This window comes from Pelagerythrobacter rhizovicinus (genome assembly GCF_004135625.1).
Lineage (GTDB): Bacteria > Pseudomonadota > Alphaproteobacteria > Sphingomonadales > Sphingomonadaceae > Pelagerythrobacter > Pelagerythrobacter rhizovicinus.
This window is the reverse complement of the sequence record NZ_SDPV01000002.1, coordinates 1,188,741-1,242,868: the sequence shown is the minus strand read 5'-3', so window position 1 is coordinate 1,242,868 and position 54,128 is coordinate 1,188,741. Positions and strand designations below refer to the sequence as shown.

Here is a 54,128-nt window from a genome sequence, read left to right as displayed (position 1 = left end):
GATCTCCCTGGGCGAGGGCAGGTCCGCGAAATGGCGCGCCGTGCGCATCGCATAGTCGCGCTGCATGGCGGAACCCTGCCCGCCGATCACGACGGCGCTCAGCGAATGGTGCGTCGCGCCGTAGGCACGCGCAAAGCCATCGCTCGTCGCCAGCGCGAAGAGCGAGCGTCCGAACGAGGCCCCGCCGCCCTCGCTGTTGGTCACGCCGTCCACCGCGCGCGCGGCATCCTCGGCTGCCATGGCGCGTTCGCGCAGGGCCTCGGGACCGGGCTCGCGGCTGTCTTCCAGATCGAGCGTGGGCGCGGTGCCGCGGTCGAGCAGGTCCCGCGGTGCCAGGCCGGCGTGCGGATCTTCGGGTGCGACGCGCGCCATGGCCACGGCTCGCTCGGCCAGGTCGTCCAGTGCGGCGGGGGCGAAATCGCTGGTCTCGATCGAGGCCGAGCGCGCGCCAACGAAAACGCGCAGCGCGATCTCCTCGCTCTCCGACCGTTCGACTTCCTCGAGCTGACCGAGGCGGACGGTCACGCTTTCGGACGATTGCGCGCGGGCGGCGGCGTCGGCCGCATCGGCGCCGTGGCGGCGCGCCGCCTCAATCAGCTGTGCACAGCGGGCGAGCGCAGTCTCGCCGTCGATCATCGATTGGTCTCGGGAGTGATCATGCGCCCCAGCTAGGGCGCGTGCGGTCCCGCCGCAAGGCGAGGTTCAGGCCGCGAGCGCCGCGATACCCATGAACAGGCCGGTGAGAACCAGGGGCAGGCAGATCGCAAGCGCCCAGAGCAGCACCTGATCGCGCCGATAGGCGCCCGCGAGCGCGGGGTCGGCCGCCTCTTCGCCCGAAAGGTCGCGCCAGCGCTTCTCGAACCAGCGGCATGCCGGGATGATGCCTGCGACCAGCACGACGAGCGCGAGATAGGGCAGGATCGAGGATCCGACTTCCTTGATCGCATGGACGGTGATGAAAATCTGCAGTGCGGTGTAGACGAGCAGAGCGTAGGCGACGTTGTCGCTCATGCCCTTGCGCCAGTCGCGCGCCGCGTGGCGGCCGGCCGCGTGGTTGTATCCCCTGCCTTCGTCAGTCCGGTGCAGCGCCTTCACCATGCGCTTTCTCCCAATGTCCTCGTCCGAATCGGAGTATTTCAGAGGCTGACCTCGCAAGCAAGCGTCATGACCATCCGTTCCACCGTGGGTCATGCACGAATCCTGCCAGTTTCGGACAATTCCGGTGCGCGCGGGGGTTTCCTGCACGCGCTGCAATGCTACATGGCCGATCGATGGACACGCCAGAGCCGATCGCCGATGCCGCGCCCCGCGCCGACGCCACCGCCCCGCTGCCGCAGGAAGGCGGGCTGGAGGTGATCTCGATCGCCAAGAGCTACGACAAGCGCGCGGTGCTGACCGACATTTCCCTCACCGTCGGCAAGGGCGAGGTGCTCGGTCTGCTGGGTCCGAACGGCGCGGGCAAGACGACCTGCTTCTATTCGATCATGGGGCTGGTGAAGCCCGACGCGGGCCGCATCCTGATGGACGGCGAGGATGTCACCAACCTGCCGATGTACCGCCGCGCGATCCTCGGCCTCGGTTACCTGCCGCAGGAGACGAGCATCTTCCGCGGGATGACGGTCGAGCAGAACATCAACTGCGTGCTCGAGATGGTCGAGCCCGACAAGGAAACCCGCGCGCAGGAACTGGAGCGGCTGCTCGAGGAGTTCGGCCTGACCAGGCTGCGCGAGAGCGCGGCGATGGCGCTCTCGGGCGGCGAGCGGCGGCGCTGCGAGATCGCTCGCGCACTGGCGGCAAAGCCCTCGATCATGCTGCTCGACGAGCCGTTTGCCGGCATCGACCCGCTCTCGATCAGCGACATCCGCCACCTCGTGCTCGATCTCAAGCAGCGCGGAATCGGGGTGCTGATCACCGATCACAACGTGCGCGAGACACTCGACATCGTCGACCGCGCCTGCATCATCTACGGCGGCCAGGTGCTGTTCGCCGGCACGCCGGAAGACCTCGTCGCCGACGAGAACGTGCGCCGGCTCTATCTGGGCGAGAGTTTTTCGCTTTGACCCTCCGCCGCCCCGCCGTTCGTGCTGAGCTTGTCGAAGCACCGCCTTTCTTCTTTTCCAGCGCAACGCCGAAAGTGAAGTGCGGCCCTTCGACAGGCTCAGGGCGAACGGGATTTTAGGGACGCCCATGGCCCTCGCGCCGCGCCTCGATCTCCGGCAGACGCAGTCGCTGGTGATGACGCCGCAGCTCCAGCAGGCGATCAAGCTGCTGGCACTGTCGAACCTCGAGATCGAGACTTTCATCGGCGAGGCGCTGGAGGCGAACCCGCTGCTGGAGGCGGGCGAGGTCCAGCGCGAGGATGGCGAGACGATCGAACCTGCGGGCGAGGAGCCTGGCGCGGACGCTGCGATGGACGGCAGCGCTGTCGACGGAGAGAGCGCTCTCGACATCGACCCCTCGGCACTCGACCGCGACCGCGATACCGGCGACGGTGAATGGGGCGCCGCCCACGCCTCCGCGCTGTCCGATGACCTGCCCGGCATCGATGAGCGCGGCGGCGACGGTCCCACGCTGGCCGAGCATCTCGAGGAGCAGGTCGGCGCGGCCGCGGGCGACGCGCGCGAGGCTTTCGTCGCCCGGCACCTGATCGGTCTGCTCGACGAGGCCGGCTATCTCGCGGCCGACTTGCGCGACGTGGCGGGCGAGCTCGGCATTCCGCTGGCGGAGGCCGAACGCGCGCTCGCGGTCGTGCAGTCGCTCGACCCGACCGGCGTCGGTGCGCGCTCCCTGGGCGAATGCCTCGCCCTCCAGGCGCAGGAAGCCGATCGCTACGATCCGTGCATGGCGCGGCTGATCGACAACCTCGACCTCGTCGCGCGCGGCGAGTTCGCGCGGCTCAAGCGCATGTGCGATGTCGACGACGAGGATTTCGCGGAGATGCTCGCCGAGCTGCGCGGCTACGATCCCAAGCCCGGCTGCCGCTTCGGCGGCGCTGCGGAAAGCGCGGTGGTGCCCGACATTCTCGTCACCCGGGCCAAGGACGGCGGTTGGGACATCGCGCTCAACGAAGAGACGCTGCCGCGGCTGGTTGTCAATCGCGCCTACTATCTTGAGCTGCGGCAGGGCTGTCCGGGCAAGGCCGCCCAGTCATGGCTGGGGGAAAAGCTCGCCGATGCCAACTGGCTGATCCGCGCGCTCGACCAGCGGCAGAAGACGATTCTCAGGACCGCCGCCGAGATCGTGAAGAAGCAGGAAGGCTTCTTCCGCCGCGGCGTCTCCGAGCTGCGGCCGCTCACCCTGCGCGACGTGGCCGAATCGATCGAGATGCACGAGAGCACGGTCAGCCGGGTGACCAGCAACAAGTACCTGCACTGCGACCGCGGCACCTTCGAGCTGAAGTACTTCTTCACCAGCGGCGTCGGCAGCGCCGACGGCGAGGGCGCGAGCTCGCAGGCGGTGAAGGCGCGGATCAAGGCGCTGATCGATGCGGAGGACGCGAAGAAGATCCTCTCGGACGACACGCTGGTCGACCTGCTCAAGGCCGAAGGGTTCGACATCGCCCGCCGCACGGTCGCCAAGTACCGCGAGGCGATGGGGATCGGCAGTTCGGTCCAGCGGCGGCGGCAGAAGAGGCTGGCCGCCGGCGGATGAAACACTTGCTGTCGGTTGGTTTAGATCATGTTAACCTTTTCCATTCATACCTTGTGTGGTTAATATCGGGCTACACCTTCAGGCGGGGCGCTGCGGCCCGGGCGAGGGTAAAAGGGGGATACCCATGCGCGTACTGTTGATCGAGGACGAGCCGACCACGGCGAAGGCCATCGAGCTGATGCTGACGACTGAAGGGTTCAACGTCTATTCGACCGATCTCGGCGAAGAGGGCCTGGATCTCGGCAAGCTCTACGATTACGACATCATCCTGCTCGATCTGAACCTGCCCGACATGCACGGGTACGACGTGCTCAAGAAGCTGCGCGTCGCCAAAGTGCAGACGCCGGTTCTGATCCTGTCGGGCATTTCGGAGATGGACAGCAAGATTCGCAGCTTCGGCTTCGGCGCCGACGATTACGTGACCAAGCCGTTCCACCGCGAAGAGCTGATCGCGCGCATCCATGCGGTCGTCCGCCGCAGCAAGGGTCACAGCCAGTCGGTCATCCGCACCGGCAAGCTGGCGGTCAATCTCGACGCCAAGACGGTCGAGGTTGACGGCGCCCGCGTGCACCTGACGGGCAAGGAATATGCGATGCTCGAGCTGCTTTCGCTGCGCAAGGGCACGACGCTGACCAAGGAAATGTTCCTCAACCACCTTTACGGCGGGATGGACGAGCCCGAGCTCAAGATCATCGACGTGTTCATCTGCAAGCTGCGCAAGAAGCTCAGCCACGCCTGCGGCGGCGAGAACTACATCGAAACCGTGTGGGGCCGCGGCTACGTGCTGCGCGATCCCGAGAGTCAGGCGGAAGCCGCGTAGCTTGTTTTTCGCACGCGCATCCGCGCGTGCGTCCTCGGCGCTGTTCCCTCCCCCCGGATCAAGTCCGGGGTACGGGGCGCCTGCGGGCGGGCGGTCGCCCTTGCGGCCCGCTGGTCGCGGACCGGGATTTTGATCTGCTGGTTTTTGCGGTGACCGGACTTGATCCTCCCCATTTTGCGTCAGCCAAATGGGGAGGTGGCAGACGCTGCAGGCGTCTGACGGAGAGGCATTGGTCCGCATACCCCCTCCACCACGAGCCGCTTCGCGTCTCGCGGTCCCCCTCCCCATTTGCGCCTGCGGCGAAAATAGGGAGGATCTTTTCAGGACATTCCGGCCTCTCAACGCGCGTGCGCCGACCAACACCCATCCCGCGCTTTTCTTCGCGGGGGCGTAGCATTTTCCCACTCGCCAGCGTGCATCGACGGTTCTAGCGGCGCGATATATCGGCGGCAGAAAGGCCTCCCGCGATGGAACTGTTCGGGATAGACCTCACGGGCCTCCTGCCCTTTATCGCGATCGGCTTCGCCGCGCAGCTCGTCGACGGCGCGCTCGGCATGGCGTTCGGGGTGATCACCAACACGATGCTGGTCGGCGTGCTCGGCCTGCCACCGGCGCAGGCTTCGCAGCGGGTCCACGTGGTCGAGTGCTTCACCACCGCGACCAGCGGCATCAGCCACCTGCTGCACGGCAACATCGACAAGCGGCTCTTCTTTCGCCTCCTGATCCCCGGCGTGATCGGCGGCGTGACGGGCGCCTACCTGCTGACCTCGATCGATGCTTCGGTGATCAAGCCCTTCGTGCTGGCCTATCTCGCCGGGATGGGCCTCTACCTGCTCGTGCGCGGCCTGCTCTATCCCCCGAAGGTGCGCGAGGCCAAGCGGGTCGCGCCGCTCGGCCTGATCGGCGGCTTCCTCGACGCAGCCGGCGGCGGCGGCTGGGGGCCAATCGTGACCTCCAACCTGCTCATCCAGGGCGCCGAGCCGCGCAAGGTCGTGGGCACGGTGAGCGCGGTCGAATTCTTCCTGACGGTGACCATCTCGGCGGCCTTCATCTTCCACCTCGGCGTTGCCGACCTCGCGGGGGCCACGCTCGGCCTGCTGATCGGCGGCATCGCCGCGGCCCCGCTCGGCGCATTCGCGGCGAAGTACTTCAGCCCCAAGCTCATGCTGATCATGGTCGGCGCCGCGCTGACGGTGACCAGCGCCTACGGGATCTACACGGCGCTTTCCTGACGCCTTTCCCTCCTCACCGCACCCCGCTATCGGGCGCGGCATGACCGCGAACAAGCCCGGCGATCCAACCACGCTCAACCGGCTCTACGGCCGCAGCCAGGGCAAGCCGCTGCGCAAGGGGCAAGCGGAGCTGGTCGAGAAGCTGTTGCCGCAGATCGCGGTGCCGGCCGAGGGCCCGGTGACGGCGGAGCGGCTGTTCGGCCACGACCGTCCGCTCCACTTTGAGATCGGCTTCGGCGGCGGCGAGCATCTCGCCTATCGCGCCGATCTGCTGCCCGACCACGGCTTCATCGGCGCCGAGCCGTTCATCAACGGCGTCGCGCAGGCGCTCGTCCACGTGCGCGACGGCGGGCTTGCCAACGTGCGCCTGCACCACGGCGATGCACTGGAGGTGCTCTCGCGCATCCCCGACGGGTCGCTGACGATGCTCTACCTGCTCCACCCGGATCCCTGGCCCAAGGCGCGCCACGCCAAGCGGCGGATGATGAACGACGGCCCGGTCGAGATGATCGCCGCCAAGCTGAAACCGGGCGGCGAGTTCCGCTTCGGCACCGACCACCCGGTCTACCTGCGCCACGCGCTGATGGTCATGCGCCGCCATACCGACGCGTTCGAGTGGGTCGTCGACGGCCCCGAAAGCTGGCAGAACCGCCCGAGCGGCTGGTGCGAGACCCGCTACGAAGCCAAGGCCCGCAACGTCTACGACCACGAGGTCTGGTACTTCCGCTATCGGCGGCGGTGACTTGCGGCGGCCGGCAAGGCACTGCCACGCGGCCGGGACGCGGCGCCAAGATTCTGCTATCGGTGGAGCGACCGACTGGAGAGAGACATCATGCTGGACCTGCGCCCCCTCAAGCTCCTCGCGGCGGCCGCCCTGCTGATCCCCGCCGCGGCAATGGCCCACCACGGGTGGAACTGGACCGAGGAGAAGGAAAGCCGCCTCTCGGGCACGATTGTGTCGATCGACTACGGCAACCCGCACACCAGCCTCGAGTTGCGCAATGCGCAAGGGGTGTGGGAGGTTGATCTCGCCCCGCCTTCGGCCTCGACCAGAGCGGGCTTCGTGAAAGGCGTGGCCAAGCCTGGCGACAGGGCCGTGCTCACCGGCCATCGCTCGCGCGACGCCGGCGAGCTCGCGTTCAAGGCCGAGACGATCACGGTGAACGGCAAGACCTACGACGTCTATCCGAACCGCCCCAAGACGCTGAAACCGGCGGGCTGATCCGCACGCAATGATCGACGCGGCGCTCGCGTGGCTCGAGGCTTCGCCCATGGCCGAAGCGCTTGCGGCCTCGCGTTATATCTATCCGCTGGTCAACGCCGCGCACATCCTCGGGCTGGCGACGCTGTTCGGATCGATCCTCTCGCTCGATCTCAGGCTGCTCGGCGCGTTTTCGGCGATACCGGCGCGGCCCCTCGCCCTCGTCCTTCCCCGCATAGCCGCATCGGGCCTCGCACTCGCGGTGCTGACCGGGTTCCTGCTCTTCACGGTCGAGCCGCTCGACTACGCGGCCAACACCGCCTTCCTCAGCAAAGTATCGCTGGTCGGCCTCGGCACCGCGCACGCGGTCCTGGTCCACCGCAGCACGGCGTGGAAGGCGCTCGTCCGCGACGACGCGCCGATCGGCAGGCGCTTGCGCAGCTCCGCGGCGCTGTCGATCGCGCTGTGGGCGGCCGCGATCCTCGCCGGCCGCCTGATCGCCTTCTGAAGCGCCGTCAGCCCACCACACCGGCCGCGGCCAGCACGGCCAGGGTGAGCACGTCGGGCGCGATGGCGGTCATCGGGGCGATCTGGACCGGCTTTTCCATGCCGATCAGCATCGGGCCGATCGTCGCGTCGCCGGCCAGTTCGCGCAGCAGCTTGGCCGAGAGATTGGCCGATTGCAGGCCCGGCATGATCAGCACGTTGGCCGGGCCCGACAGGCGGCTGAACGGGTAGAGCTCCATGACCTTGGGATTGAGCGCGGCGTCGGGCGCCATCTCGCCTTCGTACTCGAACGGCGGGTTCTCGGCATCGAGGATCGCCACCGCCTCGCGGATATTGCCCAGCCACTGCCCCGGCGGATTGCCGAAAGTCGAGTAGGAGAGGAACGCGACGCGCGGCTCGTGCCCCATGCGCCGGGCGACCGCTGCGGTCTCGCGGGCGATGTGCGCGAGTTGCTCCGCCGTCGGCCGTTCGTTGATCGTCGTGTCGGCAAGGAAAGTCGTGTGGTTCTTGCCGACCATCATGTGCACACCGAACGGCACCTGCCCCGGCTTCGGATCGAGCACCAGGTTCACCTCGCGCGCGGTCTGCGAGAAGGTGCGCGTGAGGCCGGAGATCATCGCATCGCCGTGGCCGAGCGCGACCAGCAGCGCGGCGAATACGTTGCGCTCCTGGTTGACCATGCGGCGCACGTCGCGCTCGGTCCGCCCTTTGCGCTGCAGCCGCTGGTACAGGTACTCGACCATCTGCGGGACGAGCTCGGAATCGGCCGAGTTCTGGATCTCCCACTCGCCGGGATCGTCCACCTGCAGCTCGATCAGCTTCTCCCGCACCTTCTCGGTCCGCCCCACGAGCACCGGCGTGCCGTAGCCGAAGTCGCGGAACTGGATCGCCGCGCGCAGCGCCACGTCTTCCTCCGCCTCGGCGAAGACCACGCGCTTCGGATTGGCGCGCGCCAGCTCGTAGGTGTTGGTCAGCGCCGAGGTCGTCGGGTTGAGCCGCGCCTTCAGCGACATCCGGTAGGCGTGCATGTCCTCGATCGGCGCGAGCGCGACGCCGGTGTCCATCGCCGCCTGCGCCACGGCGGAGGAGACGACTTCCATCAGCCGCGGATCGAACGGCGCGGGGATGATGTAGTCGGTCCCGAAGGCGTGATTCTTGCCGTAGGCGGCGGCAACCTCATCAGGCACGCGTTCGCGCGCAAGCTCGGCGATGGCGCGGGCGGCGGCGATCTTCATCTCCTCGTTGATCGCGGTCGCCTGCACGTCGAGCGCACCGCGGAAGATGAAGGGGAAGCCGAGCACGTTGTTGACTTGGTTCGGAAAGTCGCTGCGGCCGGTGGCGATGATCGCATCGGGGCGAACGGCCTTGGCCTCGTCGGGCATGATCTCGGGCACCGGATTGGCCATCGCGAAGATGATCGGCTGCTTGGCCATCCCGTCGACCCATTCGGGCTTGAGCGCACCGGCGGCGGAGAGGCCGAGGAAGATATCGGCGCCGACCAGCGCTTCCTCGAGGCTGCGCGCCTCGGTGTCGACCGCGTGGGCGCTCTTCCACTGGTCCATCGAGTCCGTGCGGCCGCGATAGATCGGGCCCGACCGGTCGCAGACGATCACGTGATCGTGCGGCACGCCGATCGCCTTGATCAGCGCGGTGCAGGCGAGCGCCGAAGCGCCCGCGCCGTTGACCACCATCCGCACGTCCTTGAAATCACGCCCGGTCAGGTAACAGGCGTTGATCAGGCCCGCGGCGGCGATGATCGCCGTGCCGTGCTGGTCGTCGTGCATGACCGGAATGTTCATCCGCTCGCGCAGGGCCTGCTCGATGATGAAGCACTCGGGCGCCTTGATGTCTTCCAGGTTGATCCCGCCGAAGCTCGGCTCCATCAGCGCGACCGCCTCGATGAACTTCTCCGGATCCTCCGTGTCGAGCTCGATGTCGATCGAATCGACGTCGGCGAAGCGCTTGAACAGCACCGCCTTGCCTTCCATCACCGGCTTGGAGGCGAGCGCGCCAAGATTGCCGAGGCCGAGGATCGCGGTGCCGTTGGAAATCACGGCGACGAGGTTCGAACGCGCAGTATAGCGCGCCGCGTTGGCCGGATCCTCGGCGATCGCTTCCACCGGCGCCGCGACGCCCGGCGAATAGGCCAGGCTGAGGTCGCGCTGGGTTGCCATCGGCTTCGAGGCGATGATCTCGATCTTACCCGGCCGGATCGTCTCGTGGTAGAAAAGCGCCTCGCGCGCGGTGAAGCTCGCCTGTTTTTCCTCGGCCAAAGTGCGTGTCTCCTGAACTGTGGCGCCCCTTAAACACACTCGCCGCGCGAGCGGTAGGGGAAAGGCGCCCCGCTCCCCTTCCCGAATCGCCGGGGGCGGCGCTAGGCCCCTGCGCATGGCGGGCAAGTCGACCCCGATGATGGAGCAGTACCATGCGCTGAAGCGCGAGGCCGAAGGGTGCCTGCTGTTCTACCGCATGGGCGACTTCTTCGAGCTGTTCTTCGACGACGCGCGCCAGGCCGCCACGATCCTCGACATCGCGCTGACCACGCGCGGCGAACACGGCGGCGAGGCCGTGCCGATGTGCGGCGTGCCGGTTCATTCGGCCGAGGGCTATCTCGCGCGGCTGATCAAGGCCGGCTGCCGCGTCGCGATCGCCGAGCAGGTCGAGACGCCCGAGGAGGCGAAGAAGCGCGGCGGCTCGAAGGCGCTGGTGCGGCGCGACATCGTGCGCTTCGTCACTGCCGGAACGCTGACCGAGGAAGCGCTGCTCGAACCGCGGCGCGCGAACGTCCTCGTCGCGGCATGCGAACTGCGCGGCATGATCGGCATTGCCGCCGTCGACATCTCGACCGGGCGGATGGAGCTAGAGGAATGTGCCGCCGACCGGCTTGGCGCCGCGCTCGCCCGTCTCGGCCCGAGCGAAGTCGTCGCGCCCGAGGACTGGGACGCGAGGCCTGCCGACGCGATCGAACGGGCCCGGCAGGACTTCGCCAGCGAGGGGGGCGAAGCGCGGCTCAAGGCGGTACACGGGGTCGCGACGCTCGACGGGTTCGGCGCGTTCACGCGGCCGATGCTGGCGGCGGCAGGCGGCCTGCTCGCCTATCTCGACCATGCGGGGCGCGGCACGATGCCGCTGCTCCTGCCGCCGGTCGCGCGCGAGAGCGATTCGGCCATGGCGATGGACGAGGCGACCCGGGCCAGCTTGGAAATCCTCGAGGCGCAGCGCGGCGGGCGGCAGGGCAGCCTGATCGCGGCGATCGACCGCTGCGCGACCGGCGCGGGCGCGCGGCAACTGGCGGACGACCTCGCCGCCCCGCTGACCGACCGCGAGGCGATCGAGGCGCGGCTGGCGCTGGTCGGCTGGCTCCATGCCGATCCGCTGCTACGCGCCGACTTGCGCGAGGTCCTGCGCGCCCTGCCCGACATCGGCCGCGCGCTCGGCCGGATCGTCGCCGGGCGCGGATCCCCACGCGATCTCGGCCAGGTGCGCGACGGTCTCGCCGAAGCGCGACGGATTCGCGATCATCTGCAGGGCGAGCCCGACCGGCCCGCCCTGCTCGAACGCCTGCTGCCGGCCATGGGCGGCCACGGCGCGCTGGTCGACCTGCTCCAGCGCGCGCTCGTGCCCGCGCCGCCGACCGAGCGGCAGAACGGCGGATTCATCGCCGAAGGCTACGACGCCGCGCTCGACGAGCTGCGGCAGACGTCGGGCAACGCCCGCCGCGCGATCGCCGCGCTCGAGGGGCGCTACCGCGAGGAAACCGGGATCGCCGCGCTCAAGATCAAGCACAACGGCGTGCTCGGCTACTTCATCGAAGTGCCCGCCAAGCACGCCGACGCGCTGATGGCCTCGGACAGCGGCTTCACCCACCGCCAGACCATGGCCGGCGCGGTGCGCTTCAACTCGCTCGGCCTGCACGAGGAAGCCGCGCGGATTGTCGAAGCGGGCGGCCACGCACTGGCAGCCGAGGAGGCGCACTTCGAAGAACTCACCGCCGCCGTCATCGACGCGCGCGAGGCGATCGCAGCGACCGCGACCGCCCTTGCCCGGCTCGACGTAGCGGCCGGCAATGCCGAGCGCGCGGCCGAGGGCGACTGGTGCCGGCCGGAGATCCTGGAGGACCGCTGCCTCGAGATCGTCGGCGGCCGCCACCCCGTGGTCGAGCAGGCGCTGGCGAAAGGCGGCGAGCGCTTCGTCGCCAACGACTGCCGGCTCGATGATCAGGACAGGCTGTGGCTGATCGGGGGGCCCAACATGGGCGGCAAGTCGACCTTCCTGCGGCAGAACGCGCTGATCGTGCTGCTGGCGCAGGCCGGCTGCTTCGTGCCCGCTGCAGCGGCGCGGGTCGGACTGGTCGACCGCCTGTTCAGCCGCGTCGGCGCGTCTGACAACCTCGCGCGCGGCCGGTCGACCTTCATGGTCGAGATGGTCGAGACCGCCGCGATCCTGTCGCAGGCGACGGAGCGCAGCTTCGTGATCCTCGACGAAGTCGGCCGCGGTACCTCGACGTACGACGGCCTCGCGCTCGCCTGGGCGGTGGTCGAGGCGGTGCACGAGACCAACCGCTGCCGCTGCCTCTTCGCGACGCACTACCACGAGCTGTCGCGGCTGGCGGAGACCTGCGAGGCGCTCAGCCTCCACCACGTCCGCGCGCGCGAGTGGAAGGGCGATCTGGTACTGCTGCACGAACTGGCGCAGGGGCCGGCGGACCGCAGCTACGGGCTTGCCGTGGCACGCCTGGCGGGCGTGCCCGACGCGGTCGTGGCGCGTGCGAAGTCGGTCCTCGACCGGCTGGAGAAAGGGCGCGCCGAAACCGGCGGTCTCGCCGCGGGGCTCGGCGATCTGCCGCTGTTCGCCGCGGCCAGCGCCGTGCAGGAGGAACGCCGCGACACCCTGCGCGACCGCTTGCGGGAGCTCGACGTCGATGCGCTCTCCCCCCGCGATGCGCTCGATGCGCTCTATACGCTCAAGCAGGACGCGGCCTCCACCGAACCTTAAGCATTCGCGTTCATGCTCTCCCGCGCAATGTATTTCGACCCGTTCCGCAACAAATGGGCGGCGCTCGCCCTCGCCGGTCTGATCCTGCTCGCCGCTGCCGCGCTCGTCGGTAGTGAGGACAGCGGCGGGCTGCTCGACCGGATGGCCGACCGGCAGCGCGCGGGCGATTCGGAACCCCCCGGGCCGAGCGAGATGCCCGAACGCGTGCCGCCGCCGGCGCTTGCCCCGCCGGAGGGCGAGTTCAGCGAGCCGATCGATGGGGGAAGCTTCACACCCGATTCGGAGCTGATCGATGCTGCCGAAGGGTTCGACGCCGGCCCGATGATCATTTCCGAGGCCCCGGACGAGAACCCGGTTCTTGAAGCGGAGGAGGAGGTCTCTATGCTCCCCTACGATGTCGAAGGATCAGGATCGTAGCGAACTCGCGGTCGAGCGGACCAAGTACGCCGAAGATCGCAACATCATGGCGATGGAGCGGACCTTCGCCGGATGGATCCGCACGGCTTTCGCCGCGATCGGCATCGGCGTCGCGTTTCATGCGCTGTTCGGAGAGCTCGAGCCGCCGTGGCTCGCGAAGGCGATCGCGACGCTGTTCATCGCCGCGGGGGGCGCGCTGGCATTCTCGGCACAGCGGCGCGCGCGGCACACGATGTCGCAGCTCCACGCCCACTCGTTCGAACGGGCAACTTCCCCTAACTTCCGGCTACTTGCTTTCGCAGTGATCCTCGGCTCGGCGATCCTGATCGCCGGGCTGTGGATCCTCAACGACGGGGACATTTCGGGCTAGCGGGATACTAGGTCCCGTCGCCGCGCAGCCCGTCGGGCTTGTGCGCCTTGCCGTACTTGTCGACGTTGTCGTCGTGGTTCGGCTCGCCGCGGTAGGCGTCCATGTCGATCCGGCCCGAGCTTTCCATGTCGCGCATGCGGTCAACCATGTCCTGGGTCGAATCGTTCATCAGGCCGCTGGAGTTGTCGTCCTTCTCGCTTTCCGTCGGACTGCGTTCGGAAGGCTCCATCGCCTCGTCCGCGACTTCCTGGGTCTGCGAGCGGTGATCGTCCTGCTCGTCGTTGTGCGTCTCGGGCGCGAGGTCGGCCTGGCGCTCTTCCTGGCTCTTCACGGGTTTGTCGGCCATGCGAAATTCTCCTTCGCATGGCCAACGGCGGCGCGTGCCGGCCGTTCCTCCGTTCAGCGCGTGGGAACGGGCTCCTCGCCCGAATAGTCGTAGAAGCCGCGGCCGGTCTTGCGGCCGAGCCAGCCCGCCTCGACGTACTTCACCAGCAGCGGCGCCGGGCGGTACTTGGGATCGCCGGTGGTCTTGTGGAGCACCTGGATGATCTCGAAACAGGTGTCGAGGCCGACGAAATCCGCAAGCTGCAGCGGGCCCATCGGATGGTTGAGGCCGAGCCGGCAGCCCTTATCGATGTCCTCGATGCTGGCCGTGCCCTGTCCGAGCACGAACACCGCCTCGTTGAGCATCGGCAGGAGGATACGGTTGACGACGAAGCCCGGCTCGTCCTGCGAGAGCACGACTTCCTTGCCCAGCTCCTCCGCGAAGGCGCGCATCCGGGCGGTCGTCTCGTCCGAGGTCGCGAGGCCGGGGATGACCTCGATCAGCCCCATCACGGGCACGGGGTTGAAGAAATGGAGGCCGATGAAGCGCGCGGGGTCGGGCGACCAGTTCGCCATGCGGGTGATCGGGATCGAGCTGGTGTTGCTGGCAAGGATCGCGTCCTGCGCCAGAATCTTGCCCGCCGCTTCGAAGATCGCGCGCTTGATCTCCTCGCGCTCGGTCGCGGCCTCGATGATCAGCTCGGCGTCGGCCATCGCCTCGTAGCCGGCTACCGGCGTGATCCGCGCCAGGGCCGCCTCCGCCTCGGCGGTCTCGATCTTGCCCTTGCTCACGAGTTTGCCGAGCGCGCGGTCGATCCCGCTCTTGGCCTTTTCGGCGACACTCAGTTCGACGTCGGCGAGCAGCACCTGGATTCCGTGCTGCGCGACCGTCTGCGCTATGCCGGAGCCCATCTGGCCCGCCCCGATGATCCCGACCTTTCGCATCGCAAAACCCTTCGCAGTTGCAGCAGAAGGGAGGCTGTTAGCGGCTCGGCGGGACCCTGGCTAGCGGTTGGCGCCGGGCACCCACTTCACGTCGTCCGCCCCGTCCGCGTTGAGCGCACGGGCGAGGACGAAGAGGTAGTCTGACAGGCGATTGATATAGGCGAGCGCCGCGGGATTGGCCGGCTCGCGCTCCGCCAGCGCGGTCATCGCCCGCTCCGCCTCGCGCGCGGAGGCACGGGCGACATGGACGCGCGCCGCCGCTTCGGTGCCGCCGGGGAGAACGAAGCTCCTGAGCGGCTCGAGCCGCGCGTTGATGCGGTCGATCTGGCTCTCCAGCCAGTCGACTTGCGCCTGCACGATCCGCAGCGTCATCTCCGACGGCGCGAAATCCTCGCCCGGCGTGGCGAGATCGGCGCCGAGGTCGAACAGGTCGTTCTGGATGCGGTAGATCGTGTCCGCGTGCTCGCCGCCCTCCAGCGCGACCGCAGCGAGGCCGAGCGCGCTGTTCGCGCTGTCGACTTTGCCGATCGCGGCGATGCGCAGCGAATGCTTGGCCGTGCGCGAGCCGTCGACGAGGCCGGTCGTGCCGTCGTCGCCGGTGCGGGTGTAGATCTTGTTGAGCTTGACCATGCGCTAGGCCGGCACCGCCTAGCTGGAAATGGCGAGCAGGACCGCCACGACCACGACCGCCAGGGCCTGATACTTGATGCGCGCGAACATCATCTTGTTCTGCATCAGCTGCATCTCGGTCGCCCCCCCGGTATCCTCACGCTCGAGGTCCATCTTGGTGCTCTTGAGGAAAGCGACGATGCCGCGCACCAGCGAATAGACGACCAGTCCCATGAGGACGACGAGGACGATGACGAAGAAAGTGGTCATCTGCGTAACCTAGTCACTCGCCGAGCGAAATGCCAGCGGGGAAGCGCCCGGCACGCAGATCGGCCGCGAGGGTGAGGCCGTCCTCGCCCGCCCGGCGGCGGTCGGCCAGCGAAGGCGAATTGCGGCGCTTGGCCAGCTTCCTGCCCTCGCGGTCGAGCAGCAGCGGGTGATGGTGCCAGGTCGGCACGGGCAGGCCGAGCAGCGCCTGGAGCAGGCGGTGGATATGGGTCGCGGCGAACAGATCCCGTCCGCGCGTCACCAGAGTAACGCCGTCGGCCGCATCGTCGAGCGTGGCCGCGAGGTGGTAGCTCGCCGGGGTCTCGCGATCCTTGCGCACCAGCACCACGTCGCCGAGACGCGCCGGATCGGCCTGCTGGACGCCGGCGCATTCGTCGGTCCAGGTCAGCGGGCCGGTGCGCGCGAGAGCCTCCGCCACGTCGAGGCGCCAGGCGGCCGGTTCGCCCGTGTCGACGGCGCGGCCCTTGCAGGTTCCGGGGTAGACCGGCCCTTCGGGTCCGACGGTCTTGGCAGCCGCGGCGATCTCGGCCCGCGTGCAGGTGCAGGGGTAGAGCAGGCCCTCGCCTCGCAGCCGGTCGGCGGCGGCGGTATAGCTCGCCACGCGCGCCGATTGCGGAGCGACCTCGTCCCACTCGAGCCCCAGCCAGGCGAGGTCGGCACGGAATTCCTCCGCGAGCTCCGGCCTGCTGCGCGCCCCGTCGATGTCCTCGATCCTGAGCAGGAAACGCCCGCCGCGCTCCCGGGCGAGATCGTGCGCGACGATCGCCGAAAAGGCGTGCCCGAGATGCAGCGAACCGTTCGGGCTGGGGGCGAACCGGGTGACGATCAGCGAAGGCCTCCGTGGCGCAAATGCCGCGACTCGCGGAAAATGCTTGTGGATTCCGCTCCTGTAACAGTCTTGACGCGTTTTGCGGCAAGTGCTCCCTTCCGACGTATCAGGGAGGACACGCGAAGGTGTTCAAGGCCGAACTGATCGAACGGGCGGCGCGGTTCAGGAGCGCCGAGGAAGATCCGACACGCAGCTTGTCGGCATGCCCCGCGCTCGTCCTCAATGCCGACTTCACGCCGCTCTCGTACTATCCGCTGAGCGTGTGGCCGTGGCAGACCGCGATCAAGGCGATCTTCCTCGACCGGGTGGACGTGGTCGCGACCTACGAACGCGAAGTCCATTCACCCTCGCTCGACATGAAGATCCCGAGCGTGATCGCGCTCAAGCAATACGTGAAGCACTCGGAATTCCCCGCCTTCACCCGCTTCAACGTGTTCCTGCGCGACCGCTTCGCCTGCCAGTACTGCGGCAGCCCCGAGCATCTGACCTTCGACCACGTCGTGCCCCGCCGCCTGGGCGGCAAGACGACCTGGGAGAACATCATCACCGCCTGCGCCCCGTGCAACATGAAGAAGGGCGGCCGCACGCCCCGCCAGGCGCACATGCCGCACGTCAGCCCGATCCGCCCGACAAGCTGGCAGCTGCAGGAACGCGGCAAGGCCTTCCCGCCCAACTACCTCCACGAAACCTGGCGCGACTGGCTCTACTGGGACATCGAGCTGGAGGAATAAGACGGCGTCGGCAGATCGGCACGATCCATGTTTTGGGAGAGGCAAATCGTGATGCTTGGAAAAGCGGCTTGGTTATCGGTGCTTTTGCTGGCGGCACCAGCCGCAGCGCAGGAGTCCTGCGATGACATCGCGTCACAGACTGCCCAGAGGCCGGCCAATCCCGAAATGACGGCGATCTTCGAAGCGGATCAGGCCGCGCGGAAGGCGCCGAACATAGATTGGGCAACCGTTGCCAAAGAGGACGCGGAACGCAGGAAACACGTCGGTGAACTGCTCGGCACCGGCGAACTGCGTAGCGGCGACGATTTCTACCATGCTGCTTTCGTCTTCCAGCATGGCAGTGAGCCATCGGATTATCTGAAGGCGCACGCACTGGCGCTTGTCGCGGTGGCCCGCGGAAAGGAGGAGGCGACCTGGATCGCCGCCGCGACTCTGGACCGCTACCTCATGGCTATCGGACAGCCGCAAATCTACGGAACTCAGTTCCAGAAGCGCAGCGATGGCTGGTCCCAGGAGCCTTTTGAGCGAGAGCTGCTAAGCGACGCCATGCGTGAAGCCTCCGGGGTTCCCACCATCGCAATGCAGGAGGAGCGGCTCGCCGAGCTTACAGCGCGCGACGCGGGCGAGTAACCGGTAGCCGGCCCCGCCGAACGGTCAGGTCACCGCCGCTCTCTCGCGGAATTCCTCGCGTTGCCATTCGCCGGTTTCGAGCACTTCGGCCACATGCCGGGCGGCCTCGGCCACGTCCTCGAACGACACGTAGGCCGGGGCGAAGCCGAGGCGCAGGATGTCGGGGTCGCGGAAGTCGCCGATCACGCCGCGCGCGATCAGGGCCTGGCAGATCGCATAGGCCTCCGGGTGGCGGAAGGAGAGCTGGCTGCCGCGCTGCTCCGGGTCGGTGGGACTGACGAGATCGAGTTCGACGCCAGTGCGGTCGAGGCAGGTGCGGAAGAACTTGGACAGTTCGCGCGACTTTGCCGCCAGGCGCTCGATGCCGATCTCCGCGATCAGCTCGACGCCGCATTCGAGCGCTGCGAGGCCGAGGATCGGCGGGGTGCCGGTGAGCAGGCGGTCCACACCGGTCGCCGGGGCGTAGTCGTCGAAGAAGGCGAAGGGCGCGGCGTGGCCCATCCAGCCGGTCAACGGTTGCTCCAGCGCCTCGTGGTGGCGGCGGGCGGCATAGGCGAAGGCCGGGGCGCCAGGCCCGCCGTTCAGGTACTTGTAGCCGCAGCCGACCGCGAAATCGGCCTCGCATCCGTCGAGATCGACCGGGATCGCCCCGGCGCTGTGCGACAGGTCCCACAGGACCAGCGCGCCCGCTTCGTGCGCGGCTCGGGTGAGCGCGGCCATGTCGAACACCGCGCCGGTCTTGTAGTGGACCTGGGTCAGCAGCAGCAGCGCGACGTCGCCATCGAGCGCCTCGGCAATCCGCTCGCGCGGGGCGAGGCGGCGCTCGGCAAGTCCCTGCGCCTCGAGCCCGGCGATCATGTAGAGGTCGGTCGGGAAGTTGCCCGGTTCGGACAGCACGACCTTGCGGCCCGGCCGCATGCGGAGCGCCGCCGCGATCAGCTTGAACAGGTTCACCGAAGTGCTGTCGCAGGCGATCACCTCGTCCGGCGCGGCGCCGATCAACGGGGCGATCTTGCCGCCGACGCGCTGCGGAAGGTTGATCCAGTCCGCGCTGTTCCAGCTCCGGATCAGCCCCTCGCCCCATTCGCCGCGGATGACTTGCGCCATCCGGTCGGCGGTGACCTTCGGCAATGCGCCGAGCGAGTTACCATCAAGATAGATCACGCCCTCGGGCAGATCGAACCGCGCACGATATTCACGCAAGGGGTCGGCGGCATCGAGCGCGCGGGCTTCGGCGAGCAAACCCTGGCTCACCCTACCCTCCTCCGTTCGTGCTGAGCCTGTCGAAGCACCGCTCTTTTTTCGGGCGGAGCGCTTGAAGTAAAGTGCGGCCCTTCGACAAGCTCAGGGCGAACGGGGTTGCGGGCGTGGACCGTGAGACGCTCATATCGCCGTCCGGACGCTGAGCAGTTCGGGGAAGAACGCCTGTTTCAGCACGCCTTCGAGATAGGGCACACCCGGCGTGCCGCCGGTGCCACGCTTGAAGCCGATGATGCGCTCGACCGTCTTCAGGTGGCCGAAGCGCCAGCGCTGGAAGTGGTATTCGAGATCGACCAGCTTCTCGGCCAGCTCGTAGAGATCCCAGTGCGCCGAAGGCTCGCGGTAGATCTCCGCCCAGGCCGCCTCGACCGCAGGCGAATGCTCCCACGGGGCGCCGTGGTCGCGTTCGAGCACCTCGTCGGGAACCGTGAACCCGCGCCGGGCGAGCAGGCGGATCGCCTCGGCATAGAGGCTCGGGCGGGCAAGCTCGGCGCGCAGTGCCTCGGCCACGTCCGGCGTCGCCTCGTGGATCGTCACCATGTCGGGATTGCGGCCGCCGAGGAGGAATTCCATCAGCCGGTACTGCGCCGACTGGAACCCGCTCGAACTGCCGAGATAGGGCCGCACGGTCGAATAGTCGTGCGGCGTCATCGTCGAGAGCACGTCCCAGCTCTGGATCAGCTGCCCCTGCGCACGGGCGACGCGGGCGAGCATCTTGAACGCCGGGCGCAGCGTGTCGGCTGCGATGTGCTCGCGCGCGGACTGGAGCTCGTGCAGGCAGAGCTTGAGCCACAGCTCGCTCGCCTGGTGGACGATGATGAACAGCATCTCGTCGTGCGCGCCCGAGACCGGGTGTTGCGCCGCCAGGATGCGGTCGAGGTCGAGATAGGACGAATAGGTGACGTCGCGGGCCATGGGCGGCCTCTACCGCGAACCGGTCACCAATGAAACTAGCCCTCTATGATCCGGGTCTCGGGATGGTGCTTGTCGAGATGCTTGCGCACGATCTTCAGGTTGCGCGTGTTGGAGCGGAACAGCAGGTCGAAGGCATCGCCCGCGACCGGGATCGCACCGACGGCGGTGTCGAACGCGACGTTGCCCGCCATGCGCCACAGCTTCCACTTGGGCATACCCAGGTTGCGCGCTTCCCACACGATGTAGGCGCCCATCGCCGCAGTCACGACATCTCCGACGACGGGAACGAGCCCGGCGATCGCGTCGAGCCCGACCGGATAGTTGATTCCCGGAATGCGAAAGCTGCGTTCGAGCAACATCTCCATCGCCTCGATCCGTTTGCGAACCGATTGCGGGTCGCTGCCCAGAGGCAGTTCGACGCCCATCGCGCGGGTTTGCCGACGCTCGTCCATGCGTTTCTCCTCACCGCCCTAGATGGGGCGGAGCGCGAGCGGGAGCAAGGGATGGACGTTCCAGCGGTTCTCCTGAAACCCATCGGTCCCGCCTCGCACCAGCGACCAGCGGATCGGCGCGCCGATCGGGATATAGACGTTGCTCGCCGCGAGCTCGGCTTCGGCTTCGGCATAGAGCGCGGCGCGCACCATGGGGTCGATCTCGGTCCGCGCCTCGGCGATCCGCGCATCGGCCTCGGGCGTGCAGAGGCCGTTATCCAGCGAACAGTTGAACTGGTTGAGGAACCAGCGCGCGCTGCCATAGCGGGCGACGCGGTCCACCAGCGTCAAATCGGCATCCTGCGGATCGTCCACGCGCTCGAGATCGACGCCGATCGCCGCGAAGTCCCGCGCCAGTTCGTTGAACAGAAGGTCCGAGCCGGGGCCTGACGGCAGCGCGATCGAGACGCGCGCGGTGCGATCTTCGCCGTCCGCCCTCCACGCGGCGATGCGTTGCGCCGCCTGGCTGCGGCGCTCTTCCAGCGAAAGGTCACTCCAGCGTTCGTCGATCGTCCCGATGTCGTCGGGCAGGTCCGGGGCGACGATCCGGGTGGTCGGAATCCAGCCGCCGATGTTGAACGGCTGGAGCAGGGTCGCGCGGTCGATCGCCATCGCCAGCGCCTCGCGCTGCGCGGCGTCGGCAAGCAGGCCCTCCTGCGAATGGACGCGCAGCCCGAACAGCCCCAGGGCTGCATCGAGCCGAACGGTGCCGCGTGACAGCGCGCCAACGTCGGCCAGCGGAAGATCGGCGAGCGTGCCGTTGAGAACCAGATCGGCCCCGCCCGATTCGAACACCGCCACCGCCTGTTCGGCCGGAAGCGCCCGCAGACGGATCTGGCGGATGCGCTGATCCCACTCGGGGTCCTCCGGCCGGCCGCGCATCTCGGGCGGACGCGGCTCCAGCATCCAGGCGTCGTCGGCACGCGTGACTGCCATCGGGCCGGTGCCCCGCCCATTGCGGCGCAGCCCGAGCTCCGGCTGCGCGAGGACCTGCAGCAGGTCCGGCATCGGGCTCCACAAGCGGATTTCGATGACCCGGCCGGTCATCGCGCGCACTTCCCTGATCTTGGCGAGATCGAGCCCGAGCGAGGTGCCCTGGAGCCGCGCAATCATCCGCCGCAGTTCGGCGCGAACGTCCTGCGATTCCATCGGCGTGCCGTCCGGCCAGTCCGAATTGCGCAGGCGGAAGATGTAGCTGAGGCCGTCGTCGGTGACGATCCAGCGCTCGGCCACGCCGGGCACGACATTGCCGCTCGCGTCCAGCGACACGAGCCCTTCCGCCGTGGCGGCCCGCAAGTGCTGGGCCGCGGGTGAGAGGCGCAACCCGTCCTCTTCGAGCTGTTCGGGCTGACCGATGAAGACGACATCCACCAAGTCGTCGCCCGCGTCGCCGCAGCCGGCAAGCGCAAGGGGGACAACGAGAGAAAGGGCCAGCCTGCGGATTCGCATCTCCGCCCAGTGCCTAGCAAGCAAAGCGGGCGAGGTCAGCCGCGAAGAGCGCGGCTCAGAGCTTGCGCAGGCGGGAGACGTCGATCGGCTGTCCGGGAAGGATCGAGGCCGGCTTGGTGAACCGGGGCGTGCCCGTGTCGGGCGCGCCGACCGGCGCGCGCACGAGCCTGGCGTCGATCTCTTCGGAAAAGGCGATGCCGAACCGCCGGTCCTGGACCCAGGCCACCGTGCCGTCGACCCAGCCGACATTGCGCAGGTGAACCGAAAGCCGCGCGCCGCGTTCGACGCGCACCTCGCCTTCGGCCATCATCCCGCCGGCGGACAGATTGCGGACCTTGACGCGATGCTCGGCATCGTCCTCGGCAAAGCGAAGCGAGGCGAGCAAAAACAGGCTGTCGCGTGGGTCGTGTCGGGTGTCGACGCCGGACATTCGCGGTTTCCGTCCTTTCCTCGGTCAAAAAACTCCGCGCCGCCGAGCGACCCGCGGGTTCGAATCGGCTTAGGCGCGATTGGCTAAGGAAGCTTTAAGCGTGTTTATCACCCGTGGGGCTGCGCGTCGCGGGCAATCAATCGTCACGCGAGATCTTCTCGCGCCGCTCGTGCGCTTCCTGGGCCTCGACCGTCATCGTCGCGACGGGTCGCGCAATCAGGCGGCGGATGCCGATCGGATCGCCGGTCACCTCGCAATAGCCGTATTCGCCCGCATCGATCCGGCGCAGTGCCGCATCGATCTTGGCGATCAGCTTGCGCTGCCGGTCGCGGGTGCGCAGCTCGATCCCCCAGTCCGCCTCGCTCGACGCGCGGTCGTTGAGATCGGGTTCCCGGATCGGACCGTCCTGCAGCGACTGCAGGGTCGCCGAAGACGCGTCGAGGATCGACCGTTTCCATTCGAGGAGGAGCTTGCGGAAGAAGTTGACCTGCTGCTCGCTCATATAAGGCTCGTCTTCGCGCGGCACATAGTCCGCAGCGACCGATTTTCTGGCCTTTTCGAGAACTTCGATGTCGCTGGACACCGCGGACGCCATAGTTGCCTCTCAACCCCTGCCGGCCTCAGCCGGCGCTTGTCTGTCGGATCGTCCGGCACATTCCGGCGACCCGGGCCTTGCGTTGGGCGCGCCTATAGGCGGGGGCAAAAGCACGCACAAGCGACAATCGATCCCCCGCTACCCTCGCGCAAATTAAGACAAGCCGAACGATCGTCTGCTCCTTCGAAAAAGCACACCGGCCGCATTAACCCTTTGTTGACCATATCCGTTGCAAATCCGCCCCATGGCGATGGGATCGCCGACAACGGGGGGTAACGATGGAACTCATTCCGATCGAAGGCGGGCTGACCACGCCCGTCGACACCAGTGCAGCCGAAATGCTGGTTGCGCACTGCCTGGCCGCAGCGGCGCACGGCGATCCGGCCGCCTATTTCGATCTCGGCGTAGCGTTCTCGACCGGCAGCCACGGTGCGCCGTGCGATCTGGTCGAGGCGCACAAGTGGTTCAATCTCGCCGCGCTGGGCGGGCACGAGGCGGCCGCCGGCTGCCGCGCCGAGGTCTCCGAGGAAATGACCGCCCGCGAGATCGCCGAGGCGCAGCGCCGCGCGCGCAACTGGCTCCGCGAAGGCGAGCGCAAGGTCGCCTAAGCTTTCCGGAACGGACTCCGCTCGGCCATGAACGAGCGGTCGAGCGAGACGCCTTCGCGTTCGCGCTCGAGGAAATCGGCGACCGCCTCGCGGAACCCCGGATCGGCGATCCAGTGCGCCGACCATGTCTCGACCGGCTCGTAGCCGCGCATGAGCTTGTGCCCGCCCTGCGCGCCGGCCTCGACCCGCGCCAGGCCGCGCTCGATCGCGGCGTCGATCGCCTGGTAGTAGCATAGCTCGAAATGGAGGAAGCGCCGCTCGGCGGTGCAGCCCCAGTAGCGGCCGAACAGCGTCGTCCCGTCGATCACGTTGAGCGCGCCGGCGATCGGCACGCCGTCCTCGTAGGCGAAGACCAGCAGGATGCGGTCCGCCATCCGCTCGCCGAGCAGGGTGAAGGCCTCGCGCGTGAGGTAGGGGTAACCCCACTTGCGCGCGCCGGTGTCCTGGTAGAATTCCCAGAACGCGTCCCAGTGCTCGGGCCGGATCGCGTCGCCGGTGAGATGGCGGATCTCCAGCCCCTCCTGCGCCGCGGCACGTTCCTTGCGGATCGCCTTGCGCTTGCGCGAGCTGAGCGCGCCGAGGAACGCATCGAAGCTGTCGTAGCCGCGGTTCTCCCAGTGGAACTGGATGTCGCTGCGCAGCATCCACCCCGCCCGCTCGAACAGCGCGCGCTGTTCGGGTTCGATGAAGGTCGCGTGGGCGGAGGAGAGCTTGAAGTGGCCGCAGACCCATTCGGCCGCGCGCAGGAGCACTTCGGCGTCGCCCGGCGTCGCGGCCAGCAGCCGCGGCCCGGTGGCGGGCGTGAAGGGGACCGCGATCTGCAGCTTGGGGTAATAGGCCCCGCCCGCGCGCTCGTAGGCGTCGGCCCAGGCATGATCGAACACGTATTCGCCCTGACTGTGCGACTTGACGTAGGCCGGCATCGCGGCGGCGAGCCTGTGGTCCGGCCCGCGCTCGACCACGATCGGCAGCGGCAGCCAGCCCGTCTCCGGCCCGACGCTGCCCGAATCCTCGAGCGCGGTGAGGAAGTCGTAGGAGACGAACGGATTGTCGGTTCCGGCGAGCGCGCCCCATTCGGCGCGCGGCAGCGAGCCGACCGATTCGGCGGTGCGCACGCGCGGCTCGCCGTGACTCACGCCAGTCCTTCTCCCTCGGCAATGGGCGCATCGGCATGGAGAGCGGCGCGGTCGCGAAGCTCGGGCGAGCGGACGGTCCAGGTCAGGAGCGGCAGCCCGCGCTTGCGTTGCCCTTCGGCGAAGCGGCTCGGCAGGTCGCGCACGTCGTAAGCGAGGAAGTCGGGCCGCGCGTGCCACAGCGCGGCGTGACGCCGCCAGAGGCCGGCGAAACTCTTGTCGTCCTCCTCGGTCACCACCAGCCCGCGCACCGTGCGCGGCGAATGGATCGAGAACCAGCGCGACACGCGCGGGTCGAAGCTCATCACCGCGTGCGGGCCGCGGTAGCCGTCGAGCGCGCGGCGCACGGCGAGGCACAGCGGCGCGACACGCCGTTCGCGCTTGGACTTGAGCTCGATCAGCATGGGCACCCTGCCCCCGACTTGCGCCAGCGTGCGCTCGAGCGAGGGAATCCGGTCGCTGCTGCCGGAGAGCGCGATCGTCTCGATCTCCGCCAGCGGGCGCCGGATCACCGGGCCGCGCTCGTCGGTCAGCCGGTCGAGCTCCCAGTCGTGGAACACCGCCGCGCGCCCGTCGCCGGTGCGCTGCACGTCGCACTCGATCGCCAGCCCGTGCGCCATTGCCTCGGCGAAGGCCGAAGGCGAGTTCTCCGGAACACCGGGCGAATGGAGGCCACGGTGGGCATAAGTCCACTGCGCGAGCCATTCGACCCGCCGAGGATCAGGGGCCGGCGCCCGCCATGCGTCGATCGGGTTCAGCTCAGCCCCTCACGGCGACGATCGCGTCCACCTCGACCGCGGCGCCGAGCGGGAGCGCCGGCACGCCGACCGCGGCGCGGGCATGGCGGCCGGCGTCGCCGAAGACTTCCAGCATCAGGTCCGATACCCCGTTGGCGACCTTGGGCTGGTCGGTGAAGTCACCCGCCGAGTTGACGAAGGCGCCGAGCTTGACGATCCGCTCCACCCGGTCGAGCGAGCCGAGCGCGGCCTTGAGCTGCGCGAGGATCATCAGTCCGCAGGCGCGCGCCGCCGCGGCGCCCTGGTCGAGCGCGACATCCTCGCCCAGCCGTCCCGTCACCAGCTTGCCGTCGACGAACGGCAACTGGCCCGAGACATGGGCGAGCCCGCCCGCGACCACCACCGGAACATAGCTCGCGACCGGTGCAGCGGCCTCCGGCAACGTGATCCCCAGCTCGGCAAGTTTCGCTTCGATGCTCATGCGTGTTCCCTATCCTGTGTTTCCAGATTCAATTGGTCCATCAGCCACGGCAGCGCCTCGCACCAGGTGTCGATGCGGGCATGCGCATGGCCGGCGCGGTGCGCGCAGTCGATGTGCGGCGCGAGTTGCGGCTCGCCGCAGAGGTGCAGACGAACGACCTCTGGCACAGTCTCGGCGGCCGAGTGGTGGTGCTGCGGCAGGTCGTCGATGAAGATCGCGCGGCTGGGCGCATATTCCTCGACGATCGCCTTGAGCGCCGGCCCCTTGGGTCCCTGATTGGTGAAGACCCGCGCCGCGATTCCGTGATCGGCGAGCTGGCGCGCGCGGCGCTCCTGCCGTTCGTCGTTGAGGTTGGTCAGGATCACCACGTCGGCATGCTCGGCCAGCGCCGTGACCCCCGCGACCGCGCCCTCGATCGGACGCTGGCGGTCCATCTCGGTGTCGAAGAAGCGGCCGAGCAGGCGCCACATGTCGCGCTCCCCCACCACCTCGCCGCTCTCGCGCCAGCGCATGGCTTCGGCGAAGCTGTTGCTACCGATGGTGAAATCCACCCCCTCGCTCTCGCCGAGCCAGTCGCGGAAATGCGCCACCATGTGCAGCAGCACTTCGTCGCAGTCGGAGATGATCAGCGGGCGGCTCATTGCGAAAGGCTCCTGTGCGCCTCGATCAGCGTCTCGGGCGCGACGTTCAGCGCGTCGGCCGCGAGGACGAGGTCGGGCTCGTGGTTGGCGAGAAATTCGAGAACGGCGGCGAGCACCCCGCGGTCGGTCAGCCGCTCGCGCAGGATCTCGGGCGTGAGGCCGGTCAGCGAGAGCAGGCGCTGCGCCCGATCGTCGTCCTGCAGCACCCAGCCGAGCGCGGCGAGCGCCAGCGAATCGGCGTCGCCCGGGGCATGGTCGTTCGATCGAGTCTCGCGAATAATTGTCAGCGTCCTCCGGGAGGCATAAGGCGTGGGGCAGCAAGGGGAGCATGCCCGACGTGAGCGAGCCTGTGGCAAAGAGAGTGCTGGTTGTCGAGGACAACGACCTCAACCGGAAGCTGTTCTGCGACGTCCTGCGGGCGAACGGTTTCGAAGTCGAGCCGGTCGCCGACGGCGAGTTTGTGCTCGACGCCGCGCGGGCCTTCGCGCCCGATCTGGTGCTGATGGACATTCAGCTCCCCAACGTCTCCGGCGTCGACCTGATCGCCGCGCTCAAGCGCGAGCGGGGGCTGGCCGACGTGCCGGTGCTGGCCGTGACCGCCTATGCCGGCAAGGGGGACGAGGACCGGATTCGCGATGCCGGCGCGGCCGACTATCTGGCGAAGCCGGTCTCGATCGGGCCGTTCATGGCGGCGGTCCGGCGGCTGGTGCCCGCCGCGTGAGTCCCCGCGAAGGCGGGGACCTCAGGCTAACGGGCGAAGCGCCAGCGGCCTGAGGCCCCTGCCTTCGCAGGGGCTCGCGCATTTTGTCCTTCCCATCGTCTTGCGATGGGGAGGACCGGCGCAGGCTTCACGCCCGCCGCGCTTGACAAACCGGGGCGCGAACCGCTTTTCCGCCGCATTGACATGGCAGGCGTAGCGCCCGCCGCACATGAGATTGGAAACCACCCCCTATGGATCGCGCCGAAACCGACCAGACCATCCGCCGCCTGATCGAGCCGTTCAACAAGAAGCGCGTGGCCATCACCGATGCGACGACCTTCGCCGGCGACCTCGAATTCGACAGCCTGACGGTGATGGATTTTGTCGCCGCGATCGAGGACGACTTCGACGTGATCATCTCCATGAACCAGCAGGCCGAGATCGAGACCTACGGGCAGCTCGTCGATGCGGTGCACAAGCTGCAGGCCGACCGGTGAGCGAGGGTATTTCCCAGCCGGACAAGCCCGAGACGCTCGAGGGCGACTCGCGCGACCTGTTCAGCAAGTTCGACGATCTGATCGCCATGCGCGAGGGCCTGCTCGCGACCGGGCAGGAAGACCCCTTCAATCTGGTGATGGAGAAAGTCCTCTCCCCCACCCGCGCGATCTGCAACGGGCGCGACACGATCCTGCTCGGAACGTACAATTACATGGGCATGACCTTCGACCCCGACGTGGTCGAGGCGGGCAAGCAGGCGCTCGACGATTTCGGCAGCGGCACGACCGGCAGCCGCGTGCTCAACGGGACGTATCAGGGCCACAAGGAATGCGAGGACGCCCTGCGTGAATTTTACGCCATGGATCACGCCATGGTGTTCTCGACCGGCTATCAGGCCAACCTCGGAATCATCTCTACGATCGCCGGCAAGGGCGACTACATCGTCCTCGACATCGACAGCCATGCGAGCATCTGGGACGGGTGCGCGATGGGCAAGGCGGAAGTCGTGCCGTTCAAGCACAACGACCTCGAGGCGATGGAGAAGCGCCTGCGCCGCATTCCCGAAGGCGCCGGCAAGCTGGTCGTGCTGGAAGGCGTCTATTCGATGCTCGGCGACATCGCGCCGCTCAAGGAGATGGTCGCGGTCGCCAAGAAGTACGGCGCGATGGTCCTGGTCGACGAGGCGCACTCGATGGGCTTCATCGGCGAGCACGGCCGCGGCGTGTGCGAGCAGGCGGGCGTGATCGACGACGTCGACTTCATCATCGGCACCTTCTCGAAAAGCGTCGGCACGGTCGGCGGCTTCTGCGTCTCCAACCACCCGAAGTTCGAGATCATGCGGCTGGTCTGCCGGCCCTACGTCTTCACCGCCTCGCTCCCGCCGAGCGTGGTCGCGACCGCGGCGACCAGCATCCGCAAGCTGATGCGGGGATCGAACAAGCGCGCGCACCTGTGGGAGAATTCCAAGCGGCTGCACGGCGGCCTCAAGGATCTCGGCTTCCAGCTCGGGACCGAGGAACCGCAGAGCGCGATCGTCGCGGTGATCATGCCCGACCTCGAGAAAGGCGCCGCGATGTGGGAGGCGCTGCTCAAGGAGGGCCTCTACGTCAACCTCGCCCGCCCGCCCGCGACCCCGGCCAACATGACCCTGCTCCGCTGCTCGCTCTGCGCCGAACATTCAGAAGAGGAAGTCGAAACGATCCTCGGCATGTTCGAGCGGGCTGGGAACGCGGTTGGGATTATCTAACTATCTGATATAAAGCAATTTATCCTGCATTCTTGCGTTTTTCAGGAATGCAGGATAAATTGTTGCTCATGGAAGACCGCGTAAGCCCCTTCAGCGACGAGCAGGCGCGAGCGTTGATCAACCTGCGGCCGCGCTACGAGGCGATGATCGAGGCGCAGCGCAGTCTCTCCCGGCTGCCTTACAATCTCGTGCGCAAACGAGTCGGCAAGTACGAATATCTCTACGAGGCAATCGACAGGTCGAACAACGGCAAGAGCCTCGGCCGGATGTCGCCCGAACTGGAACGACGGCTCGCCGATTATCGCGCCACCAAGTCGGACCTGCAGCACCGCCTGACGAAAGCCAGCAGGCTGGTCGAAGAGACCGGGCGCATGGCACGCCCCCTGCACCTTCCGATGCTGTCGAGCGCCGCGGGCGAACTGCTGCGCGAGCTCGACCGGCGTCGGCTGCTCGACGGGACCTTGCTCGTCATCGGGACGAATTGCCTCCCGGCCTACGCTATCGAGGCCGGTGGCGCGATTGCAGATGCGCCCGACGAGACCGAAGACTTCGATCTTGCGTGGGTCGCCGAAGAGCAAGCCGAGGAGGCGGGACTATGGGCGGCGCTCAAGGCGGTCGATCCGACGTTCACGGTCAATAGCGAGCGACATTGCCAGGCGCGGAACGCCGCGACCTACGAAGTCGATCTGCTGGTCGCGCCATCGCGCGCCGAAACGCTCGCCCCGCGCGAGCGACCCCGCCCGATCTCACTGCCTTCTCAGGAATGGCTGCTGCTCGGGCGCCCGGTCAATCAGGTCGTTCCATGCCGTGACTGGAGCGCCGCCCGACTGGTGGTGCCCGACCCCCGCTGGTTCGCCCTGCACAAGCTGTGGCTCGCCGATCAGGCCGAGCGCAACCCGCTCAAGCGGCGCAAGGATCGGGCGCAAGGCAACGCGGTGCTCGATGCGGTCGCACAGGCGATGCCGCACTATCCGCTCGACGCCGCGTTCGCACGATCCGTTCCGGGCGAGCTGGCGTCGTACTGGCAGGACTGGCGCGAAAGCGCGGAACGCTGACGCCCGCCGGCCGTCTCGATTGTGAAGGAGATCGGAAGCGATGAAGACCGTCAACAAAGGCAGCGCGCGTTACGAAGGGCTCGGCAAGAATGGCAAGGGGCACGTCTCGACCGGCTCCGGCGCGCTGAACGATCAGCCCTATGGCTTCGCCACCCGCTTCGAAGGGGCGCCGGGGACCAATCCCGAGGAGCTGATCGCCGCCGCCCACGCGAGCTGCTTCACCATGGCGCTGAGCTTCGCGCTGGCGCGCGCCGGGCACGAGCAGGGCACACTCGACACCGAGGCCAAGGTGACGCTGGAGAAGGAAGGCGAAGGCTTCACCGTCACCCGCTCCGACCTGACACTCACCAGCCGGATCGAGGGCATCGGGCGCGAGGAATTCGAGAAGCTCGCCGCCGAGGCGAAGGCGAATTGCCCGATCTCCAAGCTGCTCAAGGCCGAGATCACGCTGGAGACGACGTTCGAGGAGTAAGCGGGGCCTCTCTCCCCTTCAGGGGAGAGATACGCAGGCTTGCGAGCGCAGCGAGCTAGCCGGAGTTGAGAGGGGGAGGAACCGCAACGGGAACCGTCTCGCGACTCCCCCTCTCCCAACCCTCTCCCCTGAAGGGGAGAGGGCTATGGTCCCTATACCGCTTCGATCGCGGCGGCGGCGCAGGTGTCGTGCGCCGCATCGTCGCCGTCCGAGAGGTAGGACAGCGCGAGGAAGCCGCCGACCACGAGCACCGCGAAAACGGTGGTGACGGTGATCAGGTATTCGTCGATCACCCGCTTGATCGGGGCGCCGAACAGGCGGAACAGCACGCCGACCGTCAGGAAGATCAGCGCGCGGCCGGCGATGCTGGCGAGGATGAACGGCACCAGCGCCATCTCGATGAAGCCGGCGGTAATGGTCAGCAGCTTGAATGGCACGGGCGTGCTGCCGGCGAGAAAGATCACTTCCCAGTCGCGCTCGCGCAAGTGGCAGGCGGCGACCGGGAACTCCTCGGCCAGCCCGATCGCGGAAAGCATTGCCGCGCCGACGGTGTCGTAGAGGAAGTACCCGATGGCATAGCCGAACAGGCCGCCCAGAACCGACGCGAAAGTGCAGACCAGCGCGAAGCGAATCGCCTTCTTCGGCTCGGCCAGGCACATCAGGCCGAGCAGCGGATGCGGCGGGATCGGGAAGAAGCTCGCCTCGACGAAGCTGATCAGCGCCAGCCACCACTCGGCGTGCGGGTGAGCCGCCTTCTCCATCGTCCAGTCGTAGAGTTTGCGCAGCATCGCCGCGCCCTATGCGAGCGGGTCGGGGGGCGCAAGCGAGTCGCGTGCATCTATGAAACCTCCCCCATCGTGATCCTCCCCATCGACTTGCGATGGGGAGGTGGCAGGCGCCGAAGGCGTCTGACGGAGGGGCACTGGCGCGCGAGGGCCCCTCCACCACGAGCCGCTACGCGTCTCGCGGTTCCCCTCCCCATCGCAAGACGATGGGGAGGATTGGGAACTGCGAGTCCCAGCGGAGACTGGGACCTCAGGCCGCTGGCGCTTCGCCCGATAGCCTGAGGCCCCTGCCTTCGCAGGGGATCGGGGAGGAGGGGAATGTTGGGACTTCTAAACAAATAACCTCTTTGGCACTTTTCTCTTGACACCGTGACGCTCTTTGGTTAGAGGAAAGGAACATCGCGATAATGTGATTCGAAACGGCTCGGGTCGCACCCGCCCCCTCCCTCTCCTTCCCGAATGGAACCGATCATGACCAAGGCGAACGCTTCGCCCGCTGGCGGCCGCACGGCTGCCGGCAGGGCATGGCGCAAGACATTCCTGGCCGAGCTTGCGCGCACGTCCAACGTTTCGGCCTCTGCCCGCGCGGCGCAGGTCGACGTCAGCACCGTGTACAAGATCCGCCGCGCCGAGCCCGCTTTCGCGCGGCAATGGTTCGAGGCGCTGTGCGAAGGCTACGACAATCTCGAGCTCGACCTGCTGTGCCGCCTGCGCGAAGGCGAGCTGGCCGGGACGACGACCCCCGCGGGCAAGGCCCGGCGCAAGTTCGACAATGCGACCGCCTTCCGCCTGCTCGCCGCGCACCGCACCTCGGTCCAGCGCGAACGCGGCCGCAACGACTATGCCCACGAGGACGAGCTGCTCGCCTCGATCGACGCCAAGCTGGAGAAGATGCGGCAGCGGCGGATCGCCATGCGCGCGGCGGCCGAGGCGACCCCCTCGGCCGGGGAGCCGGGCGATGGAGGATGAACCGCTCGACCCCAAGTTCGCGGAGCTGCTCGATCTTCCGGAGAAGGAACGGCAGAAGGAACTCGCCAGGCTCACCGACGACGAGCGCAAGGAACTGCGCCATCACTGGAATCTCTGGGCCCGGCGCGACCAGTTGCCGCCGGCCCGCAACTGGTCGGCTTGGCTGATCTGCGCCGGGCGCGGCTTTGGCAAGACCCGCGCGGGCGCCGAATGGGTGCGCGAGGTGGCGAAGCGCGATCCGGAGGCGCGGATCGCGCTGGTCGGCGCCTCGCTCGCCGAAGCCCGCGCGGTGATGGTCGAGGGCGAGAGCGGTGTCCTCGCCTGCTCGCCGCCGCACCGCTGCCCCGCGTTCGAGCCTTCGCTGCGGCGGCTCAGCTGGGCCAACGGGGCCCAGGCCACGCTCTACTCCGCGGCCGAGCCCGAGAGCCTGCGCGGCCCGCAGCACAGCCACGCCTGGTGCGACGAGATCGCCAAATGGGATATGGCCGGCGAGCGGGCGACGCGGGCGTGGGACAATCTGCTGCTCGGTCTGAGGCTCGGCGACCTGCCGCGCGTGCTCGCGACCACGACGCCGCGCCCGGTGCCGCTCATGCTGCGCCTGCTGGAGGAGGAGGCGAAGGGCGAGATCGCGGTGACGCGCGGTACGACCCACGCCAACCGGCCGAACCTGCCCGAGCGGTTCGTCGAGGACATCGACCGCCGCTTCGCCGGCACCAGCTTCGCCCGCCAGGAACTCGGCGGCGAGCTGCTGACCGAAATCGACGGCGCGCTGTGGAGCCGGGCACTGCTCGAACGGTGCCGCGACGAGGGTGCGCATGAGGAGCCGGCCCGCGTGGTTGTCGGGGTCGATCCTCCGGCCGGGGCGCAGGGCGACGCCTGCGGGATCGTGGTCGCCGGGCTCCTGCCCTGCGGCGAGGCGCTGGTGCTGGCGGATTGCTCGGTCGAACGGCCGAGCCCCGAACGCTGGGCCCGCGCCGTGGCCGAGGCGGCGCACGCATGGCGGGCCGATCGCGTCGTCGCGGAGGCGAACCAGGGCGGCGCGATGGTCGCCAGCGTGCTGCGCGCCGCGGATCTCTCGCTGCCGCTGCGGCTGGTCCACGCCAGCCGCAGCAAGGTGGCCCGGGCCGAACCGGTCGCCGCGCTCTACGAAAGCGGCCGGGTCCACCACGCGGGCCTGTTCGCGCAGCTCGAAGACCAGATGTGCGGCCTGATGGCCGGCGGCCGCTACGAAGGTCCGGGCCGGTCGCCCGACCGCACCGACGCACTGGTCTGGGCGCTGACCGAGCTGATGCTGGGGCAGCGGGCAAGGCCGCGGATTTCGGTGATTTGAAACTTTGCACGTGTGTTTTTCAGTCCTCCCCATCGACTTGCGATGGGGAGGTGGCGCCCGCCGCAGGCGGGTGACGGAGGGGAACTGGAGCGCAGAGCCCCTCCACCACGAGCCGCTTCGCGTCTCGCGGTCCCCCTCCCCATCGCAAGTCGATGGGGAGGATTTTCGATGTTCGTCCATCACCGAGTCCCAGCGGAGGCTGGGACCTCAGGCCGCCGGCGCTCTGCCCGACAGCCTGAGGCCCCTGCCTGCGCAGGGGCTCGCACACAGGAGCAATCCAATGTCCTTCCTCACCACCATCGCTTCCGCCTTCAAGGGCGGGAGCCACGCCCGCGCGCCGCTCGCGCGCGGGTTCGTTTCGCCGTGGGCGCTGGCGTTCGAGAGCGCCGGGGCGCCGCCCTACGAATACGGCCGCAGCGTGCGGCGGGCCTATTGCGACAATCCGGTGGCGCAGCGCAGCGTGCGGATCGTGGCCGAGGGGGTCGGCAGCGCACCGCTCCAGCCGACCGATCCCGCGCTCGAGGCGCTGGTCGCGGCGACGAGCGCGGGGCAGGCACTGGTCGAGACCGTGGCGGCGCATCTGCTGCTGCACGGCAATGCCTATGTCCAGGTGATGAAGGACGCCGCCGGCCAGCCGGTCGAGCTGTTCGCTCTGCGGCCCGAGCGGGTGTCAGTCGTGGCGGGGGAGGACGGCTGGCCCGCGGCCTATGCCTACCGCCTCGCCGACCGGACTCTGACCATCCCGGTCGAGGACGAGGCAGGCTGGCCGAACCTGGTCCACTTGCGCGGCTTCCATCCGGGCGACGATCACTACGGCGCCGGCGCGCTGGCGGCGGCGGAGCAGGCGGTGGCGATCCACAATGCCGCGAGCGCCTGGAACCGCTCGCTGCTGGAGAATGCCGCGCGGCCCTCGGGCGCGCTGGTGTTCGAAAGCGGCGACGGCGGCGGGCTGACCGGTGAGCAGTTCGAGCGGCTGCGGGACGAGCTCGCCGCCGGCTTCCAGGGCCAGGCCAATGCCGGGCGGCCGATGCTGCTCGAAGGCGGGCTCAAGTGGCAGGCCATGGCGCTTTCGCCGGCCGACATGGACTTCGCCACCCTCAAGGCCGCCGCGGCGCGCGACATCGCGCTCGCCTTCGGCGTGCCACCGATGCTGCTCGGGCTGCCGGGCGACAACACCTACGCCAACTACCGCGAGGCCAACCGCGCGCTGTGGCGGCTGACGCTGCTGCCGCTGGCGGGCAAGATCCTCGCCGGCCTGCGCGAGGGGCTGGAGCCGTGGTTCCCCGAGGCGGCGCTGGCGGTCGATCTCGACCGGGTGCCGGCGCTGGCCGAGGACCGGGAGAAGCTGTGGGCGCAGGTTTCCGCGGCGGAGTTCCTCTCGGCGGACGAGAAGCGCGCGCTCCTGGGGCTGGAGTAACGAGAAAGGTCCTCCCCCATCGTCTTGCGATGGGGAGGTGGCGCCCGCCGGAGGCGGGTGACGGAGGGGCACTGGTGCGCAAGGCCCCTCCACCACGAGCCGCTTCGCGTCTCGCGGTCCCCCTCCCCATCGCAAGACGATGGGGAGGACTGAAGATAGAGACAAGGACACCAATCACATGGACAGGACCGACATGATCGCCCGGCTGATGGCCGAGGCGAAAGCGGGTGGCTGCGAGCTGGTGACGCTGCGCGCGATCGTCGAGGAGGCGACCGACCTCGGCGCCGACCGCGCGCTCCAGCGCACCGGGCTCGCCGATCCCGATGCGCGCGACGACCTCGACGAGCTGCGCGAGCTGCTCCAGGCCTGGCGCGACGCCAAGGCGAGCGTGTGGCGTGCGGCGCTGGCCTGGCTGGTGCGCGGGGTGCTCGCGCTGGTGCTGATCGGCATTGCCGTGCGCCTCGGCGTGACCGAGGTGCTGCGATGACGCGCCTGGCCGGCTACGCGGCGCTGTTCGACCGCGCCGACGCCAGCCGCGACACGATCCGGCCCGGCGCCTTCGCCCGCACGCTTGCCGAGCGCCGGGCCGCATCGCTCGGGCCGCTGCCGCTCTACTGGCAGCACCGGCCCGAGCAGCGGATCGGCTGGGTCGAGCGGATCGCGGAGGACCCGCGCGGCCTGCGCGTGATCGCCGCGCTCGACAACCCGGACGGCCGCGCCGCCGCCATGCTCCGCCGCCGCGCGGTGAGCGGCCTCAGCTTCGGCTACCGCGCGCGGGCCTTCCGCCACGAACCCGAAGGCCGCGTGCTGGAGGACGTCGAGCTGTTCGAGGTGAGCCTCGTCACGCATCCCCTCCAGCACCGGGCGCGGGTGCATCTGATCGCGGCCTGAGTCCCAGCGAAGGCTGGGACCTCGGGCTATCCGGCGAAGCGCCAGCGGTCGGAGGCCCCAGCCTGCGCTGGGGCTCGCACATCGTTTTCAAACTCTACCCAGTCCTCCCCATCGTCTCGCGATGGGGAGGGGGACCGCGAGACGCGCAAGCGGCTCGTGGTGGAGGGGCCTTGTGCTCCAGTCCCCCTCCGTCACCCGCCTGCGGCGGGCACCACCTCCCCATCGCAAGTCGATGGGGAGGATCTGCCTCATCACCACCACCACTCTGAAGAAAGGTTGCCTTATGGATACGCCCCCCACCACCCCCGCCGATCCGCTCGAGGAGAGCTTCGACCTCGTCGCCCGGCAGGAGAAGACCGAGGCCGAGGTCGCCGCGCTGCGCAGCGATGTCGACGAGGTGAAGGCCCGCGTCGACAGGATCGGCCGCGCAGCGCAGCGGCCCGCCATTTCCGGCGCGAGCGACAACCCCGAAGTGAAAGGCTTCGTGGACGGCTACTTGCGCCGCGGCTCGACGGCCGAGGTCAAGTCGCTCTCGATCGGCGTGCCGGCCGACGGCGGCTATGCCGTGCCGCGCGAGATCGACGCGGCGATCGCCCGCGAGTTGACCGAGATCAGCCCGATCCGCAGCCTCGCGCAAGTCGTGCAGACCGGCACGAGCGGCTACCGCAAGCTGGTCAGCACCGGGGGCACCGCCTCGGGCTGGGTCAGCGAGACCGCCGGGCGGCCCGAGACCGCGACGCCGCAGTTCACCGAGATCGCGCCGCCGAGCGGCGAGCTCTACGCCAATCCGGCGGCGAGCCAGGCGATGCTCGACGACGCGGCGTTCGACGTCGAGGCCTGGCTGGCGAGCGAGATCGCGATGGAGTTCGCCCGCGCGGAAGGCGCCGCGTTCGTCAACGGCACCGGCGCGAACCAGCCGGCGGGCTTCCTCGCCGCGCCCTCCTCCGCCGCCGACGATGCCGCGCGGGCGTTCGGCACGCTGCAGTATATCGGCAGCGGCGACGCGGCGGGCCTCGGCAGCGATCCCGATCTGGCGCTGATCGTGCTCGTCCACACGCTGAAGGCCGGGTACCGGCAGGGCGCGAGCTTCGTGATGAACTCGTCCACGCTGGCCGAAGTGCGCAAGCTCAAGACCAGCGACGGCGCGTTCCTGTGGCAGCCGGGGCTCGTCGAGGGCCAGCCCGACCGGCTGCTCGGCTATCCGGTGATCGAGGCGGAGGACATGCCCGGCATCGCCGCGGGCGAATGCCCGATCGCATTCGGCAACTTCCGCGCCGGCTATCTGATCGCCGAGCGCTCGGCCACGCAGATCCTGCGCGATCCGTTCACCAACAAGCCCTTCGTCCACTTCTACGCAACCAAGCGCGTGGGCGGGCAGGTGCTCGATTCGAACGCGATCAAGCTGCTGAAGATCGAGGGATAGGCGGGAGAAGATCCTCCCCATTTTCGCGCAGCGCAAATGGGGAGGGGGACCGCGAGACGCGCAAGCGGCTCGTGGTGGAGGGGCCGCCCTGCCCGGCGCAGGCCCCTCCGTCACCCGCCTGCGGCGGGCGCCACCTCCCCATCGCAAGTCGATGGGGAGGAATGGAAACCTGGTCGCGGCAGCCAAAGCGCGACTGCGCGCCCGGAGCGCTTTGCGCGGAGGATAGCCAAGGCCGCGGATGCGGCCGCCGGCGCCTGAGGCTCAAACAAAAAAAGGGGGAGTTCGCGATGAAGCGGACCGTATTGACGCCGCCCGATCTGGCGGGCGCCGCGCTGGCGGATTGCAAGCGATGGCTGGCGATCACCACTGCGGCCGAGGATGCCTCGCTCACCGCGCTGCTGGGCGCGAGTGCCGAGGCGTGCGAGGCTTTCACCGGGGCCGTGCCGCTGGAAGCGACCTGCGAGGAAGTGCTTCCCGCATGCCGCGAGTGGCAGGCGCTCGCGACGCGACCGGTGCAGGCGATCGTCGGCATCGAGGGCATTCCGGCCGAAGGTCCGCGCTTTGCGCTGGCGGCGGGTGCCTACGAAGTCGAACTCGACGCCGACGGGACCGGGCGGGTGCGCCTGCTGCGGCAGGGCGCGGAGGGGCGGATCGCGGTGCGCTTCGCCGCGGGCCTTGTGCCTGAGTGGGACGCGCTGCCGGGCGGCTTGCGGCACGGGATCGTCCGTCTCGCGGCCGAGCTCTACCGCGCGCGCGACGAGGGCGCGGCGGCGGCCTTGCCCTCGGCCGTGACCGCGCTTTGGCGTCCGTGGCGCCGGATGCGGCTGACATGATCGAGGCCGAAGCTCGCCCGCCGCTTGCCGCCCTCGCCGCGCGGCTCGCGCACAAGGCGGCGCGGATCGCGCAGGCGCGCGCGGAGAACGCCGTCCGCGCCCGCCGGGGCGACCCGGCCCGCTGGCGCAGCGCGCGGCTGCTCTGGCCCGCTTTCGCGGAGGACTGACCGATGGAACATGCCTTGCGCGCCGCGCTGATCGCCTGGCTGCGCGGCGGCCCCGCCTCGCTCGACACGCTCAATGCGGTGGAGGAGGAAGCGCCGCTGCGCGCCAGTCCGCCCTGGCTCGGCATCGCCGCGAGCGCGAGCGCCGACTGGAGCACCAAGGACCGCACCGGCCGCGAGATTCGCGTGGCGCTCGAACTGCACACGCGCGGCGACGATCCGGCGGCGGACGGCGCGCTGGTCCGCGCGATCGAACGCCGGATCGAGGCCCTGCCGCGGGAGCAGCCGGGGTTCACGGTCGTCTCGATCCTCTTCCTGCGCGCCCGCGCCGAGCGCCGCGCCAACAACCGCCGCAGCGTGCTGCTGGAATACCGGTTCAGGTGCTTGGCGGCGACCTAACACCCCTCCCGCGAGCGGGAGGGGCGCGAGACTTGGCGGCGCGAAGCGACGCTTAGTCGCAGCGGGGTGGGCGCTGCCGGACCGCCGAATGACCACAGGCCCACCCCCGACCCCTCCCGCAAGCGGGAGGGGGGATTCTGTTGCGTTCACATTTTTGGAGATCACCCATGACAGCCCAGAAAGGCTCCGCCTTCCTTCTCAAGATCGGCGACGGCGCCCAGCCGCCCGCCTACGCCACCGTCGCCGGCCTCCGGACCACGCAGATGTCGATCAACGGCGATACCGTGGTCGTCACGCACAAGGAAAGCGGCGGCTGGCGCGAGCTGCTGTCGGGTGCGGGGACGCGGTCGGTGTCGGTTTCGGCGGGCGGGATCTTTCTCGCCAGCGAGGCCGAAGCCGCGGTCCGCGCCCATGCACTGGCGGGGACGATCGACGATTACGAGCTCTCGTTCGAGGATGGCGAGCGGTTGCGCGGCCGGTTCCTCGTCCAGCGGCTCGACTACGCCGGCGATTTCAACGGCGAGCGGACCTATACGCTGCAACTCGAAAGCTCGGGCGCGGTGGTGCCGGCATGACCCCCGCTCAAGTAGCCGAAGGCGGTAGCGCGACAAGGATTCCAGCCAATCCGCATCGCGGCGAAGCGGCACTGGTCATTGCCGGAAGCGCGCGCGTGCTGCGACCGAGCTTCTCGGCGCTGGTCGCGGCCGAGGAGGAGCTCGGGCCGCTGTTAGCGCTGGTCGAGCGGGCGGGCGAAGGGCGGCTGGCGCTGTCCGAGATGGCCGCGCTGTTCTGGCACTGCCTCGCCGATCGCGGCGAGCTGACGCGCGAGCAAGTGGGCGAGGCGGTGACGGCACAGGGCCTCGCCGCATGCGCCAAGCCGCTACGCACACTGCTCGGCCAGATTCTCCAGGGTTCCGGCTGATGGGCGACCTATCCCCCTCCCGCCCGCGGGAGGGGCGCGAGACTTGGGCTTGCGAAGCAAGTACTAGTCGCAGCGGGGTGGGCCTCGGCGAGGCGCTCAATGATATCGGGCCCACCCCCGACCCCTCCCGCAAGCGGGAGGGGGGACGTTTCGGCGCCGCCTCTCTCCCCCTCGCAGCCGTAGCCGCGCAAGCACTCGGCTGGCGGCCGGAGGAATTCTGGCGGGCGACGCCGGCCGAGCTGGCGGCGAGCCTGGCCGACCCTGCCGGCCAGCCCGCGGTCCCGACCCGGACCGAGATCGAACGCATGCTGGAGCGCGAAACCAATGGATGACGACCTGGACGAAATGCTGATCGAAGTGCGCGCGGGCACGCAGGGCTTCGCCGCCGACATCGCGGAAATGCGGGGCGCGCTCGATTCGACACTGGTCGCGCGGTTCCGCGAGGCGGGATCGATCCTCGAGCGCGGGCTGCTGTCGGCGATTCGCCGCGGGACCCTCGGGTTCGACGATCTCCGGCGCGTGGCGCTGAGCGCGATCGACCAGATCGCGGCGCAATCGCTGCGGTTGGGATTCGACGAGCTGTTCGGCGGGATCGGACGGCAGGGCGGCGGCCTCGGCGGCTTGTTCGGCGGGCTGGTCGGAGCGCTGTTCGGCCTGCCCGGACGTGCGACCGGGGGCCCGGTCTCGCCCGGGCGCGGCTATCTCGTCGGCGAGCGCGGGCCCGAGCTGTTCGTGCCGACCACCGCGGGCCGGGTCGAACCCTCGCTTCCGAACGCGCCGGCGCGCGAGGTGCGCGTGTCGATCAACCTTGCGCCACAGCGCGGCGCCGATGCGCCGGTCGCTCTGCAACGCTCCAGCCGTCAGGTCGCGAGCGCGGTGCGGAGGGCGTTGTTGCCGTAGCCTCCCAAAGATCCTCTCCATTTTTGCGCCAGCACAAATGGGGAGGGGGACCGCGAGACGCGCAAGCGGCTCGTGGTGGAGGGGTTTCGCGCCCCATTGCCCCTCCGCCACCCGCCTGCGGCGGGCGCCACCTCCCCATTTGGCTGACGCAAAATGGGGAGGATCGGAAACCTTGGTCGCGGCAGCCAAAGCGCGACTGCGCGCCCGGAGCGCTCTGCGCGGAGGATAGCCAAGGCCGCGGATGCGGCCGCCGGCGCCTGAGGAGAAAAACGATGCCTTTCTGGCTCGCCCGCGAACGCCGCGGGCAGGATCGCGACTGGATTCAGCGGTTCGATCCGCGCTTCTGGACGGTCGACTTCCCGCGCCCGATGATGGCGGCGGTGCTCGCCACCGGGCCCGACAGCCTGCGGGTCGAGTGCGAATTCCTGCACCGGGGCGAGCTCGCCGGGCTGATCTGGGCGAGCAAGGACAGGCTCGACCATCCGCTGCTCGCCTATGCGACCGACCGCGACTATTCCCACACCATCCTGCGCTTTCGCTGGACGTCCTCGTCGCTCGTCGCGCTCGATCAGGCGAACGGGCCGACGCTGACGATCGAGGGGCGCGATGCCGCCGGCCAGCCGCGCACCTGGTACGTGCGGCTGTGGAACTACGCGGCGGGCAGCCCAACCGATGCCCAGATCGAGCTGCCGTTCTCCAAGCTCGAAAGCGGCTGGGCGCTGCCGGGCGAGCCGATCCATCCCGGCGATATCGACCGGATGTTCATCTCGATCGTGCCGCCGGGCCATGTTCCGGGCAGCACGGCGCCGTTCCCCGAGCGCGTCACCGGCCATGTCGAGCTGACGGACATCGTCTGCGAGGGCAGCCGCGCGATGCTGGAGATCGGGGACGTCCTGCTCCCGCCCCACGGCGAGCGCATGGCGACCGCTTACGACGACCTCTACAACCAGACGCCCGCGCGCCTGCTGCGCAATGTCCGCGGGCTCGGCTATCGCGGCACGATTCTGCACTATCTCGGCATGAGCCACTTCCCGCGGCTGCGCGCGGAAGGCGACGCGCTGCCGGTCGAGCGGCCGGCGGCGATCGCCGAGCCCGCGCTGCTGTGGCACCGGGCGTTCTTTGAGCAATGCCACGCGTGGGGGTACGACACGATCGTCTCCCTCTCCTACGAACTGCTGGCCGAGCATTGCCCGGACGAATGGCAGCAGCGCGCACACGACGGCACGCCCTCGCGGACCGGATGGGACCCGCCCTCGGCCCTGCTCTCGCCCGCGAATGCGGGGGCGATGGCCTGGCTGCAGTCGGTCGCCGTGCAATTCACCAGGTTGCAGGAGGACTGCGGACTGCCGGTGCGCTTCCAGATCGGCGAGCCGTGGTGGTGGACTGTGCCGGCAAGCGGGGCGCCATGCCTTTACGACGATGCTGCGCAGGCGGCGTTCGGCGGCGCACCGCCGGTGATCGTGGACATGCGCGCGCCGCTGGACGAGGCGCAGACCGCACTGCTCGACCAGGCCGGCGCGCTGCTCGCGCAATCGACCGCCGCGCTGGCGCAGGCGGTGCGCGACGCGGCCGGGGGCGAGGCGGAGATCCTGCTGCTCGCTTTCACGCCGACGATCTTCGATCCGGCCATGCCCGAGCTCAAGCGCGCCAACCTGCCGCTCGGCTGGGCCTGGCCGGCGTTCGACCGGTTGCAGCTCGAGGACTACGACTGGCTCACCGGCGGGTTCGACGCGCGGCGGCGCGCGGCGCTGGCCGAAGTCGACGCACGGCTCGGCTATCCGCTGGAGCGGCAGGACTATCTCTCCGGCTTCGTGCTCGATGCCGCCGATGCCGAGACTTACTGGCGCCGGATCGACCGCGCGCTCGACGAGGCCGCGCAGCGCGGCGTGACCCGCCGCTACGTCTGGGCGCTGCCGCAAGTGGCGCGCGACGGATACACGCGGCTCGCCCCATCCAAGGAGACCGAGATGCAGGCATTCGACGACGTGCTCTATCCGCTCGCCCTCGGGCGCGATGCGGCGGTCAGCCCCGAGTTCTCGACCACCGTCGCGGTCACCGCGTCGGGGCACGAGCGGCGCGGCTCGCTGTGGTCCGACGCGCGGCTGCGGTTCGATGTCGGGCCGGGCATCCGCTCGGAAGCCGAGCTCGGCACGCTGATCGCCTTCTTCCGCGCCCGCCGGGGTGCAGCCCGCGGCTTCCGCCTGTCCGATCCGTTCGACTTCAGCTCGCACGCGATGACCGGCACGCCGACCCCGCTCGACCAGCGGCTCGGCACCGGCGACGGCGCGCGCGACACCTTCCCGCTGGTCAAGACCTACGGCGGGGGCGAGGACCCGCAAGTGCGCCCGATCACCCGCCCGCGCGCGGAAACCGTGCGGGTCAGCGTCGACGGCGTCGAGACCGCGGACTGGTCGCTCCTGCCCGGCGGCATGGTCCGGTTCGACACGGCGCCGCCTGCCGGGGCGGTGGTCCGTGCCGGGTTCCTGTTCGACGTGCCGGTGCGCTTCGCGCAGGACCGGCTCGATATCTCGGGCGCGACTTTCGCCGCGGGCGAGGCGCCGTCGGTGCCGCTGATCGAAGTGCGGGAGGCGGCATGAGCCGGGTCTTCTTCGCCAACGAGCTCGAAGGCGTCGCGACCTTCTGGCGCATCCATCGCCGCGACGGGGTGACGCTCGGCTTCACCAGCCACGACCGCGACCTGTGGTTCGACGGCGTGCTCCACCGCGCGGCGCCGGGGATGCTCCCGAGTGCACTGCGCCGCACCGCCGACTTCTCGCCCGACAGCGCCGAAGTGCAGGGCCCGCTGTCGCATGACAGCATCGCGGCCGAGGACCTCGCCGCCGGCCGCTTCGACCAGGCGCGGGTCGAAATCGGTGCGGTGGACTGGGAAACGCTCGACCGCGCAACGCTCTACAACGGGACGATCGGCCGCGTGGCGCAGGACGGCGGGCGGTTCGCAGCCGATCTCCGCTCGGCCAAGGCGGCGCTGGAGGAGGACTTCGTGCCCCGCACCAGCCCGACCTGCCGGGCCGAGTTCTGCGGCCCGGGCTGCACGCTCTCCGCCGCGCGCTTCACGCACGAGGCCTCGGTCGAGGCCGTGGATCTGGAGGCGGGCCTGGTGCGCTTCTCCGCGCCGAGCTGGCACCTGATGGGCGGCGGACGGGTCCGCTGGATCGACGGTCCGCATGCCGGGCAGACGATGCAGGTGCTCGCCGCATCGGCGCAGGGGCTGGCGCTCGACCGGCCGATCGGCAGCGCCGTCGCGTCCGGTATGCGCGCCGCGCTGCGCGAAGGATGCGACAAGCGGCTGACGACCTGCGCGGGGCGGTTCGCCAATGCGATCAACTTTCAGGGCGAGCCCTACCTGCCGGGCAACGATCTGCTCGCGCGCTATCCGGTGGCGCCATGAGCGGCGCGCGGGCCGAGGCCGTCGCGCGGGCGGCCGAGGCGCTGGTCGGCACACCGTTCCGGCTGCACGGGCGCGATCCTCGGTGGGGGCTCGACTGCATCGGCCTTGTCGCGTCCGCGCTCGAGGGCGCCGGGCTGCAGGCCGAACCGCCGAGCGGCTACGGGCTGCGCAACCACGCGATCGACGATCCCGACCAGCAGGCACGGCGCAGTGCGCTCCGCCCGGTCGAAGGTGCGCCGATGGTGGGAGACGTGCTGCTCGTCCGCCCCGGGCCGGCGCAAGTGCATCTGCTCGTCTGCGCGCGCGGAGACGGCTTCATCCATGCCCACGCGGGGCTGCGCCGTGTCGTCGCCATGCCCGGGCCGCTGCCATGGCCGGTGCTGCGCCACTGGCGTCCGATCGAGGAGGATCGATAGATGGCTACTCTGGTACTCGGCGCTGTCGGCACGCTGATCGGCGGTCCGGTCGGCGGCGCGCTCGGCGCGCTGGTCGGGCGCAGCGTGGACGGCGTGCTGGCCGGCGGCGGGCAGCGCGAAGGTCCGCGCCTGCGCGATCTTGCGATCACCACCTCAAGCTATGGCCAGCCGCTCCCGCGCCATCACGGGCGAATGCGCGTGTCAGGCAGCGTGATCTGGGCGACCGACCTGGTCGAGAACCGCGAGACGAGCGGCGGCGGTAAGGGGAAACCGAAAACGACGACCTACAGCTATTCGAGCTCGTTCGCCGTGGCGCTGGCCAGCCGCCCGATCGAGGGCGTGGGGCGTATCTGGGCCGACGGCAACCTGCTGCGCGGGGCGGCGGGCGACCTCAAGAGCGGCGGCACGCTGCGCATCTATAGAGGGCACGGCGACCAGCGGCCCGATCCGCTGATCGCGGCGGCCGAGGGCAGCGCCTGCCCGGCTTTTCGTAACTGCGCGTATGTCGTGTTCGAGGATCTGGAGCTTGCCGACTTCGGCAATCGCATCCCCGCACTCAGCTTCGAGGTTCTTGCCGATGTGGACGACTTCGACCTCCGGGACCTGATCGAGCCGCTGATTCCGGTGGCCACCACACGCGTTCCGCTCGGGGACCTCGACGGCTTCTCCTATGAGGGCGGCGACCTGCGTGCCGGCCTGGAGACGATCGGCGCGCTCTTTCCTCTTGCCTGCGATTGCGGCGGAGATGGGCTGACGATCGCACCCGAAGCAGCACCGGATCACCCGGTGATCACGCTCCCGCCGCCGGTCGTCGCATGGCAGGAGGAGGATTTCGGCAGGCAGGACGGCGCGCTGCGGGAGCGGGACGGAACACCGCCCGCCGGTCCCGATGCGTTGCGCTACTACGACGTTGCGCGCGATTTCCAGCCGGGCCTCCAGCGCAGCGAGGGCAGCGCGGTGCACGCGGCGAGCCGCACGCTTGAATTCCCAGGCGCGCTCCATCCCGACGCCGCGCGGGCGCTGGTCGGCGCCGCCGGCAGGCGCGCGCATTGGCTGCGCGAGCGGCTTGCCTGGCGGGTGGCCGAGCTTGATCCCGCGGTCGCGCCAGGCAGCCTCGTCCGCGTATCCGACGTCGACGGGCTCTGGCGCGTCGCAAGCTGGGAGTGGCGCGAGAACGGCATCGAGCTCGATCTCGTGCGGCACGCCTTCGGCGCCGTCCACGCGCCGCCCGGCGAGGCCGGGACTCCCGGCCTTCCGGTGGACACCGCGCCCTCCCCGACTCTCCTCCGCGCTTTCGAGCTGCCGTGGGACGGCACCGGCGATCCTGCCACGCCCGCCGTGTTCGCAGTGGCGAGTGCGGCCGGTGCGCACTGGCGCGGCGCGGCGCTCTATATCGATCGGCAGGGCGCGCTCGAACCGCTCGGCACGACCGGGCGGACGCGTAGCATCATGGGCGCGCTCGCTGCGCCGCTGCCGCCGTCGCCAGCCCTCGTGCTCGAACGCCAGGCTGTGCTGACACTCGATCTGGTGGCCGAGGATCTGACTTTGGCGTCGGCCGATGCCGAGGCGATCGCCGCGGGCGCCAACCGTCTGCTCGTCGGCAGCGAGATCGTGCAGTTCATGCGCGCGATGCGCGAAGGCGACCGGCGCTGGCGCCTCGAAGGCTTGGTGCGCGGGCGCGGCGGCACCGAAGCGGCCGCGCAGGCGGGGCACGGCTCCGGGACGCTTGTCACTTTGCTCGATGCGAGCCTGGTGCCCCTCGTTCTCGACCGGCCGAACGGCGCCACGATCGCAGCGATCGGAGCCGCCGAGGACGAGCCGGTCGCCGCACAGATCGAAAGCGCCGGCGTGACGCGGCGACCGCTCGCCCCGGTTCACCCGCGCGCGACCGTACTGCCCTCCGGCGCGCTCTCGCTGCGCTGGATCCGTCGTGCGCGGGGCGGCTGGACCTGGCCGGCAGAGATCGAGCTGCCACTCGTCGAGGAGGCAGAACTCTATCGGGTCGGCATAGGGCCCGTAGAGGCCCCGCTAGCGAGCTGGGAAGTGGCCGAACCCCGGCTCGTCATCGAAGCCGACGATCTCGCCGCGCTTTCCGCCGCCCACCCCGGCGCCGCCGTCTGGGTGCGGCAGATCGGCAGCTTCGCGGCGTCCGATCCCCTGTACCTGAATACCCTCGCCTGACCTCTTGCCATGGGAGCCAAGCATCATGTCACAGCCCGTAACTTTCGAATCCGCGACGCCGCGGTTCGATCTGCCTCACCTTTTCCCCGCGCAGTCGCAGAAAGAATTCATCGTCAACGAATCACATGCGCGGATCGACATGCTCCTGCACTGCGCAGTCGAGGGAGAGGCAGACGATCCGCCCGCTGCGCCGGCGGAAGGCGAGGTGTGGATCGTGGGCCCGGCCCCGACCGGCGACTGGAACGGACGCGCGGGCCAGCTCGCGGGACGGCAGGCGGGCGGCTGGCTGTTCAGCGCCCCGCGCGACGGGCTGCGCGTATTCGACAAGGCGGCCCGGCAGGTCGCGCTCTACGATGGCGAATGGCTGCGGGCTGCCGCGCCGGAAAACCCCACCGGAGGGAGCACGATCGACGCCGAGGCGCGCACCGTGATTGATAACCTTATCGAAACTCTCCGCGTTGCAGGGATCTTGCCCCGCACCGAATGAGGAACCCAATCGGGGATCGCGCGTTCGGGGAGGCACAGGAGGGTCAATTCGTTCAAGTTTTCGGCCGGAGCATCCCAAAGCGAGGCATTATTGCAACAGTTTCGGGACATTGGCCGCTTGCCTCCCTCTTGGGGAAAAGTTAGAAAACAGAGCACTCGGTGGCTCTATTTCGCTGAAAAGGGGAATTATATAATGCGGAAACTCGTCATTGGATTGGCGATGGCCTCTACGGCCCTTGCATCGCCGGCCCTCGCACGTGACGGCCAGTGGTACATCGAAGGCCAAGGCGGCCCGATGATCGTCGAAGACTTCGACTTCGACATCGTCGACGCCGATGGCGACGTTATCGATACCGCTGGTGCCGACACGGACACGGGCTACGACTTTGGCGGCGTGGTCGGCTACGACTTCGGCGGCTTCCGTCTCGAAGCCGATGCCAGCTATCGCTCTGCGCCGATCAGCACGCTGACGGCCGAGGGCGATCAGTTCGACGCCGGCGGTGACGCCAGCGCTCTTGCGTTCATGTTGAACGGACTGGTCGACTTCGGTGAAGATGATGGTCTGCAGGGCTTCGTCGGCGCCGGTGCCGGTGTTGCGCGCACCAGCCTCGACGCCACGATCGGCGGCCCGAACGTCATCGACGATTCGGACACCGGCTTCGCGTGGCAGGCTCTTGCCGGCGTCCGCGCGCCTCTGACCGACAACATCGACGTCGGCCTGCGCTATCGCTTCTTCAACGCGGAAGACGTTACGCTGGTCGACGCGGCCGGTGGTCAGGCGGACACGCGTTTCCGGTCGCACTCGATCCTGGGCACGCTGACGTTCAACTTCGGTGGCGAACCTGCGGCTCCGCCGCCCCCGCCGCCCCCGCCGCCGCCCCCGCCGCCGCCGCCGCCGCCGCCGCCCCCGCCGCCGCCTGCGCCGGTGTGCAACCAGGGCCCGTACATCGTGTTCTTCGAATGGGACAAGTCGGACATCACGCCCGAGGCTGCGACCATTCTCGACAACGCGGTTTCGGCCTATGCGGATTGCGGTTCGGCTTCGGTCATGCTTGCCGGTCACACCGACCGTTCGGGTACGCAGGCCTACAACATGGGTCTGGCCGAGCGCCGCAACGCCTCGGTTCGCTCGTATCTCACCGGTCGGGGCATCCCCGATACGCGGATCTCGAGCGAGGCGTTCGGCGAATCGCAGCCGCGCGTTCCGACCGCGGACGGCGTGCGCGAGCTCCAGAACCGTCGGGTGGAAATCACCTACGGTCCGGGTTCGGGCATGTAAGTCTCGCGAAAGCGACGATTTCAAGGGAAGGGGCCGGAGCAATCCGGCCCCTTTTTTGTTAAGGCTACCGTGTTCGCAAAACAGGAGCCTTTCATGATTCGTCTATCTCTTCTCGCATCCCTGGCCAGCGTGGCCGCACTCGCGGCCTGTTCTCCCGCGTCAGATCCATCGGATGAGAATGCTTCGGGCGAGGACAGGTCGGCTGCGCCCACCAGCGAGACGGTAGGGACGGCTTCGCTCGCGCTCGCGGACGGCACCCCGGCCGGCACGGTCGAATTGCTGGCGGAAGGCGATGATCTTTCGCTCAGCGCCACCCTCACAGGAATTCCGGAAGGGCCGCACGGCTTTCATCTTCACACGACGGGCGAGTGCACGCCGCCAGACTTCACTTCCGCAGGCGGACATCTCAATCCTGCCGACAACGAGCATGGCCACGAGAACCCGGCCGGCAGCCACCTGGGCGATCTTCCAAATCTCGTCGCCGGCGCCGACGGCAACGCATCGGCCACCGTCGAGCTGGGCAACGGCGGCGCGAGCGCGATCGACGCGCTGTTCGATGCCGATGGCACCGCGGTGGTCGTGCATGCGGATGCCGACGATTATCGCACCGATCCCACCGGCAACGCCGGCTCGCGGATCGCCTGCGGCGTGCTCGAACGCGCCTGAGGCGCCGGCCGTCTAGCGCAAAACTTCGCCCGCTGCGCGCGCGCGTTCGACCACGCTGGCGCCCGCAGCGGGCGCCAGCTTGAGCGCCGCGAGCAGCAGGACGAAGCCGATCGGGACGACTATCAGCGTCGACATGATGCCGAGAGTCAGATCGTCGCCATTGGTGGCCGAGACATAGCCGGCCATGAAGGGGCCGATCCCGAGCCCGATCAACGTCGTCGAGAGAAAGAAGATCGCCGTGGCAAGGCCGCGCATGCGCGGCAGGACGAGCGCTTGGCTGCTCGCCGCCGCGGCGCCGAGCGCCGAAGCCGACGTCATCTGGGCGAAGAAGCTTGCCACATAGAACATGATCAGACTCGACGTGTTGTAGGCGACCACGAGCGGCGGTACCGAGGCGAGGAGGCCGAACATCACCACCCAGACACGCCCGGTGGGGCGGCGCTCGAGCAGGAAGTCCGCCATCCGGCCTCCGATGATCACGCCGAGAAAGCCGGCCACGGCAGAGGGCGCGCCGAGAAACCAGCCCAGGTCGCTCTTGTCCGCGCCGAGCGCGCGCTCGGCATAAGGGGCGCCCCAATAGGCGGCGGAATAGGAGACGAAGGCGACCGTGCCGTATCCCAGGACGACCGTGAGAAATGCGGGCGAGCCCCAGGTGAGCCTGAAGGTCGGCAGGTCCCGTGCCCTGAGCGACATCGCCCAGCTGAACACGGCGTAGTAGCCTACCGCGAGAAAGAGCCACTGGTCCGAGAGGCCGGGCACGAGCGACGAAGTCGCCGGAACTGCAGACGACAGGAGCACGGCGAGCGCGGCGAAGAAAATCGCGCCCGCGATGTTCGCGACGAGGCCGCGTGCGCCTCGCGCCGCTGCGCCGATCAGCGTGAACGGGGGAATGACCTGAACGAGCTCACCCAGAAACCCGCGGAAAGGCTGCGGATCTTCCGGTGTCGGCAACCCGTCGATCGCGCCGCGAACCGGCTCGCGTAGCGTCAGGACCCAGGCTGCCAGCAGAATTCCGGGAACGCCCACTGCCAGAAAGGCAGCTTGCCAGCCCACAAGCCCGAATGGCCCGCCGCCCGGGTACGCTGCGTTCCAGTTCTCGACCACCAGTCCGCCGATGAGCAGCGATATGCCCCCGCCGAGGTAGAGGCCCGAGGAATAGATCGCCAGCGCCGTCGCGCGCAGGCGCGCCGGGAACCAGTCCGAGATCAGCGAATAGGCGGCAGGGCTTGCGGTCGCTTCCCCGACGCCCACGCCGATGCGAGCCACCGTCAGCGTGGCTGCGTTGCGAGCGAAGCCGGAGAGCGCGGTCATGGTCGACCAAAGCGCCAGGCCGAGACTCATCAGGCGCAACCGTTTCCAGCTATCGGCGAGCTTGCCCAGCGGGATGCCGAACAGCGCATAGAACACGGCGAACGCCGTGCCGTAGAGGAAGCCGAGGTAGTCGTCCTCCACCCCCAGGTCGAGCTTGATGTCGTTCGCGAGGATCGAGAGGATTTGCCGGTCGATGAAATTGAGAATGTAGACGACCACCAGAACCCCGAGTGCGTACCAGCTGTATGCTGGCACCTTCTCCCGCGCGCGCTCCGCCTCGGCGGGCGCATGCGGCCCGTCAGTCTGGGTGTCGTTCATAGCTGATCCCGTCCTCCAACCCCGCTTCGGCGAATCCCTTTTGGCGCAAGCGGCAGCTATCGCAAAGCCCGCATGCACGGCCGCTCGCGGTTGGCGCGTAGCAGGACCAGCTCAGGCCGGTGTCCAGCCCCAGCCGGTGCGCCTCGGCAGCGATCTCCGCCTTGGACATGTGCTGTAGCGGCGCGTTGATCGTTATTGCGCGGCCTTCGACACCAGCCTTGGTGCCGAGCCGCGCCATCTCCTCGAAGGCCGCGATAAATTCGGGCCTGCAGTCGGGGTAGCCCGAGTAGTCGAGCGCGTTCACACCGATGAAAATATCGCGTGCGTCGGCAGCTTCAGCACATGCGAGGGTGAGCGAAAGGAACACGATGTTGCGCGCCGGTACGTAAGTGACCGGGATATCGGTCCCCACTCCGCCGGTCGGCACATCGATGTCGTCGGTGAGCGCCGAGCCGCCGAACACGGCAAGATCGAGCGGAAGAACGACGTGCCGCTCACAATCCAGCATCGCGGCAATGTTCCTCGCCGCGTCGATCTCGATCCGGTGCCGCTGACCGTAGTCGATCGTCAACGCATGCAAGGCAAAGCCGCGTTCGCGTGCCAGCGCGGCGGAAACCATCGAGTCGAGCCCTCCGGACAGCAGCACCACTGCCACATCGCGCCGATTGTCCGTGTTCGATCCCATTCCGGCGCGCTAGGGAGAAAATCCCGGCAGAGCAATGGCGGGTGTCGCCGCCCCTGCTCTCGTCAGCGGCAGTTGCCCGTGCGGCGGGCCTCTGCAGTGAACTGGAACGGGAGCCCGCCGGCGATCCCCTGGCTTTCCACCTGCGCCAGCGAGCCGGTTTCGCGGCGGATGCTCGTCCGCCCGTAGTTAGGGCCGCGGCAGGTGTACTGGACGGTCACCTCGTCCTGGCCATCCTCCACGACATAGCGCGAACACTTGCTGTCGGGGTGCCGCAACTGGATCAGCTCGCGGCCGTTCCGGACGCAGATCTGCTGCGTCGAGCTGCCGTCGCGAAAACGCAGTTGCCACTGCCCCGGCTCGAGCCGATCGAGCATGGCAAGGCTCGGCGCCTGCGCAGCGGCGGAGATACCCGCTGCAAGACCTGCGACCATTGCAATCGGTCGGAGCGCAGCGATGGACGACTTGAGCATTGGTCAATCTCCCGACAGCTCGTCTGCCGATCTAGATATGTATCATCCTTCTGACGGCAAGCCGTTGCATCTATGCGACAGCCTGTTCATGCCTCGATCTCGAACACTTTCGAGCAGAAGGCGCAGTCGACGAGAATCAATCCTGTCTCATCTCGCATCTCGGCCCGATCTTCTTCGGGGAAGCGGCTGATGACCTCCTCGTAGTGCTCGATCGAGCAGCGGCAGCCGCGGGCGATCGACGCGCCGGGCTGGACACGCACTTCCTCTTCCTCGTGAAACAGCCGCCACACCAGAGCATCCAGCGAAAGCGCGGGATCGACGAGCTCCTCATGCCGGGTGCTTCCGGCGAGTGCCATCACGTGCTCCCATTCGGGATGATCCGTTCGCGCATGAAGCCGCTCGCGGCCTTCCTCCCCGTCCGGCAGGTGCTGCGCGAGCAGACCGCCGGCGATGCAACCATTCTCCCTGGCCCGCGCGGCGACGCGGATCAGCGTGGGGATCTGCTCCGATTGCGCAAAGTAGGTCTCGCAAGCTTCGGCCAGCGTCTCACCTTCGAGCGGGACGATGCCCTGATAGCGCCCGTCGCCGCCTGCCATGTCGAAGGTGACCGCGAGATATCCCTTCCCGAAAAGCGCAAAGAGCGACGGATTGGCTCCGAGCTCGGTCAGCCGTTCGCGGTCGAAATCGGCATAGCCGCGAAGCTGCCCGTTGCGGTAGTCGCACACCAGCAAGCGTACGACGCCGCCTTCGGTCTGCGCCTGCATGGTCAATTGCCCGCTCTCGTCCTTGAGCAGTCCGCCGATCAGCGTAGCCAGCACGAGCGCTTCGGCCAGCAGATGCGTGATGGCAGGCGGGTAGTCGTGCGCGGCAAGAATCTCGTCGATCGCGCGATCGAGCCGCACGGCCTTGCCGCGCGCGTTGTGCGCAGGAATCGTGAAGCCCAGCAGTTTGTCGGAGAAGGTCTCGGTCCGGTCCGTCATGCCGCGCATATGGGGCGGCGAGTCAGCGAAAGTAAGGCGTGGACGCGCTCAAAGCTTTCCGAAGCACCAGAGCAGGACGGACTTCTGCGCGTGAATGCGGTTCTCCGCCTCGTCGAACACGACCGATTGCGGGCCTTCGAACACATCCTCGCTCACTTCCTCGCCCACGTGTGCGGGCAGGCAGTGGAGGAAGGGCGCATCGGGCTTGGCACGCGCCATCAGCGCCTCGTTGACCTGGAACGGCGCCATCGCAGCAAGCTTGTTGTGCGTGTGGTCCTGTCCCATCGACACCCAGGTGTCGGTGACGACCACGTCGGCGCCTGTCGTCGCCTGGGCCGCATCGCCGGTCAGCGTTACCTGCGCTCCGCGGGCGCGCGCCGTCTCGACGAATTCGCCATCAGGCTCGTAGCCCTTCGGTGTGGCGATGCGGACGTTGAACTTGAACAGCCCGGCCGCCTCCAGGATCGAGTGAAGCACGTTGTTGCCGTCGCCGAGCCAGGCAACTTCCAGCCCGGGCAGCGGCTTGCCGCGCTCGACCACGGTGAGGAGGTCGGCGACAATCTGGCATGGGTGCGAGCGGTCCGTCAGGCCGTTGATCACCGGCACGCTGGCATGGCGCGCCATCTCCTCCGCTTTCGCATGATCGTCGGTTCGCAGCATGATCGCGTCCGCCATGCGGCTGAGCACGCGCGCGGTGTCGGCGACCGATTCGCCGCGGCCGAGTTGGCTGGAAGCCGAATCGAGCACCAGCGCCGAACCGCCGAGCTGGCGCATGGCGATATCGAAGCTGACCCGAGTGCGGGTCGAGTTCTTCTCGAACACCATCGCCAGCACGTGTCCGGCGAGCGGAGCGTCGGCGTCAGCCTTGCCCTTCGGCCAGTCACGGCGCGCCGCCTTGCGCTGCTGCGCATCATCGATCATCGCGGCAAGGGCGTCCGTCCCCGCGTCGGAGAGGTCGAGGAAGTGGCGGACGGTCATCAAACCGCCTCGGGGATCACGTAGTCGGCGGCGCCGGCCGAGAGCTTGTCGAAGAATTCGTCGATCTCGGCGTCACCGATCACCAGCGGCGGCAGGACGCGCAGAGTATTGTCGCCCGCGGCCACCGTCAGCAACTGGTGATTGTCGCGCAGATGGACGAAGAACGGCCGGCTCTCGACCTTCATCTTGATGCCGAGCATCAGGCCCTTCCCCCGCACGAGTTCGAACAGATCGGGGTAATTGCCGATGAACTGTTCGAGCCGGGCGCGGATGCGCTCGCCCTTCACGGTCACTTCGGCGAGAAACTCGTCGTTCGCGACCGCGTCCATCACCGCCATGCCCGCGGCCATCGCGAGGGGGTTGCCGCCGTAGGTCGAGCCGTGCGTCCCGAAGCCCATGCCGCGCGCGGCGTTCTCCGTCGCGAGGCACGCACCGAGGGGAAAACCGCCCCCGATGCCCTTCGCGGTGGCGAGGATGTCTGGCTCGATGCCGTAGTGCTCGTAGGCGTAAAGCTTGCCCGTGCGCGCAACGCCGCACTGGACTTCGTCGAGCACCAGCATGAGGTCGTGCTCGTCGGCCAGGGCGCGCAGCCCCTTCATAAATGCGTCGGACGCGGGACGAATGCCGCCCTCGCCCTGGATCGGTTCGACCAGGAA

General features: G+C 68.7%; 64 protein-coding genes (2 of these 64 cut by a window edge). 38 read left to right on the top strand and 26 right to left on the bottom strand.

What is annotated here, in order from left to right; genetic code table 11:
• On the bottom strand, positions 1–636 hold the beginning of the coding sequence (locus tag ETX26_RS13860; RefSeq protein ID WP_129525228.1) for a TldD/PmbA family protein. It extends 708 nt beyond the left edge of the window; 636 of the gene's 1,344 nt are visible here — the first part of the coding sequence; its start codon is at positions 634–636; its stop codon lies off the left edge, out of view.
• A 66-nt stretch (positions 637–702) separates the two neighbouring features.
• Positions 703–1,098: a hypothetical protein gene (locus tag ETX26_RS13855; RefSeq protein WP_129525227.1), complete on the bottom strand. Its 396-nt coding sequence runs from the start codon at positions 1,096–1,098 to the stop codon at positions 703–705.
• 173 nt (positions 1,099–1,271) lie between these two features.
• Here ETX26_RS13855 and lptB point away from each other — a divergent pair, with 173 nt between their 5' ends.
• From lptB to ETX26_RS13820, 7 genes are all read left to right on the top strand, one after another.
• Positions 1,272–2,060 carry an LPS export ABC transporter ATP-binding protein gene (gene lptB, locus ETX26_RS13850; RefSeq protein ID WP_129525226.1) on the top strand — a complete coding sequence of 263 codons (789 nt, stop codon included), beginning with the start codon at positions 1,272–1,274 and terminating at the stop codon, positions 2,058–2,060.
• Positions 2,061–2,187: 127 nt separating this feature from the next.
• Positions 2,188–3,651 (top strand): RNA polymerase factor sigma-54, encoded by a 1,464-nt coding sequence (rpoN, locus tag ETX26_RS13845; protein WP_129525225.1) that lies wholly within the window; start codon positions 2,188–2,190, stop codon positions 3,649–3,651.
• A 124-nt stretch (positions 3,652–3,775) separates the two neighbouring features.
• Positions 3,776–4,471: a response regulator transcription factor CtrA gene (gene ctrA, locus ETX26_RS13840; protein WP_119511842.1), complete on the top strand. Its 696-nt coding sequence runs from the start codon at positions 3,776–3,778 to the stop codon at positions 4,469–4,471.
• Between the two features lie 467 nt (positions 4,472–4,938).
• Positions 4,939–5,703 (top strand): sulfite exporter TauE/SafE family protein, encoded by a 765-nt coding sequence (locus tag ETX26_RS13835; protein ID WP_129525224.1) that lies wholly within the window; start codon positions 4,939–4,941, stop codon positions 5,701–5,703.
• Between the two features lie 40 nt (positions 5,704–5,743).
• A complete protein-coding gene (gene trmB, locus ETX26_RS13830; RefSeq protein WP_129525223.1) occupies positions 5,744–6,445 on the top strand; it encodes a tRNA (guanine(46)-N(7))-methyltransferase TrmB in 702 nt (233 codons plus the stop codon).
• Between the two features lie 90 nt (positions 6,446–6,535).
• The gene (locus ETX26_RS13825; RefSeq protein ID WP_129525222.1) at positions 6,536–6,925 is read left to right on the top strand and encodes a DUF6152 family protein; all 390 of its coding nucleotides are present in this window, start codon (positions 6,536–6,538) and stop codon (positions 6,923–6,925) included.
• A gap of 49 nt (positions 6,926–6,974) precedes the next feature.
• The gene (locus ETX26_RS13820) at positions 6,975–7,412 is read left to right on the top strand and encodes a hypothetical protein (protein WP_225425789.1); all 438 of its coding nucleotides are present in this window, start codon (positions 6,975–6,977) and stop codon (positions 7,410–7,412) included.
• A 7-nt stretch (positions 7,413–7,419) separates the two neighbouring features.
• Here the strand turns inward: ETX26_RS13820 and ETX26_RS13815 are convergent, their stop codons facing one another.
• Positions 7,420–9,684, bottom strand: a complete 2,265-nt coding sequence (locus ETX26_RS13815) for an NADP-dependent malic enzyme (protein ID WP_129525220.1) — start codon at positions 9,682–9,684, stop codon at positions 7,420–7,422.
• A gap of 115 nt (positions 9,685–9,799) precedes the next feature.
• Here ETX26_RS13815 and mutS point away from each other — a divergent pair, with 115 nt between their 5' ends.
• Genes mutS through ETX26_RS13800 form a run of 3 tightly spaced genes read left to right on the top strand, consistent with a single transcriptional unit; the run spans position 9,800 to position 13,193 of the window.
• Complete coding sequence (mutS, locus tag ETX26_RS13810) at positions 9,800–12,406, top strand: DNA mismatch repair protein MutS (RefSeq protein ID WP_191984724.1); 2,607 nt, start codon at positions 9,800–9,802, stop codon at positions 12,404–12,406.
• 12 nt (positions 12,407–12,418) lie between these two features.
• Positions 12,419–12,823, top strand: coding sequence for a hypothetical protein (locus ETX26_RS13805; protein ID WP_129525219.1), 405 nt, complete (start codon positions 12,419–12,421; stop codon positions 12,821–12,823).
• Positions 12,801–13,193, top strand: a complete 393-nt coding sequence (locus ETX26_RS13800; RefSeq protein WP_129525218.1) for a YidH family protein — start codon at positions 12,801–12,803, stop codon at positions 13,191–13,193. The genes ETX26_RS13805 and ETX26_RS13800 overlap by 23 nt, the downstream gene beginning before the upstream one ends.
• A 7-nt stretch (positions 13,194–13,200) precedes the next feature.
• Here the strand turns inward: ETX26_RS13800 and ETX26_RS13795 are convergent, their stop codons facing one another.
• Genes ETX26_RS13795 through gluQRS form a run of 5 tightly spaced genes read right to left on the bottom strand, consistent with a single transcriptional unit; the run spans position 13,201 to position 16,188 of the window.
• A complete protein-coding gene (locus tag ETX26_RS13795; RefSeq protein WP_129525217.1) occupies positions 13,201–13,539 on the bottom strand; it encodes a hypothetical protein in 339 nt (112 codons plus the stop codon).
• Positions 13,540–13,592: 53 nt separating this feature from the next.
• Positions 13,593–14,462: a 3-hydroxybutyryl-CoA dehydrogenase gene (locus ETX26_RS13790; protein WP_129525216.1), complete on the bottom strand. Its 870-nt coding sequence runs from the start codon at positions 14,460–14,462 to the stop codon at positions 13,593–13,595.
• A gap of 60 nt (positions 14,463–14,522) precedes the next feature.
• Positions 14,523–15,092, bottom strand: coding sequence for a cob(I)yrinic acid a,c-diamide adenosyltransferase (locus ETX26_RS13785; RefSeq protein WP_129525215.1), 570 nt, complete (start codon positions 15,090–15,092; stop codon positions 14,523–14,525).
• A gap of 18 nt (positions 15,093–15,110) precedes the next feature.
• Complete coding sequence (locus tag ETX26_RS13780) at positions 15,111–15,341, bottom strand: HIG1 domain-containing protein (RefSeq protein ID WP_129525214.1); 231 nt, start codon at positions 15,339–15,341, stop codon at positions 15,111–15,113.
• Positions 15,342–15,354: 13 nt separating this feature from the next.
• Positions 15,355–16,188 carry a tRNA glutamyl-Q(34) synthetase GluQRS gene (gene gluQRS, locus ETX26_RS13775; protein ID WP_129525213.1) on the bottom strand — a complete coding sequence of 278 codons (834 nt, stop codon included), beginning with the start codon at positions 16,186–16,188 and terminating at the stop codon, positions 15,355–15,357.
• Positions 16,189–16,313: 125 nt separating this feature from the next.
• On the opposite strand from gluQRS, the gene ETX26_RS13770 reads away from it, so the two are divergent.
• Positions 16,314–16,919, top strand: a complete 606-nt coding sequence (locus tag ETX26_RS13770; RefSeq protein ID WP_129525212.1) for an HNH endonuclease — start codon at positions 16,314–16,316, stop codon at positions 16,917–16,919.
• A 165-nt stretch (positions 16,920–17,084) separates the two neighbouring features.
• The gene (locus tag ETX26_RS13765) at positions 17,085–17,549 is read left to right on the top strand and encodes a hypothetical protein (protein ID WP_225425788.1); all 465 of its coding nucleotides are present in this window, start codon (positions 17,085–17,087) and stop codon (positions 17,547–17,549) included.
• A 24-nt stretch (positions 17,550–17,573) separates the two neighbouring features.
• Here ETX26_RS13765 and kynU read toward each other — a convergent pair whose 3' ends face one another.
• The 6 genes from kynU to dksA all read right to left on the bottom strand — a co-directional run bounded on the left by kynU (position 17,574) and on the right by dksA (position 22,689).
• Positions 17,574–18,791, bottom strand: coding sequence for a kynureninase (gene kynU, locus ETX26_RS13760; protein ID WP_129525402.1), 1,218 nt, complete (start codon positions 18,789–18,791; stop codon positions 17,574–17,576).
• Between the two features lie 141 nt (positions 18,792–18,932).
• Entirely contained in the window at positions 18,933–19,724 is a 792-nt protein-coding gene (locus ETX26_RS13755) for a tryptophan 2,3-dioxygenase (RefSeq protein ID WP_129525211.1), read from the bottom strand.
• A gap of 35 nt (positions 19,725–19,759) precedes the next feature.
• Entirely contained in the window at positions 19,760–20,176 is a 417-nt protein-coding gene (locus tag ETX26_RS13750; RefSeq protein WP_129525210.1) for a DUF4112 domain-containing protein, read from the bottom strand.
• Between the two features lie 18 nt (positions 20,177–20,194).
• Positions 20,195–21,664, bottom strand: coding sequence for an ABC transporter substrate-binding protein (locus ETX26_RS13745; RefSeq protein ID WP_129525209.1), 1,470 nt, complete (start codon positions 21,662–21,664; stop codon positions 20,195–20,197).
• Positions 21,665–21,719: 55 nt separating this feature from the next.
• Positions 21,720–22,094, bottom strand: a complete 375-nt coding sequence (locus tag ETX26_RS13740) for a PilZ domain-containing protein (protein ID WP_129525208.1) — start codon at positions 22,092–22,094, stop codon at positions 21,720–21,722.
• Between the two features lie 136 nt (positions 22,095–22,230).
• A complete protein-coding gene (gene dksA, locus ETX26_RS13735; RefSeq protein WP_129525207.1) occupies positions 22,231–22,689 on the bottom strand; it encodes an RNA polymerase-binding protein DksA in 459 nt (152 codons plus the stop codon).
• 278 nt (positions 22,690–22,967) lie between these two features.
• On the opposite strand from dksA, the gene ETX26_RS13730 reads away from it, so the two are divergent.
• Entirely contained in the window at positions 22,968–23,297 is a 330-nt protein-coding gene (locus ETX26_RS13730; RefSeq protein ID WP_129525206.1) for a hypothetical protein, read from the top strand.
• On the opposite strand, the gene ETX26_RS13725 is transcribed toward ETX26_RS13730, so the two are convergent.
• From ETX26_RS13725 to ETX26_RS13705, 5 genes are read right to left on the bottom strand one after another with little or no spacing between them, the layout of a single operon-like run.
• Positions 23,294–24,433, bottom strand: coding sequence for a GNAT family N-acetyltransferase (locus ETX26_RS13725; RefSeq protein WP_191984723.1), 1,140 nt, complete (start codon positions 24,431–24,433; stop codon positions 23,294–23,296). The genes ETX26_RS13730 and ETX26_RS13725 overlap by 4 nt on opposite strands.
• Positions 24,430–25,179 carry a glycerophosphodiester phosphodiesterase family protein gene (locus ETX26_RS13720; protein WP_318531662.1) on the bottom strand — a complete coding sequence of 250 codons (750 nt, stop codon included), beginning with the start codon at positions 25,177–25,179 and terminating at the stop codon, positions 24,430–24,432. Before ETX26_RS13720 ends, ETX26_RS13725 begins: the two co-directional genes overlap by 4 nt.
• Before the next feature lie 10 nt (positions 25,180–25,189).
• On the bottom strand, positions 25,190–25,648 hold the full coding sequence (locus ETX26_RS13715) for a RidA family protein (RefSeq protein ID WP_129525204.1): 459 nt from the start codon (positions 25,646–25,648) through the stop codon (positions 25,190–25,192).
• Positions 25,645–26,289, bottom strand: coding sequence for an HAD family hydrolase (locus ETX26_RS13710; RefSeq protein ID WP_129525203.1), 645 nt, complete (start codon positions 26,287–26,289; stop codon positions 25,645–25,647). Before ETX26_RS13710 ends, ETX26_RS13715 begins: the two co-directional genes overlap by 4 nt.
• Positions 26,286–26,495: a DUF3572 family protein gene (locus tag ETX26_RS13705; RefSeq protein WP_404825301.1), complete on the bottom strand. Its 210-nt coding sequence runs from the start codon at positions 26,493–26,495 to the stop codon at positions 26,286–26,288. Before ETX26_RS13705 ends, ETX26_RS13710 begins: the two co-directional genes overlap by 4 nt.
• Before the next feature lie 143 nt (positions 26,496–26,638).
• Between ETX26_RS13705 and ETX26_RS13700 the strand changes: the two genes are divergently transcribed.
• From ETX26_RS13700 to ETX26_RS13680, 5 genes are all read left to right on the top strand, one after another.
• Positions 26,639–27,010: a response regulator gene (locus ETX26_RS13700; protein WP_129525400.1), complete on the top strand. Its 372-nt coding sequence runs from the start codon at positions 26,639–26,641 to the stop codon at positions 27,008–27,010.
• A gap of 230 nt (positions 27,011–27,240) precedes the next feature.
• The gene (locus ETX26_RS13695; RefSeq protein ID WP_129525202.1) at positions 27,241–27,486 is read left to right on the top strand and encodes an acyl carrier protein; all 246 of its coding nucleotides are present in this window, start codon (positions 27,241–27,243) and stop codon (positions 27,484–27,486) included.
• Complete coding sequence (gene spt / locus ETX26_RS13690; RefSeq protein WP_129525201.1) at positions 27,483–28,733, top strand: serine palmitoyltransferase; 1,251 nt, start codon at positions 27,483–27,485, stop codon at positions 28,731–28,733. The genes ETX26_RS13695 and spt overlap by 4 nt, the downstream gene beginning before the upstream one ends.
• A gap of 68 nt (positions 28,734–28,801) precedes the next feature.
• A complete protein-coding gene (locus tag ETX26_RS13685; protein ID WP_165271779.1) occupies positions 28,802–29,788 on the top strand; it encodes a GSU2403 family nucleotidyltransferase fold protein in 987 nt (328 codons plus the stop codon).
• A gap of 40 nt (positions 29,789–29,828) precedes the next feature.
• Entirely contained in the window at positions 29,829–30,260 is a 432-nt protein-coding gene (locus tag ETX26_RS13680) for an OsmC family protein (RefSeq protein WP_129525199.1), read from the top strand.
• Positions 30,261–30,412: 152 nt separating this feature from the next.
• On the opposite strand, the gene ETX26_RS13675 is transcribed toward ETX26_RS13680, so the two are convergent.
• The gene (locus ETX26_RS13675; protein ID WP_129525198.1) at positions 30,413–31,048 is read right to left on the bottom strand and encodes a YqaA family protein; all 636 of its coding nucleotides are present in this window, start codon (positions 31,046–31,048) and stop codon (positions 30,413–30,415) included.
• A 468-nt stretch (positions 31,049–31,516) separates the two neighbouring features.
• Between ETX26_RS13675 and ETX26_RS13670 the strand changes: the two genes are divergently transcribed.
• From ETX26_RS13670 to ETX26_RS13580, 20 genes are all read left to right on the top strand, one after another.
• Complete coding sequence (locus ETX26_RS13670; protein ID WP_129525197.1) at positions 31,517–32,014, top strand: hypothetical protein; 498 nt, start codon at positions 31,517–31,519, stop codon at positions 32,012–32,014.
• Positions 32,004–33,344: a DNA-packaging protein gene (locus ETX26_RS13665; protein WP_129525196.1), complete on the top strand. Its 1,341-nt coding sequence runs from the start codon at positions 32,004–32,006 to the stop codon at positions 33,342–33,344. The genes ETX26_RS13670 and ETX26_RS13665 overlap by 11 nt, the downstream gene beginning before the upstream one ends.
• Before the next feature lie 280 nt (positions 33,345–33,624).
• Positions 33,625–34,761 carry a phage portal protein gene (locus tag ETX26_RS13660; RefSeq protein ID WP_129525195.1) on the top strand — a complete coding sequence of 379 codons (1,137 nt, stop codon included), beginning with the start codon at positions 33,625–33,627 and terminating at the stop codon, positions 34,759–34,761.
• Positions 34,762–34,939: 178 nt separating this feature from the next.
• Positions 34,940–35,248 carry a DUF6127 family protein gene (locus ETX26_RS13655; protein WP_129525194.1) on the top strand — a complete coding sequence of 103 codons (309 nt, stop codon included), beginning with the start codon at positions 34,940–34,942 and terminating at the stop codon, positions 35,246–35,248.
• On the top strand, positions 35,245–35,652 hold the full coding sequence (locus ETX26_RS13650) for an HK97 family phage prohead protease (protein ID WP_129525193.1): 408 nt from the start codon (positions 35,245–35,247) through the stop codon (positions 35,650–35,652). The genes ETX26_RS13655 and ETX26_RS13650 overlap by 4 nt, the downstream gene beginning before the upstream one ends.
• 283 nt (positions 35,653–35,935) lie before the next feature.
• Positions 35,936–37,075, top strand: coding sequence for a phage major capsid protein (locus ETX26_RS13645; RefSeq protein ID WP_129525192.1), 1,140 nt, complete (start codon positions 35,936–35,938; stop codon positions 37,073–37,075).
• Between the two features lie 287 nt (positions 37,076–37,362).
• On the top strand, positions 37,363–37,908 hold the full coding sequence (locus ETX26_RS13640; protein WP_129525191.1) for a head-tail connector protein: 546 nt from the start codon (positions 37,363–37,365) through the stop codon (positions 37,906–37,908).
• Positions 37,905–38,075, top strand: coding sequence for a hypothetical protein (locus ETX26_RS14380; RefSeq protein WP_165271778.1), 171 nt, complete (start codon positions 37,905–37,907; stop codon positions 38,073–38,075). Before ETX26_RS13640 ends, ETX26_RS14380 begins: the two co-directional genes overlap by 4 nt.
• Positions 38,076–38,078: 3 nt before the next feature.
• Positions 38,079–38,471 carry a DUF3168 domain-containing protein gene (locus tag ETX26_RS13635; RefSeq protein WP_129525190.1) on the top strand — a complete coding sequence of 131 codons (393 nt, stop codon included), beginning with the start codon at positions 38,079–38,081 and terminating at the stop codon, positions 38,469–38,471.
• Positions 38,472–38,638: 167 nt separating this feature from the next.
• Entirely contained in the window at positions 38,639–39,046 is a 408-nt protein-coding gene (locus tag ETX26_RS13630) for a phage major tail protein, TP901-1 family (RefSeq protein WP_129525189.1), read from the top strand.
• On the top strand, positions 39,043–39,393 hold the full coding sequence (locus ETX26_RS13625) for a gene transfer agent family protein (protein WP_129525188.1): 351 nt from the start codon (positions 39,043–39,045) through the stop codon (positions 39,391–39,393). The genes ETX26_RS13630 and ETX26_RS13625 overlap by 4 nt, the downstream gene beginning before the upstream one ends.
• Complete coding sequence (locus ETX26_RS13620; protein WP_129525187.1) at positions 39,393–39,725, top strand: phage tail assembly chaperone; 333 nt, start codon at positions 39,393–39,395, stop codon at positions 39,723–39,725. Before ETX26_RS13625 ends, ETX26_RS13620 begins: the two co-directional genes overlap by 1 nt.
• Positions 39,718–40,293: a tail tape measure protein gene (locus ETX26_RS13615; RefSeq protein WP_129525186.1), complete on the top strand. Its 576-nt coding sequence runs from the start codon at positions 39,718–39,720 to the stop codon at positions 40,291–40,293. The genes ETX26_RS13620 and ETX26_RS13615 overlap by 8 nt, the downstream gene beginning before the upstream one ends.
• 272 nt (positions 40,294–40,565) lie before the next feature.
• Positions 40,566–42,890, top strand: a complete 2,325-nt coding sequence (locus ETX26_RS13610) for a DUF2460 domain-containing protein (RefSeq protein WP_129525185.1) — start codon at positions 40,566–40,568, stop codon at positions 42,888–42,890.
• On the top strand, positions 42,887–43,702 hold the full coding sequence (locus ETX26_RS13605; RefSeq protein ID WP_129525184.1) for a DUF2163 domain-containing protein: 816 nt from the start codon (positions 42,887–42,889) through the stop codon (positions 43,700–43,702). The genes ETX26_RS13610 and ETX26_RS13605 overlap by 4 nt, the downstream gene beginning before the upstream one ends.
• Positions 43,699–44,118 carry an NlpC/P60 family protein gene (locus tag ETX26_RS13600; RefSeq protein ID WP_129525183.1) on the top strand — a complete coding sequence of 140 codons (420 nt, stop codon included), beginning with the start codon at positions 43,699–43,701 and terminating at the stop codon, positions 44,116–44,118. Before ETX26_RS13605 ends, ETX26_RS13600 begins: the two co-directional genes overlap by 4 nt.
• Positions 44,119–46,299, top strand: a complete 2,181-nt coding sequence (locus ETX26_RS13595; protein WP_129525182.1) for a phage tail protein — start codon at positions 44,119–44,121, stop codon at positions 46,297–46,299.
• A 25-nt stretch (positions 46,300–46,324) separates the two neighbouring features.
• Complete coding sequence (locus tag ETX26_RS13590) at positions 46,325–46,786, top strand: DUF2793 domain-containing protein (RefSeq protein WP_129525181.1); 462 nt, start codon at positions 46,325–46,327, stop codon at positions 46,784–46,786.
• 192 nt (positions 46,787–46,978) lie between these two features.
• Positions 46,979–48,064 (top strand): OmpA family protein, encoded by a 1,086-nt coding sequence (locus ETX26_RS13585; RefSeq protein ID WP_129525180.1) that lies wholly within the window; start codon positions 46,979–46,981, stop codon positions 48,062–48,064.
• Positions 48,065–48,157: 93 nt separating this feature from the next.
• Complete coding sequence (locus tag ETX26_RS13580; RefSeq protein WP_129525179.1) at positions 48,158–48,730, top strand: superoxide dismutase family protein; 573 nt, start codon at positions 48,158–48,160, stop codon at positions 48,728–48,730.
• 12 nt (positions 48,731–48,742) lie between these two features.
• Here ETX26_RS13580 and ETX26_RS13575 read toward each other — a convergent pair whose 3' ends face one another.
• The 6 genes from ETX26_RS13575 to ETX26_RS13550 form a co-directional block, all read right to left on the bottom strand.
• On the bottom strand, positions 48,743–50,359 hold the full coding sequence (locus ETX26_RS13575) for a spinster family MFS transporter (RefSeq protein ID WP_129525178.1): 1,617 nt from the start codon (positions 50,357–50,359) through the stop codon (positions 48,743–48,745).
• Positions 50,340–51,044 carry a 7-cyano-7-deazaguanine synthase QueC gene (gene queC, locus ETX26_RS13570; RefSeq protein WP_129525177.1) on the bottom strand — a complete coding sequence of 235 codons (705 nt, stop codon included), beginning with the start codon at positions 51,042–51,044 and terminating at the stop codon, positions 50,340–50,342. Before queC ends, ETX26_RS13575 begins: the two co-directional genes overlap by 20 nt.
• Positions 51,045–51,106: 62 nt before the next feature.
• A complete protein-coding gene (locus ETX26_RS13565; RefSeq protein WP_165271777.1) occupies positions 51,107–51,514 on the bottom strand; it encodes a DUF3617 domain-containing protein in 408 nt (135 codons plus the stop codon).
• 86 nt (positions 51,515–51,600) lie between these two features.
• Positions 51,601–52,494: an Hsp33 family molecular chaperone HslO gene (gene hslO / locus ETX26_RS13560; RefSeq protein ID WP_129525176.1), complete on the bottom strand. Its 894-nt coding sequence runs from the start codon at positions 52,492–52,494 to the stop codon at positions 51,601–51,603.
• A gap of 48 nt (positions 52,495–52,542) precedes the next feature.
• Positions 52,543–53,472, bottom strand: a complete 930-nt coding sequence (argF, locus tag ETX26_RS13555) for an ornithine carbamoyltransferase (RefSeq protein ID WP_129525175.1) — start codon at positions 53,470–53,472, stop codon at positions 52,543–52,545.
• A protein-coding gene (locus ETX26_RS13550; protein ID WP_129525174.1) for an aspartate aminotransferase family protein crosses the window boundary here: on the bottom strand, positions 53,472–54,128 show its 3' portion. It continues 534 nt past the right edge of the window; only the last 657 of its 1,191 coding nucleotides appear in the window; the start codon falls outside the window, past its right edge; it ends in the stop codon at positions 53,472–53,474. The genes argF and ETX26_RS13550 overlap by 1 nt, the downstream gene beginning before the upstream one ends.

Coding starts and splice junctions, on each gene's coding strand:
- ETX26_RS13580 (WP_129525179.1), top strand. CDS start 48,158: ATGATTCGTCTATCTCTTCTCGCATCCCTGGCCAGCGTGGCCGCACTC.
- ETX26_RS13785 (WP_129525215.1), bottom strand. CDS start 15,092: ATGGTCAAGCTCAACAAGATCTACACCCGCACCGGCGACGACGGCACG.
- ETX26_RS13835 (WP_129525224.1), top strand. CDS start 4,939: ATGGAACTGTTCGGGATAGACCTCACGGGCCTCCTGCCCTTTATCGCG.
- ETX26_RS13590 (WP_129525181.1), top strand. CDS start 46,325: ATGTCACAGCCCGTAACTTTCGAATCCGCGACGCCGCGGTTCGATCTG.
- ETX26_RS13585 (WP_129525180.1), top strand. CDS start 46,979: ATGCGGAAACTCGTCATTGGATTGGCGATGGCCTCTACGGCCCTTGCA.
- ETX26_RS13765 (WP_225425788.1), top strand. CDS start 17,085: ATGACGGCGATCTTCGAAGCGGATCAGGCCGCGCGGAAGGCGCCGAAC.
- ETX26_RS13730 (WP_129525206.1), top strand. CDS start 22,968: ATGGAACTCATTCCGATCGAAGGCGGGCTGACCACGCCCGTCGACACC.
- ETX26_RS13635 (WP_129525190.1), top strand. CDS start 38,079: ATGGAACATGCCTTGCGCGCCGCGCTGATCGCCTGGCTGCGCGGCGGC.
- ETX26_RS13745 (WP_129525209.1), bottom strand. CDS start 21,664: ATGCGAATCCGCAGGCTGGCCCTTTCTCTCGTTGTCCCCCTTGCGCTT.
- ETX26_RS13820 (WP_225425789.1), top strand. CDS start 6,975: ATGGCCGAAGCGCTTGCGGCCTCGCGTTATATCTATCCGCTGGTCAAC.
- ETX26_RS13755 (WP_129525211.1), bottom strand. CDS start 19,724: ATGGCCCGCGACGTCACCTATTCGTCCTATCTCGACCTCGACCGCATC.
- ETX26_RS13855 (WP_129525227.1), bottom strand. CDS start 1,098: ATGGTGAAGGCGCTGCACCGGACTGACGAAGGCAGGGGATACAACCAC.
- ETX26_RS13670 (WP_129525197.1), top strand. CDS start 31,517: ATGACCAAGGCGAACGCTTCGCCCGCTGGCGGCCGCACGGCTGCCGGC.
- ETX26_RS13750 (WP_129525210.1), bottom strand. CDS start 20,176: ATGGACGAGCGTCGGCAAACCCGCGCGATGGGCGTCGAACTGCCTCTG.
- ETX26_RS13715 (WP_129525204.1), bottom strand. CDS start 25,648: ATGAGCATCGAAGCGAAACTTGCCGAGCTGGGGATCACGTTGCCGGAG.
- ETX26_RS13645 (WP_129525192.1), top strand. CDS start 35,936: ATGGATACGCCCCCCACCACCCCCGCCGATCCGCTCGAGGAGAGCTTC.
- ETX26_RS13665 (WP_129525196.1), top strand. CDS start 32,004: ATGGAGGATGAACCGCTCGACCCCAAGTTCGCGGAGCTGCTCGATCTT.
- hslO (WP_129525176.1), bottom strand. CDS start 52,494: ATGACGGACCGGACCGAGACCTTCTCCGACAAACTGCTGGGCTTCACG.
- ETX26_RS13640 (WP_129525191.1), top strand. CDS start 37,363: ATGAAGCGGACCGTATTGACGCCGCCCGATCTGGCGGGCGCCGCGCTG.
- ETX26_RS13790 (WP_129525216.1), bottom strand. CDS start 14,462: ATGCGAAAGGTCGGGATCATCGGGGCGGGCCAGATGGGCTCCGGCATA.
- ETX26_RS13805 (WP_129525219.1), top strand. CDS start 12,419: ATGCTCTCCCGCGCAATGTATTTCGACCCGTTCCGCAACAAATGGGCG.
- lptB (WP_129525226.1), top strand. CDS start 1,272: ATGGACACGCCAGAGCCGATCGCCGATGCCGCGCCCCGCGCCGACGCC.
- ETX26_RS13565 (WP_165271777.1), bottom strand. CDS start 51,514: ATGCTCAAGTCGTCCATCGCTGCGCTCCGACCGATTGCAATGGTCGCA.
- argF (WP_129525175.1), bottom strand. CDS start 53,472: ATGACCGTCCGCCACTTCCTCGACCTCTCCGACGCGGGGACGGACGCC.
- ETX26_RS13795 (WP_129525217.1), bottom strand. CDS start 13,539: ATGGCCGACAAACCCGTGAAGAGCCAGGAAGAGCGCCAGGCCGACCTC.
- queC (WP_129525177.1), bottom strand. CDS start 51,044: ATGGGATCGAACACGGACAATCGGCGCGATGTGGCAGTGGTGCTGCTG.
- ETX26_RS13620 (WP_129525187.1), top strand. CDS start 39,393: ATGGGCGACCTATCCCCCTCCCGCCCGCGGGAGGGGCGCGAGACTTGG.
- ETX26_RS13780 (WP_129525214.1), bottom strand. CDS start 15,341: ATGACCACTTTCTTCGTCATCGTCCTCGTCGTCCTCATGGGACTGGTC.
- ETX26_RS13675 (WP_129525198.1), bottom strand. CDS start 31,048: ATGCTGCGCAAACTCTACGACTGGACGATGGAGAAGGCGGCTCACCCG.
- ETX26_RS13595 (WP_129525182.1), top strand. CDS start 44,119: ATGGCTACTCTGGTACTCGGCGCTGTCGGCACGCTGATCGGCGGTCCG.
- mutS (WP_191984724.1), top strand. CDS start 9,800: ATGGCGGGCAAGTCGACCCCGATGATGGAGCAGTACCATGCGCTGAAG.
- ETX26_RS14380 (WP_165271778.1), top strand. CDS start 37,905: ATGATCGAGGCCGAAGCTCGCCCGCCGCTTGCCGCCCTCGCCGCGCGG.
- ETX26_RS13710 (WP_129525203.1), bottom strand. CDS start 26,289: ATGAGCCGCCCGCTGATCATCTCCGACTGCGACGAAGTGCTGCTGCAC.
- ctrA (WP_119511842.1), top strand. CDS start 3,776: ATGCGCGTACTGTTGATCGAGGACGAGCCGACCACGGCGAAGGCCATC.
- ETX26_RS13655 (WP_129525194.1), top strand. CDS start 34,940: ATGGACAGGACCGACATGATCGCCCGGCTGATGGCCGAGGCGAAAGCG.
- ETX26_RS13825 (WP_129525222.1), top strand. CDS start 6,536: ATGCTGGACCTGCGCCCCCTCAAGCTCCTCGCGGCGGCCGCCCTGCTG.
- ETX26_RS13800 (WP_129525218.1), top strand. CDS start 12,801: ATGTCGAAGGATCAGGATCGTAGCGAACTCGCGGTCGAGCGGACCAAG.
- ETX26_RS13740 (WP_129525208.1), bottom strand. CDS start 22,094: ATGTCCGGCGTCGACACCCGACACGACCCACGCGACAGCCTGTTTTTG.
- ETX26_RS13650 (WP_129525193.1), top strand. CDS start 35,245: ATGACGCGCCTGGCCGGCTACGCGGCGCTGTTCGACCGCGCCGACGCC.
- ETX26_RS13680 (WP_129525199.1), top strand. CDS start 29,829: ATGAAGACCGTCAACAAAGGCAGCGCGCGTTACGAAGGGCTCGGCAAG.
- ETX26_RS13660 (WP_129525195.1), top strand. CDS start 33,625: ATGTCCTTCCTCACCACCATCGCTTCCGCCTTCAAGGGCGGGAGCCAC.
- ETX26_RS13615 (WP_129525186.1), top strand. CDS start 39,718: ATGGATGACGACCTGGACGAAATGCTGATCGAAGTGCGCGCGGGCACG.
- trmB (WP_129525223.1), top strand. CDS start 5,744: ATGACCGCGAACAAGCCCGGCGATCCAACCACGCTCAACCGGCTCTAC.
- dksA (WP_129525207.1), bottom strand. CDS start 22,689: ATGGCGTCCGCGGTGTCCAGCGACATCGAAGTTCTCGAAAAGGCCAGA.
- ETX26_RS13625 (WP_129525188.1), top strand. CDS start 39,043: ATGACCCCCGCTCAAGTAGCCGAAGGCGGTAGCGCGACAAGGATTCCA.
- rpoN (WP_129525225.1), top strand. CDS start 2,188: ATGGCCCTCGCGCCGCGCCTCGATCTCCGGCAGACGCAGTCGCTGGTG.
- ETX26_RS13575 (WP_129525178.1), bottom strand. CDS start 50,359: ATGAACGACACCCAGACTGACGGGCCGCATGCGCCCGCCGAGGCGGAG.
- ETX26_RS13685 (WP_165271779.1), top strand. CDS start 28,802: ATGGAAGACCGCGTAAGCCCCTTCAGCGACGAGCAGGCGCGAGCGTTG.
- ETX26_RS13605 (WP_129525184.1), top strand. CDS start 42,887: ATGAGCCGGGTCTTCTTCGCCAACGAGCTCGAAGGCGTCGCGACCTTC.
- ETX26_RS13610 (WP_129525185.1), top strand. CDS start 40,566: ATGCCTTTCTGGCTCGCCCGCGAACGCCGCGGGCAGGATCGCGACTGG.
- ETX26_RS13695 (WP_129525202.1), top strand. CDS start 27,241: ATGGATCGCGCCGAAACCGACCAGACCATCCGCCGCCTGATCGAGCCG.
- ETX26_RS13600 (WP_129525183.1), top strand. CDS start 43,699: ATGAGCGGCGCGCGGGCCGAGGCCGTCGCGCGGGCGGCCGAGGCGCTG.
- ETX26_RS13630 (WP_129525189.1), top strand. CDS start 38,639: ATGACAGCCCAGAAAGGCTCCGCCTTCCTTCTCAAGATCGGCGACGGC.